Origin of the sequence: Nonomuraea sp. NPDC049725, assembly GCF_040674795.1 — a bacterium.
In the GTDB taxonomy this organism is placed as follows: Bacteria; Actinomycetota; Actinomycetes; order Streptosporangiales; family Streptosporangiaceae; genus Nonomuraea; species Nonomuraea ceibae.
The window spans coordinates 1-46797 of record NZ_JBFANJ010000032.1; the positions used below are offsets into that span (position 1 = coordinate 1).

Annotated in this window: 47 protein-coding genes and 6 pseudogenes; 29 read left to right on the top strand and 24 right to left on the bottom strand. The window is 69.1% G+C overall.

What is annotated here, in order from left to right; genetic code table 11:
• Positions 1–275 precede the first annotated feature (275 nt).
• Positions 276–809 carry a hypothetical protein gene (locus tag AB0J53_RS44030; RefSeq protein WP_364184016.1) on the top strand — a complete coding sequence of 178 codons (534 nt, stop codon included), beginning with the start codon at positions 276–278 and terminating at the stop codon, positions 807–809.
• 1153 nt (positions 810–1962) lie between these two features.
• Here AB0J53_RS44030 and AB0J53_RS44035 read toward each other — a convergent pair.
• From AB0J53_RS44035 to AB0J53_RS44050, 4 genes are all read right to left on the bottom strand, one after another.
• Positions 1963–3483 carry an OmpA family protein gene (locus tag AB0J53_RS44035; RefSeq protein WP_364184019.1) on the bottom strand — a complete coding sequence of 507 codons (1521 nt, stop codon included), beginning with the start codon at positions 3481–3483 and terminating at the stop codon, positions 1963–1965.
• Between the two features lie 119 nt (positions 3484–3602).
• On the bottom strand, positions 3603–3848 hold the full coding sequence (locus AB0J53_RS44040; protein ID WP_364184129.1) for a hypothetical protein: 246 nt from the start codon (positions 3846–3848) through the stop codon (positions 3603–3605).
• Between the two features lie 91 nt (positions 3849–3939).
• Positions 3940–4194: a helix-turn-helix domain-containing protein gene (locus AB0J53_RS44045; RefSeq protein ID WP_364184022.1), complete on the bottom strand. Its 255-nt coding sequence runs from the start codon at positions 4192–4194 to the stop codon at positions 3940–3942.
• 335 nt (positions 4195–4529) lie between these two features.
• Positions 4530–4796 carry a hypothetical protein gene (locus tag AB0J53_RS44050; protein ID WP_364184025.1) on the bottom strand — a complete coding sequence of 89 codons (267 nt, stop codon included), beginning with the start codon at positions 4794–4796 and terminating at the stop codon, positions 4530–4532.
• A 902-nt stretch (positions 4797–5698) separates the two neighbouring features.
• Between AB0J53_RS44050 and AB0J53_RS44055 the strand changes: the two are divergent.
• A pseudogene (locus AB0J53_RS44055) lies at positions 5699–6696 on the top strand (DUF4158 domain-containing protein).
• The gene (locus AB0J53_RS44060; protein ID WP_364184027.1) at positions 6642–7406 is read left to right on the top strand and encodes a DinB family protein; all 765 of its coding nucleotides are present in this window, start codon (positions 6642–6644) and stop codon (positions 7404–7406) included. The pseudogene AB0J53_RS44055 and the gene AB0J53_RS44060 overlap by 55 nt, the downstream one beginning before the upstream one ends.
• Positions 7407–7689: 283 nt before the next feature.
• Here AB0J53_RS44060 and AB0J53_RS44065 read toward each other — a convergent pair whose 3' ends face one another.
• Positions 7690–8088 (bottom strand): MmcQ/YjbR family DNA-binding protein, encoded by a 399-nt coding sequence (locus tag AB0J53_RS44065; RefSeq protein ID WP_219537622.1) that lies wholly within the window; start codon positions 8086–8088, stop codon positions 7690–7692.
• A gap of 117 nt (positions 8089–8205) precedes the next feature.
• On the opposite strand from AB0J53_RS44065, the gene AB0J53_RS44070 reads away from it, so the two are divergent.
• The 3 genes from AB0J53_RS44070 to AB0J53_RS44080 all read left to right on the top strand — a co-directional run bounded on the left by AB0J53_RS44070 (position 8206) and on the right by AB0J53_RS44080 (position 9358).
• Positions 8206–8316, top strand: a complete 111-nt coding sequence (locus AB0J53_RS44070) for a TrmO family methyltransferase (protein WP_364184031.1) — start codon at positions 8206–8208, stop codon at positions 8314–8316.
• Between the two features lie 245 nt (positions 8317–8561).
• Positions 8562–8891, top strand: coding sequence for a site-specific integrase (locus AB0J53_RS44075; RefSeq protein WP_364184034.1), 330 nt, complete (start codon positions 8562–8564; stop codon positions 8889–8891).
• Positions 8888–9358 carry a tyrosine-type recombinase/integrase gene (locus AB0J53_RS44080; RefSeq protein WP_364184036.1) on the top strand — a complete coding sequence of 157 codons (471 nt, stop codon included), beginning with the start codon at positions 8888–8890 and terminating at the stop codon, positions 9356–9358. The genes AB0J53_RS44075 and AB0J53_RS44080 overlap by 4 nt, the downstream gene beginning before the upstream one ends.
• A 118-nt stretch (positions 9359–9476) precedes the next feature.
• Here the strand turns inward: AB0J53_RS44080 and AB0J53_RS44085 are convergent, their stop codons facing one another.
• Both AB0J53_RS44085 and AB0J53_RS44090 read right to left on the bottom strand, forming a co-directional pair.
• Positions 9477–10466 (bottom strand): aldo/keto reductase, encoded by a 990-nt coding sequence (locus tag AB0J53_RS44085; RefSeq protein WP_364184038.1) that lies wholly within the window; start codon positions 10464–10466, stop codon positions 9477–9479.
• Positions 10467–10536: 70 nt separating this feature from the next.
• A complete protein-coding gene (locus AB0J53_RS44090) occupies positions 10537–11760 on the bottom strand; it encodes a GNAT family N-acetyltransferase (RefSeq protein WP_364184041.1) in 1224 nt (407 codons plus the stop codon).
• Positions 11761–11826: 66 nt separating this feature from the next.
• On the opposite strand from AB0J53_RS44090, the gene AB0J53_RS44095 reads away from it, so the two are divergent.
• Both AB0J53_RS44095 and AB0J53_RS44100 read left to right on the top strand, forming a co-directional pair.
• Positions 11827–14565 carry an AAA family ATPase gene (locus tag AB0J53_RS44095; RefSeq protein ID WP_364184043.1) on the top strand — a complete coding sequence of 913 codons (2739 nt, stop codon included), beginning with the start codon at positions 11827–11829 and terminating at the stop codon, positions 14563–14565.
• 345 nt (positions 14566–14910) lie between these two features.
• Positions 14911–15321 (top strand): hypothetical protein, encoded by a 411-nt coding sequence (locus AB0J53_RS44100; RefSeq protein WP_364184046.1) that lies wholly within the window; start codon positions 14911–14913, stop codon positions 15319–15321.
• 242 nt (positions 15322–15563) lie between these two features.
• Here AB0J53_RS44100 and AB0J53_RS44105 read toward each other — a convergent pair whose 3' ends face one another.
• Positions 15564–15998, bottom strand: a complete 435-nt coding sequence (locus AB0J53_RS44105; protein ID WP_357593050.1) for an Rrf2 family transcriptional regulator — start codon at positions 15996–15998, stop codon at positions 15564–15566.
• 131 nt (positions 15999–16129) lie between these two features.
• Between AB0J53_RS44105 and AB0J53_RS44110 the strand changes: the two genes are divergently transcribed.
• Positions 16130–16879 (top strand): SDR family oxidoreductase, encoded by a 750-nt coding sequence (locus tag AB0J53_RS44110; RefSeq protein ID WP_364184049.1) that lies wholly within the window; start codon positions 16130–16132, stop codon positions 16877–16879.
• Positions 16880–17363: 484 nt separating this feature from the next.
• On the opposite strand, the gene AB0J53_RS44115 is transcribed toward AB0J53_RS44110, so the two are convergent.
• A complete protein-coding gene (locus AB0J53_RS44115; protein ID WP_364184052.1) occupies positions 17364–17552 on the bottom strand; it encodes a hypothetical protein in 189 nt (62 codons plus the stop codon).
• Positions 17553–17689: 137 nt separating this feature from the next.
• On the opposite strand from AB0J53_RS44115, the gene AB0J53_RS44120 reads away from it, so the two are divergent.
• A complete protein-coding gene (locus AB0J53_RS44120) occupies positions 17690–18169 on the top strand; it encodes a DoxX family protein (RefSeq protein WP_364184054.1) in 480 nt (159 codons plus the stop codon).
• A gap of 284 nt (positions 18170–18453) precedes the next feature.
• Here AB0J53_RS44120 and AB0J53_RS44125 read toward each other — a convergent pair whose 3' ends face one another.
• Both AB0J53_RS44125 and AB0J53_RS44130 read right to left on the bottom strand, forming a co-directional pair.
• The gene (locus AB0J53_RS44125) at positions 18454–18678 is read right to left on the bottom strand and encodes a hypothetical protein (protein ID WP_364184132.1); all 225 of its coding nucleotides are present in this window, start codon (positions 18676–18678) and stop codon (positions 18454–18456) included.
• Positions 18679–18961: 283 nt separating this feature from the next.
• Positions 18962–19081: pseudogene (locus AB0J53_RS44130) on the bottom strand (transposase); the annotation flags it as partial.
• On the opposite strand from AB0J53_RS44130, the gene AB0J53_RS44135 reads away from it, so the two are divergent.
• On the top strand, positions 19025–19513 hold the full coding sequence (locus AB0J53_RS44135; RefSeq protein ID WP_364184056.1) for a leucine zipper domain-containing protein: 489 nt from the start codon (positions 19025–19027) through the stop codon (positions 19511–19513). The pseudogene AB0J53_RS44130 and the gene AB0J53_RS44135 sit on opposite strands and share 57 nt — an antisense overlap.
• Here AB0J53_RS44135 and AB0J53_RS44140 read toward each other — a convergent pair.
• Both AB0J53_RS44140 and AB0J53_RS44145 read right to left on the bottom strand, forming a co-directional pair.
• Positions 19468–20400, bottom strand: coding sequence for a GNAT family N-acetyltransferase (locus tag AB0J53_RS44140; RefSeq protein ID WP_364184059.1), 933 nt, complete (start codon positions 20398–20400; stop codon positions 19468–19470). The genes AB0J53_RS44135 and AB0J53_RS44140 overlap by 46 nt on opposite strands.
• A gap of 64 nt (positions 20401–20464) precedes the next feature.
• Positions 20465–21844: an MFS transporter gene (locus AB0J53_RS44145; RefSeq protein ID WP_364184061.1), complete on the bottom strand. Its 1380-nt coding sequence runs from the start codon at positions 21842–21844 to the stop codon at positions 20465–20467.
• 161 nt (positions 21845–22005) lie between these two features.
• On the opposite strand from AB0J53_RS44145, the gene AB0J53_RS44150 reads away from it, so the two are divergent.
• The 5 genes and pseudogenes from AB0J53_RS44150 to AB0J53_RS44170 form a co-directional block, all read left to right on the top strand.
• Positions 22006–22578, top strand: coding sequence for an NAD(P)H-dependent oxidoreductase (locus AB0J53_RS44150; RefSeq protein ID WP_364184064.1), 573 nt, complete (start codon positions 22006–22008; stop codon positions 22576–22578).
• A 73-nt stretch (positions 22579–22651) separates the two neighbouring features.
• A complete protein-coding gene (locus tag AB0J53_RS44155; protein ID WP_364184067.1) occupies positions 22652–23635 on the top strand; it encodes a zinc-binding dehydrogenase in 984 nt (327 codons plus the stop codon).
• A 124-nt stretch (positions 23636–23759) separates the two neighbouring features.
• A complete protein-coding gene (locus tag AB0J53_RS44160) occupies positions 23760–26492 on the top strand; it encodes an AAA family ATPase (protein ID WP_364184070.1) in 2733 nt (910 codons plus the stop codon).
• A gap of 533 nt (positions 26493–27025) precedes the next feature.
• Positions 27026–27172, top strand: coding sequence for a hypothetical protein (locus AB0J53_RS44165; protein WP_364184127.1), 147 nt, complete (start codon positions 27026–27028; stop codon positions 27170–27172).
• 56 nt (positions 27173–27228) lie between these two features.
• A pseudogene (locus tag AB0J53_RS44170) lies at positions 27229–27504 on the top strand (DUF6192 family protein); the annotation flags it as partial.
• Between the two features lie 226 nt (positions 27505–27730).
• Here the strand turns inward: AB0J53_RS44170 and AB0J53_RS44175 are convergent.
• From AB0J53_RS44175 to AB0J53_RS44185, 3 genes are all read right to left on the bottom strand, one after another.
• The gene (locus AB0J53_RS44175; protein ID WP_364184073.1) at positions 27731–29323 is read right to left on the bottom strand and encodes an MFS transporter; all 1593 of its coding nucleotides are present in this window, start codon (positions 29321–29323) and stop codon (positions 27731–27733) included.
• A 129-nt stretch (positions 29324–29452) separates the two neighbouring features.
• On the bottom strand, positions 29453–30100 hold the full coding sequence (locus AB0J53_RS44180; protein WP_364184076.1) for an NAD(P)/FAD-dependent oxidoreductase: 648 nt from the start codon (positions 30098–30100) through the stop codon (positions 29453–29455).
• Positions 30097–30456 carry an FAD-binding protein gene (locus tag AB0J53_RS44185; protein WP_364184079.1) on the bottom strand — a complete coding sequence of 120 codons (360 nt, stop codon included), beginning with the start codon at positions 30454–30456 and terminating at the stop codon, positions 30097–30099. The genes AB0J53_RS44180 and AB0J53_RS44185 overlap by 4 nt, the downstream gene beginning before the upstream one ends.
• Positions 30457–30551: 95 nt before the next feature.
• Between AB0J53_RS44185 and AB0J53_RS44190 the strand changes: the two genes are divergently transcribed.
• The 4 genes and pseudogenes from AB0J53_RS44190 (at position 30552) to AB0J53_RS44205 (ending at position 33931) form a co-directional block, all read left to right on the top strand.
• Positions 30552–31139 (top strand): XRE family transcriptional regulator, encoded by a 588-nt coding sequence (locus AB0J53_RS44190; RefSeq protein WP_364184082.1) that lies wholly within the window; start codon positions 30552–30554, stop codon positions 31137–31139.
• A 128-nt stretch (positions 31140–31267) separates the two neighbouring features.
• Positions 31268–32140: a class I SAM-dependent methyltransferase gene (locus tag AB0J53_RS44195; RefSeq protein ID WP_364184085.1), complete on the top strand. Its 873-nt coding sequence runs from the start codon at positions 31268–31270 to the stop codon at positions 32138–32140.
• A gap of 163 nt (positions 32141–32303) precedes the next feature.
• A pseudogene (locus tag AB0J53_RS44200) lies at positions 32304–32412 on the top strand (leucine zipper domain-containing protein); the annotation flags it as partial.
• A gap of 628 nt (positions 32413–33040) precedes the next feature.
• Positions 33041–33931 carry a hypothetical protein gene (locus AB0J53_RS44205; RefSeq protein WP_364184135.1) on the top strand — a complete coding sequence of 297 codons (891 nt, stop codon included), beginning with the start codon at positions 33041–33043 and terminating at the stop codon, positions 33929–33931.
• A gap of 205 nt (positions 33932–34136) precedes the next feature.
• Here AB0J53_RS44205 and AB0J53_RS44210 read toward each other — a convergent pair.
• Positions 34137–34496 (bottom strand): annotated as a pseudogene (locus AB0J53_RS44210) (nitronate monooxygenase); the annotation flags it as partial.
• Between AB0J53_RS44210 and AB0J53_RS44215 the strand changes: the two are divergent.
• From AB0J53_RS44215 to AB0J53_RS44225, 3 genes are all read left to right on the top strand, one after another.
• A complete protein-coding gene (locus tag AB0J53_RS44215; RefSeq protein ID WP_364184088.1) occupies positions 34402–35283 on the top strand; it encodes an AraC family transcriptional regulator in 882 nt (293 codons plus the stop codon). The pseudogene AB0J53_RS44210 and the gene AB0J53_RS44215 overlap by 95 nt on opposite strands.
• Entirely contained in the window at positions 35210–35554 is a 345-nt protein-coding gene (locus AB0J53_RS44220; RefSeq protein WP_364184091.1) for a nuclear transport factor 2 family protein, read from the top strand. The genes AB0J53_RS44215 and AB0J53_RS44220 overlap by 74 nt, the downstream gene beginning before the upstream one ends.
• Before the next feature lie 368 nt (positions 35555–35922).
• Positions 35923–36237, top strand: coding sequence for a DUF6247 family protein (locus AB0J53_RS44225; RefSeq protein ID WP_364184094.1), 315 nt, complete (start codon positions 35923–35925; stop codon positions 36235–36237).
• Between the two features lie 456 nt (positions 36238–36693).
• On the opposite strand, the gene AB0J53_RS44230 is transcribed toward AB0J53_RS44225, so the two are convergent.
• Positions 36694–37413, bottom strand: coding sequence for a plasmid pRiA4b ORF-3 family protein (locus AB0J53_RS44230; protein WP_364184097.1), 720 nt, complete (start codon positions 37411–37413; stop codon positions 36694–36696).
• A 38-nt stretch (positions 37414–37451) separates the two neighbouring features.
• Here AB0J53_RS44230 and AB0J53_RS44235 point away from each other — a divergent pair, with 38 nt between their 5' ends.
• Positions 37452–37886 (top strand): hypothetical protein, encoded by a 435-nt coding sequence (locus tag AB0J53_RS44235; RefSeq protein WP_364184100.1) that lies wholly within the window; start codon positions 37452–37454, stop codon positions 37884–37886.
• 273 nt (positions 37887–38159) lie between these two features.
• Here the strand turns inward: AB0J53_RS44235 and AB0J53_RS44240 are convergent, their stop codons facing one another.
• Both AB0J53_RS44240 and AB0J53_RS44245 read right to left on the bottom strand, forming a co-directional pair.
• On the bottom strand, positions 38160–38474 hold the full coding sequence (locus tag AB0J53_RS44240) for a hypothetical protein (protein WP_364184102.1): 315 nt from the start codon (positions 38472–38474) through the stop codon (positions 38160–38162).
• A 327-nt stretch (positions 38475–38801) separates the two neighbouring features.
• A complete protein-coding gene (locus AB0J53_RS44245) occupies positions 38802–39248 on the bottom strand; it encodes an ester cyclase (protein WP_364184105.1) in 447 nt (148 codons plus the stop codon).
• A gap of 87 nt (positions 39249–39335) precedes the next feature.
• Between AB0J53_RS44245 and AB0J53_RS44250 the strand changes: the two genes are divergently transcribed.
• A complete protein-coding gene (locus AB0J53_RS44250; protein WP_364184108.1) occupies positions 39336–40241 on the top strand; it encodes a LysR family transcriptional regulator in 906 nt (301 codons plus the stop codon).
• 124 nt (positions 40242–40365) lie between these two features.
• On the opposite strand, the gene AB0J53_RS44255 is transcribed toward AB0J53_RS44250, so the two are convergent.
• The 3 genes from AB0J53_RS44255 to AB0J53_RS44265 all read right to left on the bottom strand — a co-directional run bounded on the left by AB0J53_RS44255 (position 40366) and on the right by AB0J53_RS44265 (position 43838).
• Positions 40366–41229, bottom strand: coding sequence for an NmrA family NAD(P)-binding protein (locus tag AB0J53_RS44255; protein WP_364184111.1), 864 nt, complete (start codon positions 41227–41229; stop codon positions 40366–40368).
• Between the two features lie 27 nt (positions 41230–41256).
• Positions 41257–42693, bottom strand: a complete 1437-nt coding sequence (locus tag AB0J53_RS44260; RefSeq protein ID WP_364184113.1) for an MFS transporter — start codon at positions 42691–42693, stop codon at positions 41257–41259.
• 461 nt (positions 42694–43154) lie between these two features.
• Positions 43155–43838: a TetR/AcrR family transcriptional regulator gene (locus AB0J53_RS44265; RefSeq protein ID WP_364184116.1), complete on the bottom strand. Its 684-nt coding sequence runs from the start codon at positions 43836–43838 to the stop codon at positions 43155–43157.
• A 520-nt stretch (positions 43839–44358) separates the two neighbouring features.
• On the opposite strand from AB0J53_RS44265, the gene AB0J53_RS44270 reads away from it, so the two are divergent.
• From AB0J53_RS44270 to AB0J53_RS44285, 4 genes and pseudogenes are all read left to right on the top strand, one after another.
• Positions 44359–45075, top strand: coding sequence for a DUF2306 domain-containing protein (locus AB0J53_RS44270; RefSeq protein ID WP_364184118.1), 717 nt, complete (start codon positions 44359–44361; stop codon positions 45073–45075).
• Positions 45076–45155: 80 nt separating this feature from the next.
• Positions 45156–45299 (top strand): annotated as a pseudogene (locus tag AB0J53_RS44275) (IS5/IS1182 family transposase); the annotation flags it as partial.
• Positions 45300–45449: 150 nt separating this feature from the next.
• Entirely contained in the window at positions 45450–45632 is a 183-nt protein-coding gene (locus tag AB0J53_RS44280) for a hypothetical protein (RefSeq protein ID WP_364184137.1), read from the top strand.
• A 343-nt stretch (positions 45633–45975) separates the two neighbouring features.
• On the top strand, positions 45976–46185 hold the full coding sequence (locus AB0J53_RS44285) for a DUF4158 domain-containing protein (RefSeq protein WP_364184121.1): 210 nt from the start codon (positions 45976–45978) through the stop codon (positions 46183–46185).
• A 405-nt stretch (positions 46186–46590) separates the two neighbouring features.
• Here AB0J53_RS44285 and AB0J53_RS44290 read toward each other — a convergent pair.
• The coding region (locus tag AB0J53_RS44290; protein ID WP_364184124.1) for a hypothetical protein at positions 46591–46797 on the bottom strand (207 nt) is incomplete at its 5' end.

Consider the following 46797-nt stretch of genomic DNA (forward strand, 5'->3'; position numbering starts at 1 on the left):
ACGATCCACCACGCCTTCGGGCCGGACACCAGCAGCGGGCCGAGGGTGGCCGCGGTGGTGACCGCCGCGATCACGCCGTCGCCCCGCCGACCGGAGAACCCGCCGATCCAGGCCATCGGCCCATTAGCGGCCCGGCACAGCGCGGCCTGCAGCCGCCGTCCGATCCGGGGGCGCAAGGCAGAAGTACGGCCTTGCAGTGCTCATTGTTACGCGGACCTCCCCGCGTACTCGGTGTCTACTCATCGCCGGGGCCCGGAACACACCTAAGGAGCAAGATGAGGAACGCACTGCGCACGCTCACCCTGGGGGCACTGGTGGCGGCACCGCTGCTGGCCCTGTCGGCACCGGCGCACGCCTTCACCAACGTGACGTCGAGCGGCGGCCGGCTCTCCGTCAACTCGGCGAACGTCGGCGACAATATCTCCATCAGCGTCCAGAACGGCTTCCTCGTGGTGAGGAACAGCAAGGACGCGCTGATCACCGCGGGCGTCTGCCAGCAGGTCGACACCCACACGGTGCAGTGCCCGAGCGGGGGCGTCACCAACATCCAGGCCAACCTGCAAGGCGGCGACGACACCCTGAGCAACAACACCGCCCTGCCGTCGAGGGTCTTCATGGGGCCCGGGGTCGACACGTTCTTCGGTGGCGCGGGCAAGGACTTCGTCTCGGGCGACGACCACGACGACATCCTGCACGGCAGGGGCGGCAACGACATCCTGGTCGGCAACGCCGGGTTCGACCAGGGATTCGGCGGAGCGGACAACGACTTCTGCGACACCGAGACGCTGAACTCCTGCGAGGACTCGTGAGCCTGCCGGGCCGCCCCGAAGATCGGGGCGGCCCGGCAGCGCGGAGCAGGCCAGGCGATGTCGCCGGGCTGGACGTGAGCGCACGGCAGGCCAGACACGAGCGCGTTGTTGAACAGGTGGGGAACCGCGCGACCCGGCTGGCCGCCGTCGGGCTGCCCGAACTGGCCGACCTCAGCGGCGGGCGTACGAGGGGTGGGGCTACCCGAGTCCGGCATCGCCCTTGCTCGTGGTCGGTGCCGGTGCCTGCGTCCCGATTCTCGAGGCGCGGGCCGGGTGCTCGCCCGGCCGGCTCCGCGGTGCGGCGAGAGCGTCTCAGGCTCCAGGCAAGATAGTCGCGGCGCCGTCCCTGACTCCGTGGGGATTCGGGACGCAGCAGGTCGACCTCTAGAGACACAGACCAGCCCCAAGTACGCCACCGTCCACGGTGCGAGGATCCAGCCGTTCGCACTGAACGACCCCGGCAAGATCTCCATTTCATACACGGTCGGGACCAGCGCCGTGAAGGTGAGTTGCTGAACGCGTGATTACTACTTCCCCGACGATGAGTACCCGAGATTCGTCGATGTGCCGGTTACGGCCTTCTTCACTCCCAAGACACCGTGACCGCCGTCCAGGAGGAGGTCGCTCGAATGAGCGGGCCAGCAGGTGTACGGTTAGCGGCGGGGTTCCTGATTCTGCTCACCCTGTCCGCCTGCCAGATCGGCCCCGGCGAGTTGTTCAGGGTCGTCAACGAAACCGATGAGAACGACGCCGTCTACGCCACGTTGCCGCCCGGCCGTATGACGGCGACAGCGCTTCCCGAGGCTATTGCGAGCAGTCGCGGGGCGACCGGTTCACCGCCACGTCGGCCGGCGGTCGGCAGTATCGCTACCAGGGCCGCGTGTGCGGCTGACGACGCGCATGCCGGGGCATTGCGCCTGGGCGGACCATCGCCATTCGAATGCCACATGTTCTTGACGAGCTACCCGACCACCTCGAAGTCGCACGACTGAATTGCGGTAATTCGGCCTTTCAGTATCAGGCCGTAAGCGCCACAACTTCACCCCTTGCGCGATATGGAGGTTCAGTTTTCCGTGAGCCATGCCGGACTGCAGCGATCATGGCCTGGTGAGGCTTGCGACGGTGGCATTCTGCGGCGGTCAGCCCTGCGGGGTCAGGGGGCGGCGAGCACGGGGACGTCGGTCACCTTGCCGAAGTTCTGCACCTGGTCCTTGACCTCGAACGTCACCGACTTGACGTCGTCGGGGGGCGCCGGGAAGTAGACGAAGACGCGTTGCGTGCCGCCGGGGCCGATGGCGGTGACCGCGTTCTCCACGAAGAAGGACTCGCTGCTGCGCACCGGGTAGTGACGGGCGCGGCGGCTCTCGTCGACCACGGTGAACATCCCGTACGCCGAGTGGGTCACCCACTCGTGCTTGAACACCCCGCTGAACGGCTGCGGCTGAGGCACCGCGGCCACGTCCTGGTTCAGGTTGCGCACCTCGAAGCTGCCCACCAGGTAGGCGCCGTCGCGGTAGAACGGGTGCACGTCGACCTTGAGCTCGCCCCGGGTGATCGACCCGATCACGGGTCCGAGGTCGTCGCGGAACTCGGCGGGCGTCGAGTCCGACGGCGTGGTGGGCGCCTCCTGTTTGATCTTGTAGGAGATCTCCACCCGCCGGTTGCGGGCCCTGCCATCCGGGTTGTCGCTTCCGTCCGGCCGCTGGTTCGCGGCCGTGGGCTCGCTCTCGCCCTTGCCGGTGGCCCGGTAGTCGTACGCGTCGCCGAGCCGGGTCGCCAGGTGGTCGCGTACGGCTCGCGCGCGCCGTTCGGAGAGCGTCTGGTTGTAGGAGGCGGAGCCCTTGCTGTCGGTGTGCCCTTCGATGAGGAGCGGCGGCTCGGCGCGTTCGCCGGTCTCCCGGGCCACCTCGTCGAGCACGGCGGTGGCCTTGGCGGACAAGGTGGCCTTGTCGAAGGCGAACAGCACGTCGGTGCGCAGCGCGACGGTCTCGTCCGCGCCGGCCTGGGTGGTCGAGCGCTGCTCGGTCTCGACGAACTCCTGAAGGTCCTCCACCTGCGACCAGATCTCACCCGCAGGCGGGGTGACCGGCCACTGGAACTCCTGGCCGGGCGCCGCGTCGCCGTCGGCCCGCGGCTTGGCGACCGGCGCCGCCGTCGCGGCCGTGACGGGAATGCCGGTCAGTTCGGCGAGCCCGTCGGCGCCGATCACGGTGACCTTCTCGACCTCGGAGGGAAGCGGCGGGAAGTACACCTCGACCGGGTAGCGGGTGCCCTCGCGCCAGGTCTCCGAGTCTCCGCCGGAGGTGACGTGCCTGGTGCCGAACGCCTTGCCGTCGCCGTCGTTCTCCCGCAGGGTCCAGTAGAGCTTCTTGCCGACCGGGTCGAGCAGCCAGAACTCGGCGAAGTGGTCAGGCAGTGTCCCGTGGCCGAAGTGCGGGCCTTGGAAGTCGCCGGAGTCGCTGCTGAGCTCCATCTTCAGCGTGGTCAGCGACGGGTGCCTCTCGACGGCTTCGACCGTCAGGTCCATCACGGTCCCGGGGTAGACGACGCCCTCCCGGGTGAACGTCCGTGCCTGGGTGGTCTGTGGCGCGGCGGCGCTGGTGGCGGACGAGGGCGGCGTCGGCGGCTCGGCGTCCGGGACCGGCGGCGAGCCGGAACAGGCGGTGAGCAGCACGGCACCGACGAGTAAGCACGTGGACGGGAGCGGTCTCATCCTGCGGATCCCTCAGGTCGCCGGCACACCTCTCGTCCATGATATTGGTCATCCGCGATCGTGACGGGGATTCCGCGGCGTCAGGACGGCCCGATCCGGACGGCGACGCCGTCGAGGATGAGATCCAGCCCGAGCGTGAAGTCCAGGTCGGCGACCGCCGCGTCGGGGGTGTCCGCCGGCAGCGTCTCGAACAGCGCGGAGGCGAACAGCCGGGCCGTCTCGGGGAAGCACCCGGGGTCGACGAGCCGGCCAGCTCGCCGTGCTGCCGCACCGACTGGACCACGTAGCCGTTGATCAGGGTCAGGACGCCGACCTTGTGCGCCCATTCGAGCCCGGTGCCGGACATGATCGCGAGCGCGGCTTCCATCCAGGCGATCTGGTTGGGCCCGGAGGGCGGTCCGGAGGTGGGCACGCGGGTCAGCCAGGGCTGGCAGCGGCGTCGGCCATGAGCGTCAGCAGCTCGTCCTTGGAGCCGACGTGCCGGTAGAGCGACATGCCGGTGAAGCCGAGACTCTTGGCCACCTTGGGGATCGTCACGCCGGCGAGCCCGTCGCGGTCGGCGATCTCCACGGCGGCGGCGACGACCAGGGCGACGTCGAGGGCCGCGGGCCGCCCCAGCCGCGAGGACTCCGGCAGCCGCCACGCCGGCGGAACGAAGTCGTCGCTGGTCATGGCTTCCTTGTACACCCCGGAAGGTCAGCCATCATTATGCCGGAGCCCCTTTTAGTTTATCTGTGATACTAAATCCGCAGGAGGGCGGCATGGCCACCACGCGGACATGGAGAGGGCCGGTCCGGCGCGACACGGTCGTCTTCCCCCCCTCAGCGACAGCCGCCTCGCGTACATCTGGAGCTCTGACAGGAGGCCGGGCGACACTTCGGGCCTGTGGGGCCCGTGGTACACGTTCTGGAGCGATCCCCACTGAATCTCTGCACTCAGCCTCCTCGAAGGCCCGTACATGACGAAGGGCCCGGAGGAATGCCCCCGGGCCGCAGGTGATCAGGTGGCTACCGGGTCAGCACCATCAGCGTGAAGAAACCGGTGTACGTGCAGTAGTAGGACAGGTAGGCGCCGCTGCTCCTCAGCGCCTTGCCCTTGGCTACGCACTTGGCCTCGGACGAGTAGTCGCCGTACTTGATCCAGGTGGAGGCGGCGGCCGAGGTGACCGACGCGGTCGTGGCACCGGCGGGCGCCGCCAGCGCGAATCCCGTCGCCGTAGCCAGAGCGACCGCCGCGAACGAGGTCGCGGCGGCGCGGGTGAGCTTGGTGGGCATGAAGCATCCCTTCGGGGGTCGGGCAGCTACGCAGCGGAATAGTAGATCATTTCCGCCATGACCATGATCATAATCATGTGCCCGGCATGCGGCTCCCACCACCCCGCGTTTGCGGTCCTCGCGCCCAGGTGGAGGCCCCGGCGTCATCACGCTGTCCCGGCCGCTGCCCGTCATCGGCGGCGAGCTGAACATCGACCGACGACTGTTCCTCGGCAGCCTCCGTGCCACGGCGCTGGACGCCTCCCAGCCGCGTACGCGCCTGACCGTAGCCGGTGAAGCCCGGCGGCTCCCCCAGACCGAACTGGCCGTCGTACGAGATCCACGACGTCGAGGGCCTGCCCACGATGATCGGGCGGGTGGGTCGCTGGTCACCCAGCGCATCGTGAGGGACGGCCCGGCGTTCGCGATCAGGCCGCGTTCATTCCGCACTGTCTGATCAGCTATCCCCAGGCCCGGTGACGGCTCGCGGCAAAGATTCGGCAGGCCGCCGGCCATGTACGAAGCCCTCGGGTACCCGGCGGCACCGCCAGGGCACAGCGCGAGATGTTGAACGCAGGGGACGGGCTCGCATCGGCGCCGCCAGATCTCGGGGTTGAGGAACAGCGGTACAGCCATGAGCGGTGAGAATGATCTTGGCGTTTTCCGCTGGTCGTGAGCACTACAGTTCGATCGCGATGCGGACGAACCAGCCGATCAGGTAGCTATCGTCCGCTTCATACCGGTTGAGTTTCTGACGGATGAGCAGGCTGCGGCGTATGGGACGTTCGCCGAGGTGCCGATGCGGTCGGAGCTGGAGCGGTTCTTCTATCTGGACGATGTCGACCGGGACTTGATCGCGTTGCGCCGCACCACACCTCGCGTTCGCTCTCCAACTGACGACGGTTCGCTACGTCGGGCTGTTCTTGGAGGATCCGCTGGAGGTGCCGTGGCCGGTGGTGGAGTACCTGGCCGAGCAACTCGACATCGCCGATCCCCCGTGGGTGAAAGCGTGTACCCGCCGCACGCAGACGGCCTACGAGCATGCGTGGGAGATTCGCGACGCCTATGGCTACAAGGTGTTCGAGATCACGAGATGGGCCGGAGATTCCGGACCTTCCTCCACGGCCGGGCGTGGATCCACGCCGAGGGACCGGTCGCTCTGTTCGACCACGCGGTGGGCTGGCTGCGCCGGCATCGGGTGCTCTTACCCGGCGTCCATGTGCTGGCCCGGCAGGTCTCCGAGGTCCGCAAGGCAGCGAAGAGCCGGCTGCACGCGACGGTTGCCAAGGCCACCCGCCAGGTGGGTCCGGCGCTGCCCGGCCAGCTACTCTCACTGCTGGAGATCCCGGAAGGCAAGCGATGGTCGGATCTGGAGCGGCTGCGAAAACCACCGACTCGCAACTCCGGCAGCAGCCTGGCCAAGGCGCTGCATCGGGTAGAGGAGATCTCCGCCTTCGACCTGGGACGGCTCAAGCTCGCGCATGTGCCGCCGAACGAACTGTCGGCACTGGCTCGGCAGGCGATGAACAGCGAGACCTCCAACCTGGGACGGCCCAGCGAGCCCACGCGCACCGCGCTGGTGTGCACCCTGGAAGCGATGGCCATCGACGACGCGCTGGATCTGTTCGCGCTGCTGATGTCCACCAAGCTGATCAACCCGGCCCGGCGCGGGACCGACAAGGAGCGCCTGGCCATGCTGCCGAAATTGGAGGGAGCCTCCCGGATCCTGGCGAGGGCTTCCCGGGTGTTGATCGAGCGGCTGCAGGCGGTGGAGGAGACCCGGACGGACCTGGATGTCGCCGCGTTGTGGGCGGCGCGTTGTTCCATTCACTGGCACGGGCGGGACGGATACGGGAAACTGTCCCAATGCCCGCTGAGTACACCCAAAGTGACCAGTTCCGTGGTGCCCGCATCCACCTGAGCGACCTCTCCGGCCTCGAGATTCGCGATTGCGACGTCACCGGCCTGAAGATCGTGGACTGCTATGGGGGCAGCGTCTCCCTCGGTGGCGGCTTCGAGCGTGTCGTTGTCAATGACGTCGACGTGACCGCCTACGTCGAGGCCGAGCTCGACCGGCTGCATCCCAACCGGGTGCTGGCCCGTGAGGCCACGTCCTCCGCCGAATACCGGGCCGCTTGGCGTGCCATCGAGAAGCAATGGGAGGAGACGCTCGACCGCGCCAGGCGCCTACCCGAGGCGAAGCTGCACGAGCAGGTCGACGGCGAGTGGTCGTTCGTCGAGACGCAGCGGCATCTGCTGATGGCCAGCGATGCCTGGATCGGCAACGCCGTGCTCGAGGAGGACGCGCCGTACCACCCGTTGGGCCTTCCTAGCGGCTGGATGCCGGCCGAAGCATCGGCGAGGCTCGGGCTCACCCTCGATGCCACCCCGACGCTCGACGAGGTACTCGCGCCGCGGCTCGCCCGCATGACCACGATGCGCCGGGTCGTCGACGAGCTCACCGAGGCCGAGCTCGATCGGGTGTGTGGTCGCAAGCCGGCGGACCCATATCCGAACCGGGAGTACGTCGTGCGCCGCTGCCTCACGGTGGTGTGCAAGGAAGAGGCCGAGCATCACCGGTATGCGGTCCGCGACCTCACCGTGCTCGAGGCCGGTGCCCGAACCGAGTGAAGGCGCGTCCCGGTAATGGACGGCGATCTCGCGATCCTGCGCTTGACCAGCCCATCTTGCTGTCGGAGTCCCTCATCGCACCCGCGCTGCCCAGCCAGGGCGCGGTGCCGACCGGCGAGGTAGCCACGACCGGCTACGGAAAGACCAGCAATGCGGGCTTCCCCAACGAGACTCCTGCAACATCTCTGGCCAGTGCGGCAACCCGACCTGTCCCACCCGTGAATAGGAATGTTTCTCAGCACCGAACCTGGATAAGCGGCAACGTGGGGAGGTAGCCGGCGGTTCATCCCCCTGCCTTCAGCCGGAACGCGAGGCGGCGGGGCGCCTGCACGCGATAGCTGTCCGTCACCAGCTCGGCAACCTCGACCCAGTCCGTCTCGTCGTCCAGCACCATTCCCACGACATTCACACCCCAGTCGGCCCGGAAGAACGGAGGGCCGGCATGCGCCAGCGCGGCCAACTCCCCGGGCGGTGCCCGGAAGGTCATCAGGATGGCCGGATCGTCCATATCGATGTACGCCGACCCTCTCACGTCGGTGGTGTAGACGTGCAGGAACGTCCGCCGGCGAATCCGCCACCGCAAGCCGATCCACGCCGGCTCCTCGTACGCCTCGGGCAGCTCCCCGCAGATCACCCGGAGCCGGCCCACAACGGCGGGTGGAACGTCCGCGATGTCGCTCATCTATACCTCCCGCGCCCATCCTGCCCGCCGGGTAGGACATCAGCACATCAGAGTCTCCGGGGTTGGCGGGGCCGCGCCGACGTCATAGGACTATCGGGCCCTGGACGCGCGCTTCACGTGGCCGATCTTGACGCCCTGGATGGCACGCCGGTGCTGGACATCAAACCGTACCTCCGCGAGTTCGCGCCGCAGGACGAGGTACGGCCAGCCCCTGGGCAACCAACCTGATGCATCAGTACTATTAAAACTGGATCGCGGTCCCTGGAAGATCTCGTCCCACAGAACCGGTCGGCTGAAGGCTGGGCCTGCGAAATCACTTCCGGTCGATCCCGGCGGGCGTTTCATAGACGAGCATTACCCGTAGCGCCTGAGCTGCTGTCCACGACGTCCACGACGAACGACTTATCCCCGGTGAACTGCCTACTGGATGTGGTTATCTGCCGCCGTCCACCACGCAGATCACCGGAGGAAGCATGCAGGTGCAGCGGGTCTGGTCGCCCGTCACAGGGCTGGAGTCATGGACCGTACTGGGCGACGACGACGGCCCGATCCAGCCGATCGAGGCGTATCTGGCGTACCTGACCGACATCGAACGATCCCCCAACACGATCAAGGCGTACGCCCACGACCTGAAGGACTACTTCACCTTCCTCGGCCAGCAGGGGCTGGACTGGCGCGAGGTACGCCTGGAGGACCTGGGTGAGTTCGTGGCCTGGCTACGCCGCCCGCCGGGCATGCGCGAGGGAAACATCGCGCTGCTGCCCTCGGTGGAGCGGAGCACCACTGCACCGAGGCGACGGTGAACCGCAAGCTGTCCGCGCTGTCGGCGTTCTACCAGCATGCCGCTCGCCACGGGGTCGACCTGGGCGAGCTACTGATCACGTGGCAACCAGCTGGGCGACGGAACACGACCTGGAAGCCGTTCTTGCATCACATCAGCAAGGGCGGGCTCCAGCCACGCAGGACGATCAGCCTCCGAGCGCCGCGCAAGCTGCCGCGGGTACTCACGGTCGTCGAGGTGCAGACCATCCTGGACGCGTGCGACCGGCTGCGCGACCGCTTCCTGTTCGCGCTGCTCTACGACAGCGGGATCCGGATCGGCGAGGCGCTGGGCATGCGTCACGAGGACCTGGCAGCCGCCGAACGCGAGGTGACGGTCCAGCCGCGAGTCAACGACAACGGTGCCCGGTCTAAATCCAAGACGCCGCGCACGATCCCGGTCTCGGCGGAGCTGATCAGGCTCTATGCCGACTACCTGCACGGCGAGTAGGGGGATCTGGACTCCGACTACCTCTTCGTCGGGTTCCACCGGAATACGGCAGAAATGGGCCGCCGACGCCAATCCCCAGTGGTCAGCCCCGGCACGCCCGCGCTGTGACTCGATCGACTCACGGTCCGGCGTGCACCACGGCGCGTTCGTCCAGCAGGCCCGCCTCGCACAGATCGGACCATAGCCCCGCGGGGATCGGCGCCGAGAACGCCTCCCTGTTGCGCAGTACCTCCTCCTGCGAGCGCATGCCCACGACGACGCCCGCCACCACCGGGTGCAGCAGGGGGAAGGCCATCGCGGCCTGCGGGACGCTCACACCGTGCTCCGCGCAGACGTCCGCGATTCTGTTGACCCGTTCCAGCAGCTCAGGGGTGGCGGGTCCGTAGTCGTACCGCGCTCCCTCGGCGGGCCTGTCGGTGGCCAGCAGACCGGAGTTGAAGACGGAGGCGGCAACGACGGAGACGCCGCGTGCGGCGCATGCGGGCAGCAGCTCGTCCAAGGCGGTGTGGTCCAGCAGGGTGTAGCGACCCGACAGCATGACGACGTCCGCGTCGGTCTCCCGCACCAGACGGGCCAGCTTGCCAGGGTGGTACATGCCCGCGCCCACGGCGGTGACCACACCCTGGGCGCGCAGCTCGGCCAGCGCCGGATAGCCCTCGCGCAGGGCAGCCTCGAAGTGCTGTTCGGCGTCGTGCAGATACAGCACGTCGATCCGGTCGAGGCCCATGCGGGTCAGCGAGTCCTCGACACTGCGCAGGACGCCATCGCGGGAGAAGTCCCAGACCCGGCGATGGGTGGCCGGGACGGCGAAGCTCTCGTCCATCCGCCCTCGCGGGTCCTGCGGGATCAGCAGCCGGCCGACCTTCGTCGACAGCGTGAAGTCCGCCCGCGGCCGGCCGCGCAGCAGCTCGCCGATGCGGCGCTCGGAGTGCCCGATGCCGTAGTGCGGCGAGGTGTCGAAGTAGCGGATTCCCGAGTCCCAGGCGGCCTCCAGCGTCTGCGCCGCGGTGTCGTCGTCCAGGGGATCGAACAGGCCGCCCAGAGGCCCGCCGCCGAAGCCCAGTTCGGTGACCGTCGTGGTGCTGTGTCCGAGCCGATGCGTACGCATGTGGTGTGTCTCCTTTGTCAGCCGTTCCGGCATCCGGCCGGAGGCGTGTTGTGCAAGACTCCGCGCCAGGTCAGAAGGCGGGGAAAGCCCAGCCTGAGGGGTGGAAGGGCTCGCGTTCCCAGCGGAAGGCGAGCGAGGCGGCGGCGATCGCACCCGGGCGGAATTCCTCGACGCGCCCCGCCGCCGCCAGGGAGGTCAGGGACGTGCCGCCCAGGTAGGCCGCGCCCAGCTCGCCTGCCGTCAGGCGCAGGTCCGGCCGTGCCCGGGTGCGTTCGCAGGTGACGGTGTCGCCATCGGCCAGCAGCCGGTGGCGACCGGCGTTCCATGGACAGAACGGGTCCTGGACCTCCAGCACCAGATCCAGGGGCGTCGCGTAGCGGCGAGCGGTGAGCGCGCGGCCGATGTCCACGAGGCGGACCCACAGATTGTCGATCAGCGTGGTGCGAGCCGCGCGTGGGTCGGTGAGCAGGTGCTTGAGGGGTTCGTCGAGGGCGCCGTCGTAGACGATCCCGGTGTGCGCGTCGAGGTCGATGAGAAAGCGCCACAAAGCGGCGTACGACTGCCTGGTGGTGGCCGCGAGCTCGACGACGTGCACGAGGTCCTGCTTGGAGCGATAGAGAGCGTAGCCGGTGACCTCGCCGCCCGCCTCCAGATGGACCGCGAAGCGCAGGGCCGTCCCGCCGTCGCGGGCGCCCTCGCCGTCGGCCAGCCGGGCCTCCCAGAACTTCCCCGTACGGTCCACCCAGCCCACGGAGGTACGGCGGGCGGTGTCGTAGACCTTCTCCAGCAGCGGCTGCGCCCTCTCGCGGGAGAGCAGCCTGATCGTGCCGTCGCCGAGATCGGTGCCAGGGCGCAGGGCCATGAGCCGCTTCTCGCCGCGGACCTCGGCCACGTGGCTGGCGATGCCGTACCCGAAGCGTCCGTAGATCGTGGCCTCGGCGGCGTTGAGCGCGGCGATCGGCTCGCCGCCCGATTCGTGCAGGTCGGTGAGTTGTCTGCGCATCATCGCGGTGAGGATGCCGCGGCGCCGGTGCGTGGGCAGGACCGCGACGAGCGTGATGCCGGCGACGGGTGTCGTCCCGCCGGGGACGGTCATGACCCGGCCGTAGATCGACGCGCCTCCGACGATCTCCGTACCGTCGTAGGCGGCGAGGGTGCGACCGGGCTCGATGGAGACGGCGGCGTTCCGTAGGCCGCCATCGACCCAGTCCTGGCCGTAGGTCGTGGTGATCATGCGCGCCCACGCGTCGAGCTCGTCGGCACCGATGGTACGCAGCGGGTAGGTGGCTGTCATGGGTTCGAGCCTGGCCGGGTAAACAGGCCCGACACATCTGGCGATCTGGGTATTTATGCTGGTGCCGTGGTGGCGGAGCGCGTGGTCAGTCCCAGGTTCGTCGGCCGGGCAGAGGAGCTCGCGGCCCTGGCAGCGGCCCTGGACACGGCGGTCGAGCAGGGGCCTGCGGTGGCGCTGGTGGCCGGGGAAGCGGGGATCGGCAAGTCGCGACTGCTGGCCGAGTTCGCGCGCACGCTGGGGCCGGAGGTGCGGGTGGTCGCGGGTGCCTGCGCGGAACTGGGCAGCGACGGCCTGCCGTACGCGCCGTTCGTGACGGTGCTGCGCAGGCTGATCCGGGTCGAAGGGATACTGCCGGGCCCCTACCGCCAACTGGCACGCTGGTTCCCGGAGCTCGGCGAGGCGGGCGGCGGGGAAGGCGGCAAGCACCGGCTGTTCGAGGAGGTCCTGTCCCTGATCGAGCGGGTGGCCGCGGACCAGCCGCTGGTTGTCTTGATCGAGGACCTGCACTGGGCCGACGCCGCCACGCGCGAGTTGCTGAGTTTCCTGGCCAGGAACGTGACCCAGGCAGGCGTGCTCCTGGTGATCACCCACCGTCCCGTGGAAACGCCGCTGTCCGAGCTGTCCCGCCACCCGCGCGTGACCACGCTGCGCCTGGAACGCCTGGACCGGGAGGACGTAGGGCGCCAGCTGGCCGCGATCCTCGGCGACGAACCGGACGTGGCCGTGGCACGCCGCGTCCACGAACGCAGTGAGGGCAACCCGCTATTTGTTGAGGCGCTCGCCCACGCCGGTGAGCGAACCCCGGACAGCCTGCGTGACCTGCTGCTGCACGGACCGCGCTCGCTGCCGGGCCCCGCTCGCGAGCTGACCCGCCTGGCCTCGGCGGCGGGCGGGCGGGTCAGCCACCGGCTGCTGGCGCAGGTGGCCGGGCAGGACGGGCCCGACCTGGACACCCTGCTGCGCGAGCTCGTCGACCGCGGCCTGCTCGTCACCACGGGCGACGGCTACGACTTCCGCCACGCCTTGATCCGGCAGGCCGTGTACGAGGATCTGCTGCCCGGCGAGCGGGCCCGCCTGCACACCCGCTACGCCGACGCCCTGCGCGATGTCGGGGCCCACGCCGAACTGGCCGCGCACGCCTACGCCGCAGGGAACCGCAGGCAGGCCCTGTCCGCCGCCTACCTGGCCGCAGACCAGGCACACGGGTCCTACGCCTACGAAGAGCAGGTGCGCCTGCTCGACCAAGTCCTCGAACTCTGGGACCCCCACGCGGGGCTGGACGTCGACAGGATCGACATCCTCACAAGGGCTGCTGAGGCCTGCATGCTCAGCGGCGACTACGCACGCGGCATCGACTACGCCACCACGGGGCTGAGCGCGATCGACGAACGGCGCGAGCCCGAACGCGCCGCCCAGTTGCTGGAGCTGCGGGGCAGACTGCGGCACCGGTTGAACGCGAACGGCGTCGCCGACTGGGAACGAGCCCTCGAACTCCTGCCCGCCGACCCCGGCAGCATCCAGCGGGGGCGGCTGCTCGGGGTGCTGGCCATGGGCCTGCTGCCCGAGCTGGGCAAGGCACGCGAGGCGTTCGAGGAGGCGCTCGCCGTCGGCCTGCGCACCGGCGACCCCACGGTCACCATCCGCGGACTGCTAGGGGTCGGATCCATGACAGGCGACCTCGGCCTGCTGGCGCAGGCCCGCACGCTCGCCGAACGGCTCGACAGCCACGACCTGCTCATGACCATCCCGATGTACGAGGCCACGATGTACACCAGGACCGGCGACCAGGAGCGCGCCATCGAAGCGGCCCGCGACGGCATGCGCCACGCCCGCAGGTACGGGCTGGGCCGCAGCCGGGGCGCCGAGCTCGCGCGCTACGCCGGGCACGCGCTGATCCTGGCCGGGCGGTGGGACGAAGCGGCCGCCATCCTGCGTGAGAGCATCACGGAGGATCCGCCACCGCTGTCGCGGCAGATCCTGCTTGTCCTCGACGGCTACCTGTCCCTGCTGCGCGGGGATGTGGCCGCGGCAGCCGACGCCGCGGCGGCCGTGGAGCACGCCGACAGCGGAAGCCTGTTCCCCCGCCATCAGCTGTTCTGCCTGCTCGCCGTCGCCCAGGGCAACCCGGAACAAGCCGATCGGCTCCTGGAGCGGGCACTGGCCGACCCGGAGTTCACCCGCGTCTACAGCAGCGACGCTCGTCCGGTCCTGGTCGCCGGCGCGCTGGCACAACGGGCCCGACTCGACCACGACACCGGCGATGACGTGCGGGGGCAGGTCGCCGAACGTCATGCCGAACTCACCACGGCCGACGCGACGCTCGGGGTCGACGGGCCATTCGACCGCGCCTGGCAGATCATGCTGCACGCCCTGATCGAGGACACCGGCTGGGACGAGGCGGCCGCGGCCTGGCGGGAGCTGAGGCAGCCGTACGAACTGGCGCTGAGCCTGTACCACGGCGCGCGGGCGGCGCTGGCCGCGGGCGACAAGCCCGGCGCGACCACCCGACGAAGGCAAGCCGCCCGGCTGGCCGAGGACCTGGGCGCCGCGCCGCTCGCCCGGGAGATCGCCCTGCTTGGACGACCCCGACCGGCTCAGGACGGGCTCACCGAACGCGAGCACCAGGTGCTCAGGTTGATCACCGAGGGCTTGAGCAACCGGCAGATCGCCTCTCAGCTGCACATCTCGCCGAGCACGGCAGGCGTGCACGTCTCTCACATCCTGACGAAACTGGGCGCGGTAACCCGCACCGAGGCGGCGGCCATCGCCTTCCGCGAAGGGTTGACAGGGCCTTTCTCTTCTTAGCGTGACGTCTCCTACACATCGCCAACGCCCGTTCGCGGTGGCCCAACCGACAGGATGAGGCATCCACTTCGGGTACGCCCGGCGCGACAAGATGCGTTCGACGCAACAAGAACAAGCAGCGACGAGGGCACAAGCCACTACGGCGGTCGACTCCAGCTCGATCGAGGCCACCAGGGTGAACAAGGCCGAGCGGTGCGAGCCGTAGTGCTGATCCAGCAGCGGAAGGTAGTTGTTGCCGAGTAGGCGGCCCGTTTCTGCCGTATTCCGGCTGCCCCCCACCCGATGGACACCGCTGATCCAATACTCCGCCTGCCATAGAGCGCCGCGCTCGATAGAGGTGCGAGCGTGAAGAACATGGTGCCAAGCAAGACCGATCAGCTGCCCACAATTAGCCGTCCCGGGCTGCCGGTCCACAGCCTGGCCAAAGACCAGCCGGAAATCTCCACTGCCGAGCGGGCCAAATGCGTCGATGGGAGTGAAGCCCAGGTCAATCTCCAGCAACTCCCCAAGAAGAAAAGCGCGATAGACCGCGGAACCGGCCTGAAGATCGAAGTGATGCAGCGCCCCAAGCTCGTGGTAAATGAAGGCGTTCCAGTCGCGCACCACGCCGAAGAACAGATCGACGTCCGACCAGCGGTCGGCGGCGGCCCGAGCTGCGGATCCAGTGATCGCAGCACCCCACGATCTGCTCGTCCTCGCGCGCCCGCTCGAGCAGTAGCCCTTGCACCTGTTCACGACGACTCATCCGAAACATGATCCCGACCCTAACGCGGGGACGGATATCTGATCGAGCGGGAAACGATCATCACGGTGGCTCCATCAACCCAGACCTAAGCCACTCGTGAACACCCCACCCAGGTCAAAGGCTGCTTCCAGAGCGTTGGAAGCGGCCTTTCGCGTTGCTGGGTGACTAGCCTTCTTGAGGACGGCCAGGAAGGAGCGGCGGACGTTGTGCGCGTCGAGTTCCGTGCCGGCCTAGAACTTACGGACAGGACCACTCAGCGAGGTGCCGTGAGGACGTCCCGGAGTACATCCTCCAGCGTGACGCGGGCCAGCTCGCGCCGGAGGGTCTCCTCGATGCCGGTGTAGATGCGCTGCATCGCCGGCTGGATGCCGTAACCCACCACGCATCCCGGGTCAGGGGCGGCGCGGTGCAGCGCGAACAGCGGGCCGGATTCCACCGCCTCGTACACGTCCAGCAGTGTCATCGACTCCAGGTCGCGCGCCAGCGACCAGCCCGCGCCCACCCCGCGCCGGGACTCCACGAGCCCCGCCCTGCGCAGGTCGCCGAGCAGCCGCCGGATCACCACGGGATTGGTGCTCGCGCTGGCCGCGATCTGCTCGGAGGTGGCGACCTCATGGCCTTGACGCTGGTAGAGGCCGATCCAGGCCAGCGCGTGGGCGGCGATGGTCAACCTGCTGTTGGCGCTCATGAACTCGTTCCTCTCGATCGCAACTCCCGATGTTACGACAACCATGGTCGTAACAGCTAGGGTTGCGACATGCTGTCGTAACTATTACTGTTACGGCTGTCTGAAGATGGTCAACCAGCGAGGTGAGAAGAATGAACAAGCCCCTGACGGGCAAGGTCGCCTTGGTCACCGGAGGGTCCCGCGGGCTGGGAGCCGCGACCGTACGGCTGCTTGCCGAGCAGGGCGCCGACGTCGCGTTCACCTACGTCAACTCCGAGAAGCAGGCCCAGACCGTCGTCGACGAGGTGCGCAACAGGGGAGCGAAGGTCGCCGCGTTCAAGTCCGACCAGGCGGACGCGAGCCAGGCTCCGGCGCTGATCGACGACGTGGTCGCGCACTTCGGTGGCCTGGACATCCTCGTCAACAACGCGGCGATCTCGGTGAACGGTATGGTGGGCGCCCCGGATGCCGACACCGCCGCGCTGGATCGGATGCACGCCACCAACTACCTCGGGGTGATCGCCGTCATCCGGGCCGCCTCCCGAGTGCTGCGTGAGGGCGGCCGCGTCATCACGGTGAGTTCCGGGCTCGGCACTCGAGTCGGCGTCCCGGGCGTGGCCGACTACGCGGCGACCAAGGCGGGGGTCGAGCGGTACACCATGGGCGTCGCCCGCGACCTCGGCTCCCGGGCCATCACCGCCAATGTCGTGGAAGCCGGGCTGATGGAGGGCGGCATGGAGCCACCGGACCCCGAAACCCTCAAGGCCCTGCTCAGCTCGCTGTCCCTCCAACGTATGGGACACCCCGACGAGATCGCCGCGGCGATCGCCTTCCTGGCGAGCCCCGCCGCGTCGTACGTCACGGGAGCCGTGCTGGACGCCCACGGCGGCTACAACGCCTGAGCCGCAGCGCCGACGGCGCACAAGCATAGGGGGTGACGTATCCCGGATTTCCGCTGGTCACAGCACTTGCTTGATGGGGAAGAACTCATCCGGACGGGCGCCTTGAACAAGTCGCTCCCCTGTAACGCGCCAGGGGGCAGAGTCACGGTCCCCATGATGGCGTTGATCACATCTAATCGCCACGAAGCCTGCTGTAGTCCTCACCGAGTTGGATGGGTGGCTCGACCTCGGCCGACGTACTCATCCGCGAGGCCCAAACACACAACGGCCTGCCGCTGATCTCGCAGATCCTGTGGAGGTACGACGCCACCGGCACGACTGAACTCCGCTACGCGGCCCCACCACGTGCTTCGATCCCCATTCCCCGACGTCCCACCGCCAGCCCTTCCTTCTGGCCGGTGCGCGGGAAACGATCAACCCGGGTCTGGGAAGCGATCTCTGATGTCACCGATGCCTGGCAGGTCAGATGTATTCGTGAACACCCCTACGTGGTGCCCGCGGCCGTGGCGAGACACTCGGTCACGGACAGCGCGACCTGTCCCGTGCCGTGCAGGTCGAGGGCCACCGAATCGCCCGTCGTCGCTGGCAGCGGGTGCGAAGAGGTGGTGAAGAACCGGCGCCTAATGTCTACCTCGGGCGCCCCGAGAGCGATGACGTCGAGCTGCAGGGGCATTGCCTGCCCCCTTCAACAATGAATTGCAACATCACCCCAGGTATTGCCCCGGGATACGCGCTTCTTCATTCCTGGTCGATACATCGATCAGGAATGAAGAAGCGCTGCCCGCCCGACTGCCATTAGCGTGCCGGGACATGACGAGAACTCAAAAGATCGTTTACTGGGGATCCACCCTGGTGCTCGCATCGGGCCTGATCGGCTCCGGCATCCAGCAACTGCTGAGAATAGAAGGCGAAGGGGCGTTGGCGCCTCCTTATGCTTGGGGCATTGTCCAGCTCGGCTACCCCGTCTACATCCTCACGCTCCTCGGCATGTGGAAACTCCTGGGAGCGGTGGCGATCCTTGTCCCCAAGCGGCCACTGATCAAGGAGTGGGCGTACGCGGGCATCTTCTTCCTGCTGACAGGAGGGATGTTCTCGCATGTCGCCTCAGGCGACGCCTGGTATCAATCGCTCACGGCGCTTTTCCTGCTCATTCTCACGATCGCGTCATGGTATTTCAGGCCGGCTTCCCGTCATCTCACCCCGGTCCGCCTCTACCGAACCAACCCGGCTGCGCGCGATGCCGAGGCGCGGGCCTCAAGCAGCCTAGGCAGCTCTCACCCCGAACCGTAGAGCGTGACAAGCCCGGTTTCGAGCGGCTGATCCTGGCTCGCCGGGTGGGAACAGCTCGTCGCAGCATCGTCACCGCAGCCACCCCTGAGCTGGCGCCGAGGCTGTGGTACGGCCAGCCCGCCTACGCCAAGGCCGGGAAGGTGGTGTGCTTCCGCAGCAGGCAGGCGGACAAGGAACGCTACTTCTCGCTGGGCTCAGCGTGGAGGCAAATCTCGACGAGGACGATGGCATGTGGCCGACCGCATACGCCCTGACAGAGTTGACCGAGGCCAGCGAGGCGGCGATCAGGAAGCTCGCAGAAAGGCCCTGCGCTGCCGCGAACGCGATACTGCACCAGCCGGTTCGATCATCATGTCCACGTCGGGCACCGGCCGCCATTCGGGCTCGATCGACGACCCGCGCCCGTCCGCTGCCGGCAGACGCTTGACCACCTGGACAGCGATCCCGCGCTTGGCGCCATGCCGGATCACCGCCTCGTTGTATCCACCATCGACCCAGGGGGCCGCCACAGTGGGATGTTAGGAAGCGATGGCGTCCAAGAGCTTCCGACCTCCAACCGAGTCCTGCACGGATGCCGCCGTCACCAGCACCGCCAAACAACAGGCCCAGGGCGTCCATGGCGATGTGCCGCTTCCGGCCCTTGATCTTCTTTCCGGCATCGCTGCCCTGGCTGGACTCACCGACGTCGCCCGAGGTCTTCACACTCTGCGTATCGATGATCGCCGCGGTCGGTGCGGCAGCGCGCCCCTTACTCTCCCGGACCTGCTCACGCAGCAGGTCATGCAGACGTTGAGTCGTTCCGTCGGCCTCCCACTTGGCGTAGTAGTTGTAGACCGTCTTGTAAGGCGGAAAGGCATGTGGCAGGTACTCCCAGGCGATCCCGGTCCGGCACACGTACAAGATGGCATTCACGATCTCCCGCAGAAGGCCTCCGGCCGTAGTGAAGTTGCCGCCGAACTCGGTGTCTCCCGCCAGTGCGGGCATCGGTGGGTGCGCCGGTTCCGGACCGACGGGCTGGGACGGACTACGCGGACGGCACAGCGGCCCCCGCTCCTGCCCGCGCCGCTCCCCCGCCCCTGCGGAGCAGCAGGTGCCGGCCGCCCACGCTCAGTTGCGGGCCGGGCCCGACCACATCGCCTGGGCAAGCGGCGTGCCGGCCCGCACCGTCATCCGCATCCTGCGCCGACACGGCGTGCCCGTACTGGCCGCCTGTCCCCTCACCGGCACGCCGAGCCGAGCCACCCGCAAGAGCGCCCGCCGCTACGAACCCCCCGTACCTCCGCCCTCACCGGCACTCCTTACTCCGCCCGTCTCAGGTCCCGCACCTCGGCTTGCGGCTGGTAGCCGGCGGAGCGGTAGGTGGCGACGGCCCCGGTGTTGGAGGCTTCGGCGCACACGGTCGCGCTGGACGCCCCCATGTCCCGCAGAGCCGCCGCGGCACCGACCGCCATCGCCTTGCCGTAACCGTGTCCCTGATGATCGCCGTGCACCCCGAGGGGTTCAAGCAGGCCGGGCTTGCCCGGACCCGCAGACCAGACGGTCGTGGCCGCGACCGCGTCGCCCTGGTCGTCGTACCCCACAAGGCATCGAGCATTGGCGTACGGCGTCCCGGCCGCCATGGCATGCCATCGTTCCGCACTGAACTTCGACCTTTGGAACGCCGCGCAGTGAACCGCGACCCGGTCGTCGACCCGTTCGGGGCCGACCACCTCGATTCGCAGGCCGCAGTCCTCCACGGATTCGCTCAGGTCACGCACCATCGGGATCCACGGCTCATCAAGTTCCCAGCCGCTCTCCTGCAACAACTCCCGAAATCGCCCGCCCCAGAGCGCTTCGACATGGGCCTTGCCCGTCGCCAGGACGCCACGTTCGCGTCGCGACACGTCATCGACCATCTGCCGCGCGAGGTCCTCATCCATCCGCGCGTCTGGGTCGACCGCCAGGCGCACCAGTTCGGACCCGTCGAGCAGGCCGACCCCGAGGATCCTGCCCTCACGACTCCACGTTCGCAACGCCGCGGCGGTCCTCTCCGGACCGAACTGCCAGTAGAACCCGACGTCCCCCGGATGCAGCTGCATCGAGGCCCCTTCGCGCCGCCACTCCGCCAGCGCGCGCACCACTTCGTCCAGGTCACCGGCACCCGGCGTGCTCAACAAGATAGTCATCCCGCGATCAAACACGGTCACACCCAGCGCGTCCAACTGATCAGGCGCGAACCCAAGCACGCTCACTGCGCTGACTGGGTCGCCGAAACGACCCATGAGCCCTGAGGCCATGGGGTGGTGGCCTGTGCGGTCAGGAATCGCGCACGGCCCGCGCCTTGGTGGTGATTCCGGCGGCTAGACCCGCGGCCTGCAGCACGGCCAGGACGATGACCCCGGCGCGGAATCCGGCGGCGCCGCCCGAGGCCAGGCCGTAGGCGAGGGCCGCCAGTGACGGCCCGACGGTGAAGGCAAGGGTCCGGACGGTCATGCCCACACCGGCGCCCGTGCCGATCATGCCGGGCGGGGTCGCGGCCAGCATGGCGGTGTTGACCGGGACGTTGAACAGGCTCTGCCCGATGCCGACCAGCGCGAGCCTCCACGCCAGGTCGGCCACGCCCGCGTCCTGGCCGAGCGTGAGCATGCTCACCGTGCCGGCGAGGGTGAGGGCGCCGCCGGCGCCGAGGACGAGGCGGGGCGGGTAGCGGTCGGCCAGCCAGCCGCTGATCGGCGAGCCCAGCGCAACAGCGCCGATGAAGAACAGCATCGACAGCCCCATCATCCCCGCGCCGCCGTGCAGCACGTCCGCGACGTAAAAGGGCAGCAGGAAAAGCGTGAGCCCGATGTAGGAAGCCATCAGCAGCAGCGACAGCAACGGCAGCCCGAACGCCGGGCGCCGGGCCAGCTTGATGATCGGGCGGGACGACCGCAGCCGCGCCCACCAGGCCGCCAGTACCACCGTCAACACCGCCAGGACAGCGACGGCCGCCAGGGCGCCGACCTCGATCCGGTCGAGCGCCAGCAGCAGGGCGGTGACGGCACCGCCGAGCACGAGCGTGTCGCCGAGCAGCGACCGGCCGGGCGCCGGCAGCCCGCCCTTCCCGCGCGGCAGAAGGCGGCCGCCGAGCCACAGCACGAGCACCAGCACGGGCAACTTGATCAGGAAAACCGGGCGCCAGCCCCAGCCGTCGGCCACCAAGCCGCCCAGCGGGGCGCCTGCCAGGGAACCGACCGGCATGATCGTCGCGACGTATCCCAGGGCCCGGCCACGCTGCTCGGGCCGCACGCTCGCCGCCACGATCGGCATATAGACGGCGGCGACCAGCGCGCCCATGACGCCCTGCAAGAACCGGGCCGCCAGCAGGATCCAGAACGCGGGGGCGGCCGCGGTCACCAGGCTGGTCAGCCCGACCCCCGTCACCGCGAGCAGGAAGACCGCCCGGGCGTCCGCCTGGTCCACCCAGCGCCCCAGCGGGATAGCCAGGGCCGCCGCCGGCAGCGCGTACGCCAGGATCACCCACTTGGTCGCCGCCGAACCGACGCCCAACTCCGTGCCGATGGCCGGCAACGTTACGGAGGCGAGGCTCATCTCCAGGGTGACCATGAGCATGGCCAGGCCCATCGCCAGGATCGGACCCCAGCGAACGGGCTCGGTGGTCGCCGGCTCCGGGGCTTCATCGGAAAGTCGCGTCATGGCGCCGACCGTAGGAATCCATGCCCGGCCGCCGCCTCTGCCGGACGACTGGGATCGCGACCCGGACACGAACCCGGTCACGTGACCGAGGCGGGCCCAGGACGGCCGCTCTTAGCGTCGTCACCAGCAAGAGCACAGCAACAACCGAAAGGACCGACCCCGTGTCGAGCGATCCACTGCACGTAGCCGTCATCACTGGCAGCACCCGCGAAGGCCGGTTCGGTCCAACTGTGTCCTCCTGGTTCCTCCAACAGGCCGCCCGCCGCGACGACCTGACGGTGGACGCCATCGACCTGGGCGAGACACGCTTGCCAGACGCGCTCAGCAGCGAGCCGACCCCCGAGGTGGCGGCCGTGTCGCCAAGGCTCGCCGCCGCTGACGCGTTCGTCGTGGTGACGCCCGAGTACAACCACAGCTTCCCCGCCTCACTCAAGAGCGCCATCGACTGGCACTACACCGAGTGGCTGGCCAAGCCCGTCGGCTTCGTCTCGTACGGGGGGATCGCCGGTGGGCTGCGCGCTGTGGAACAGCTCCGGCAGGTCTTCGCCGAACTGCACGCGGTAACCCTGCGCGACACCGTCAGCTTCCACGCCGCCGGGGAGTTGTTCGACGAGGCCGGAGGACTGCGGCAGCCCGACGCGCCCGCCGTCGCGGCCAAGGTCCTGCTCGACCGGCTCGTCTGGTGGGGCCGCGCGCTCCGCCACGCCAGGACGGTCCAGCCGTACGCCGCCTGAGCCGCCCAGCATCGCTTCGGCGCCGGCAGCAGGCCCGCACCGAAAAGAAACCGACGATGACAGGAGTTCGATCATGCACGCCATCCGACTGTACGAGTTCGGCCCGGCCGAGAACCTGCGGTACGAGGAGGTCCCGGATCCCAAGCCGGGTCCCGGCCAGGTCCGCATCGCGGTGAAGGCCGCCGGAGTCCACCTGCTCGACACCGCGCTGCAGGCGGGCCGGGGCGACCTGCTTCCCTTCCCGCTCCCCGAACTCCCGGTGACGCCCGGCCGTGAGGTGGCCGGGGTGGTGGACCAGGTGGGCGAGGGCGTGGACGAAAGCTGGCTCGGCCGTCGCGTGGTCACCCACCTGGGCCTGGTCAACGCCGGATACGCCGAGCTGGCCCTGCGGGAGGTCGAGGCGCTGTTCCCGGTGCCCGACGCACTGACGTACGAGGCGGCGGTCGCGATGGTCGGGACCGGCCGGACGGCGCTGAGCATCCACCACATCGCGCAGGTCGAGCCCGACGACGTCGTGCTCGTGACCGCGGCGGCCGGCGGTGTCGGCACGCTGCTCGTCCAGGCGGCACGCAACGCCGGCGCCACCGTGGTGGGTGTCGCGGGCGGACCCGCCAAGGTCGAACGCGTCCGTGCCTCGGGTGCCCACATCGCGGCCGACTACGACGAGCCGGGGTGGTCCAAGACGGTGCGCGAGGCGCTGGACGGCCGCGACGTGACCGCCGTGCTCGACGGTGTGGGCGGTGCCGCAGGCCGCGAGGCGCTGGAGATGCTCGGCATGGGCGGCCGCATCCTGCTGTTCGGCTGGTCCGCCGGCTCGCTGACCGAGATCACCGGCCAAGACCTGGTCAACAGGATGCTGTCGGCCACGGTCGCGCTCGGCCCCCGGATGATGCGCGTACCGGGCGGGCTGCGCGCCATGCAGGAGAAGGCGCTGGACGAGGCGGCGAGCGGGCGGCTCGTCCCGGCAGTGCAGGCGTTCCCGCTGCGCGAGGCGGCGCGGGCGCACACGGCGCTCCTCGAACGCCGCACGGTTGGCAAGGTCATCCTGCTCCCGTAGTAGACACCGCGGGCATCTGCGTGGGCGACGCGGCAACACTGGAACGGTGATGAAGCGGTCGGGCCCGCAAGCCGAGGCCGATTCGGGCGAATTCGGGCAATAGAGCTGTATTACAGTTCTGGGCATGCTGCATGGCAGAGCCGACGAACTGGCCCAGATCGACCGGCTGCTCGCCGCTGCCCGCGACGGCCGGAGCTCGGCGGTAGTCATCCGGGGCGAGGCCGGGATCGGCAAATCGGCACTGCTGGAGCACACCGCCGCTGCGGCCTGGGACATGCGGGTGCTGCGCACGATCGGCACCGAGGCCGAGAGCGAGCTGCCCTTCGCGGGCCTGCACCTGCTGCTGAGCCGCGCCGCCGACCGCGTCGGCAGCCTTCCCGACCGGCAGGCCCAGGCGCTGCGCGGCGCGCTCGGCCTGGAACCGGTGTCCGGCCCTGAGCGCTTCCTGGTCGGCCTCGCCCTGCTGACCCTGCTGGCCGAGCTCGCCGAGGAACGACCACTGCTGTGCCTCATCGACGACGCGCACTGGCTGGACCCCGCCTCGGCCGATGCCCTGCTGTTCGCCGCCCGGCGCCTCAACGCCGAAGGGGTGGTGCTGCTCTTCGCGGCCCGCGACGCGCACGCGCCGCCCTTCCCGGCCCCGGGCCTCACCGAGCTGCGCCTCGCCGGGCTGGACCATACCGCGGCCGCGGACCTGCTGGCCGAGCACGCCAGAGACCTGCCGCCGTACGCCCGCGACCAGATCCTTACCGAGGCTCGCGGTAACCCGCTGGCCCTGCGGGAGCTGCCCACGGCCCAGCGCGAGGGGCGGATCCTCGAGTACGCCTTCCATCTGGGAACCCTGCCGAGCCACACCCGCATCCAGCAGACCTTCGCCGACAGGATCGCCGCCCTGCCGGAGCCGACCAGGACACTGCTGCTGGTCGCGGCCGCCGAGGGCACCGGCGACCTCACCGTGGTCGCGCTCGCGGCCGGCCGGCTCGGCGCACCCGTCGAGCACCTCGACCCGGCCGAGCGCAAGGACCTGGTGCACCTGGCCGACGGGCGGCTCACGTTCCGCCACCCGCTGATCCGGTCCACCGCCTACCAGAGCGCTCCGCTGGGCCAGCGGCTCGCCGCCCACCAGGCCCTCTCCGATGCGCTGCCCTGCGTCGGCAACATCGACCGGCGCGCCTGGCACCTCGCCGCCGCCACCACAGAACCCGACGCGTACGTGGCCTCCGTGCTGGAGAAGACCGCCGAGCACGCGCGAGCCCGGGGCGGCCACGCCGCCGTGGCGGCCGCCTACGACCGCGCCGCCCGGCTCAGCCCCGACACCCACGACGGCGCCCGACGGCTGGCCTTGGCCGCCCGCGCCGCCGCCGATGCCGGGCAGACCCGGCGCGCCGCCGAACTGGCCGACCAGGCGGCCCCGTTCATCACCGACCCGCTCGTCCGGGCGGAGCTTGCGCAGGTCCGCGCCCTCGACCTGTACGTCCGCGGGCTGCCGAAGGCGGCGCACACCGTGCTGCTCGATGAGGCGCTGGCGAGCGCCGGACAGGTGCCAAGCAAGGCCGCCTTCATGCTGTTCGACGCCATGGGCGCGATCTGGTCGACCGGGGACGCTGCAGCCCTCCGCGACACCGCGGCGCGCATCCGGAACCTCATGCCGACCAGCGAGCCCGGGACGCGTCCCTTCATCGAGGCTGCGTACGGCCTGGCGCATCTCGCCGCCGGCGAACCGGAGGCAGGACTCCCCGCCCTGCGCAAGCTGATGGGCAACGGCGAGCTCCTACGCGGGCTGCGGCCGATGGAACGCGCCTGCGCCGAGGAGTGGGCCGTTCTGACCGGCGATCTCGACGTCGCCCACAAGTTGTCCACCACGCTGGAACGCGACTGCCGCGACCAGGGTGCCCTCGGCGTGCTCCCTGAGGTGCTCCGGGACCTGGCCCGCATCCAACTCTTCCGCGGCCGGCACCGCGACGCGCACACCCTCGCGACCGAGACTCTACGCATCGCGCAGGACACCGCCCAGGTCCTCTACACCGACGACGCCCGCGGCGTGCTGGCACACCTGGCGGCCATCGCGGGCGAGGAGGAACACTGCCACGCGCTCGCCAGCCAGACGTACGACCGGCTCGGAGAGCCGCACGCGGACTGGGCCGCGAGCGCCCTAGCCCTGCTCGACCTTGGCCTGGCCCGGTATGAGGACGCGCTGCGGCGGCGTGAAGAGCTGGGCGCCGCAGCTGCCCGGCACAGCGTCATCGGCCTCTACACCCTGCCCGACCACGTGGAGGCCGCCGCCCGCCTCGGCTTGCCCGGCCGTGGCACCGAACCGCTGGCCCGGTTCGAGGCCTGGGCGAACGCGACGGGACAAGCGTGGGCCCAAGCCGTCGTCCTGCGCTGTCGCGCTCTGCTCACACCCGATGAGGAGGCCGGCCCGCTGTACGCCCATGCGGTGCAGCTCCATCAGAGGAGCGAGCGGCCGTTCGAACGTGCCCGTACCGAGCTGCTGCACGGCGAGTGGCTGCGGCGCTCCGCGCACCGCTCCGACGCTCGGGATCCGCTGCGTTCCGCCCTGGAGATCTTCGAACGGCTCGGCGCCGCCCCCTGGGCCGACCGCGCCCGCAGCGAGCTGCGCGCCACCGGCGAGAGCCGCCCCCGCACAGCCGGGGCGACCGACCTGCTCAGCCGCCTCACTCCCCAGGAACTACAGATCGTACGGCTGGCCGCCACCGGTCTCACCAACCGCGACATCGGGGCCCAGCTCTTCCTCAGCCCCCGGACGATCGGCTACCACCTCTACAACGCCTATCCCAAGCTCGGCGTGGCCTCCCGCAGCGAGCTCGCCCGTCTGGACCTCGGCACCACCAGCTAACCGCCCTTCTGCCCGGCCGGTGACCCCAATGACCAGAACCGGGCTTTGAGGGCCCGGCGCTCGGGTCGGCCTCCGGGGAGGATTGGACCGGATTCTGGCGGTAGCACTCTCTGTGACATAGGTGGCTGACAGTGCAGGCGTACGCTTCGGTTCGGATGTTCCTCGCGGCGTGCGTGTGTCGGAAAACGAGCGTCTGCCGACACTCACCGAGCTGATCACGGAACCGCAGGTGAGCACTGTCGATAACTCGTGCAGAAAATCACTGTCGGTGAACGGTGTGCGGAGTAGATTTCGACAGTGCTCTTCGCCTACGCGCGGGTCTCGACCGCCGACCAGAACTCGGGGTGCCAGTAAGGAGCGTGTCATGAGCCCCAAACGGCGTTGATCTTGTTGTGACTTGCCCGGTCAATGCTGGGCGGACATGACGCCCCCCGATGCACATCGATGAGCTGGTCGAGCACTGAACGATCCTCGATGACGAGCGTGACCTCGTCGCTGGCAAGCGTGGTGCTACCCGTCTCGCTTTCGCGATTCTGCTGAAGTTCTACACGCAGTTCGGACGCTTCCCGCGCAGGCGCTCGGAGCTGCACGACCAGGTCGTCGAGCACGTCGCCAAGCAGGTTCAAGTGCCCGCTTCGGAGCTCGGCACGCCGTACCGCAACCGTCGCGTCCGCCCGTAACCACCCCGGCAGTTCCCGACCGCAGCACGGACAACACCGCTGTTTCACATGAACCATCATCCTGCCCAAGGGGCCATCAGTCCGAGGCGGGGTGTCGCTCGTCTTCGTGGCGGGTGATGCTGCTGGACGACCTCCCCAGCCTGCCGTGCCTGGTCGGCCTGGGCCTTGTTTTCCATGACTTGGCCTGCGATGAGCAGGTCGCGGGCGTAGTAGCGACCGACCTGCTGCGCCGGCCTGAGGTCGCGTTCAAGGCGATGACCGACACCACCGCCCGGCATCTGGTCCGACCTTCACCCACGCCCGGACCGGCATCCCACCCTGCTCCCGATTGACGCTCGCCGACCTTGACGCCCCGCTGATCATGGCCTTCCCGGCGCGAGGATGCAGATTCGGAGCGTTTCGCCGAGGGCACCGCTGGCGCGGCGGGTGTGCGCGCTGGGGGCCGACCAGCCGGTCCCGTCCGAGGCAGCGTCCCTAGGTGTATTGATCACGAGCGTTGTTGACAGTGGGCGGGGTGGGTCTGTCCTTTGCTTCCTGCCATGGCCCGGCTTTGTGCGGTCAGCCAGCGGGGACAGCCTCAGCGGGGTCCGTCGCGTCCGCGACCGCAGAGGAGGCGTTCTTGGGACCGCGGAGGGCGATGTAGACGAGAAGGGCGGCCATGATGGCGGCGCCCGCCCACATGGCCTGCTGCCAGCCGTCGACGAAGGACTGGTGGGCTGCATGGAGCAGGTCCTGTGCGTGCGGGCCGGTGCTGCCCGCCGCCTCGACCGCGTTGGCGACGCCTTCCCGGGCGGTGTCCGCGGCGCCTTGAGGGATGCCGTGCAGCTTGTTGTCAATGGCGTTGCGGTAGCCGGCGGATACGAGTGCGCCGAGTAGGGCGACGCCGAGTGCGGTGCCGAATTCGCGGGTGACGTCGTTCAAGGCGGAAGCGACGCCCTGCTTCTCGCGCGGCAGGGAGGCGGTGATGGCCTCCGTGGACGGGGTCATCGACAGGCCCATGCCGACGCCCATGGCGAGCAGGCCGGGCAGGACGGTGAGGTAGCCGCCGCTGACGGAGACGAATAGCGCCATGAGAGCCATGCCGACGCCGGCCAGTGCGATGCCCACCATCATGGTCGAGCGTGCGCCGATCCGTGCGGCCAGCTTGGGGGCCAGACCGGAGGCCATCATCATCGCGACGGCCATGGGCATCATCGCGACCGTGGACAGCAGGCCCGACCAGCCGAGTACGGCCTGGAAGTACGGGAAGAGGACCACGCCGATGCCCGCCTGGACACCGAAGACCACCAGCAGCGTGAGCGAGCCGCCCGACAGTCCGCGCTCCCGGAACAGTCGCACGTCCAGCAGGGAGGCGTCGCGGCGGTGCAGCTCCCAGGCCACGAAGCCGATGGCGGCGACGAGGCCGACGGTCAGGCTGATCAGCGTTGCAGGCGCGGTCCAGCCGCGTTCAGGGCCTTCCTGCAGGACGAAGATGAGGCCGGTCACGGCGATCACGGAGACAAGGGCGCCGACGGTGTCGAATCGGTGGGCCGAGGTCTCGCGGGAGTTGGGAACCGACTTCAGCGTCATGGCCAGGGCCACCAGGATCAGGACCATCGGCAGGGTGAACAGCCAGCGCCAGTCGGCGACGTCTACGAGGAGCGCGGCGAGGAACATGCCCAGGATGCCGCCGCCTCCGGCGACGCCGGTCCACACGCCGATCGCCTTGCCGCGCTGTTCTTCGGGGAAGGTGGAGGTGATGACGGCCAGCGTGATCGGCATGATCATCGCGGCGCCGACACCGCTGACCACGCGCCCGGCGAGCATCACCTCCGCTGTTGGGGCCAAGGCGGCGACCATGGTGGCGATGCCGAAGACTGCCAGCCCGGCAACGAGCATGGGCTTGCGGCCCAGGCGGTCACCCAGGGCGCCGAGCGGCAGCAACAGCGCGGCCAGGGCAAGGGTGTAGATGTTGATGATCCACAGGACCGTGCTCTGGGAAGCGTCGAATTCCACGGCCATGTGGGTCTGCGCGACGTTCAGACCGGTCACCGAGGCGATGACCGCCATCAGGGCGATCGAGACGGTGATCAGGATCGAGCGCAGCTGACGCGCATCAGGGGCATCCCCGCCGTCGGCCGGCGTGGCCGGTACGGGCTGGTTCGTACTCATGGATTCCTCTCAGAATGGGCATGCCGAGTCAGCGCCGGAGCAGGGCCGGTCGCCGGGTGAAGGAGGGTGGGCGGGGCCCGGGTCCCGCACGCATCGAGAGCGTGCAGCAGCCGGTGCCGCGCCGGATGATCAGAGGGCGGGAGTCTCGCCCTGGGCTGCGGCGAGGGCCGCGTCGGTGTCTGCGGTGGCCAACAGGCTGTTGACGTGGGCACCGGCCGTTGCGGAAGCGCCGACCTGGGCGGCGAGATCGGTGGCGTTGCCAGCCACCCACACGCCCGGCACCTTGGTGGTGCCGGCCATGCCGGAGGCGAAGCGGCGGCCCATGTTGTCGGGCAGGTCCTCCACCGGCAGCTGCAGACCGTCCAGGCCCTCGGTGCGGGCTTTCATCCGGGTGGCGACCGCGAGGACGCGGCGGGCCACGACTTGGCCGTCGGTCAGGCGCACGCCCACGAGGGTGCCGTCCTCGTTGTCGACCACCTCCTGCACCGGGGTGTCGACGACGCGGATGTTGCGGGCGGCGAAGCGGGCGCGGGTGGCCTCACGCAGGTGGATGCCTTGGGGGAAGAAGGTCAGGTCCTCGGTCAACTGCCGGAACAGGAGCGCGTGGCCGATGGAGGCCGGGCCGGTGGCGAGGACGCCGATGGGCTGATCGCGTACCTCCCAGCCGTGGCAGTACGGGCAGTGCACCACACTGTGGCCCCAGTGCTCGGCGAGGCCGGGAACGTCGGGCAGCACATCCTTGAGGCCGGTGGCCACCAGGACTCGGCGCGCGGTCACGCTCCGGCCGTCGGCGAAGATGATGGTGAACCGCAGATCGCGTCGTCCTTCGACGGGGCGGTGGGCTCGGCCGAGGCCGCCTCGCCTAAGACGACGCGCCCTCCGTACTGGCGCACCTGCTCCCGGCCCCGCCGAAGGATCTCAGAAGGCGGGGTGCCGTCCAGAACGATAAAGCCGTGCATGGCCTCTGCCAGCGCGTTGCGCGGGCGACCGCTGTCGATCACGACGACCGAGCGGCGGGAGCAGGCGAGCATCAGCGCACCGTTCAGCCCTGCGGCGCCCCCACCGATCACCACGACGTCGACGGTCCCACCGAGCAGTGCGTCACTCGCGTACGGAGAAGTCGTCACAGCCATGACCTCCTGCCTTTCTCGTGCACTGGTCCCAGACGTTGCGACCATCTACACACGACACTAAGCCCGCCTTGCCGATAAGGCATACACTGTTGCCCATGACGCAAGAAGATGGGGATCTGGAAAGCCTCGTACGCAAACGCATCCGCGCCTTGCGGGTGGCGCAGGGCTGGTCCCTGGAAGAATTGGCCTCCCGCGCCCGCCTCAGCCAGTCCTCACTGAGTCGCATCGAGAACGGTCAGCGCCGCCTCGCACTGGACCAATTGGTCACTCTCGCCCGCGCCCTGGACACCACGCTGGATCAGCTCGTGGAGACCGCCACCGACGACGTCGTCACCAGCCCGACGATCGACAGCACCCACGGTCGGATGCGCTGGACCATCAAGGCCGACCCGGGGATGAGCGTGGTGCGCCAGCGCATGACCGAACCGCCTCCCGAGAACCCGGCGCGCATGCGCGCCCACCCGGGGCGCGAGTGGCTCGTCGTCCTGTCCGGCACGGCGATCCTCATGCTCGGCCACCGCCGCTTCCGCCTCGAGACCAATCAAGCCGCGGAGTTCCCCACGATGATGCCCCATGCGATCGGCGCCGAGGGTGGCCCCTGCGAGATCCTGGGCATCTTCGACCGCGATGCCCGCCGCGGCCACCAGAGCGACGGCGATGATGCTCAGGGCGCTCCCGAATGACGGTGCGGGCCGCGCGACGACCTCCGCAGCGGTGACCTCTTGCGCGTCGGGCAGCGCCCCCGACCATCATCTTGCGTAAACTGGGACACTTCGTGCTTTATGCGCATATTCGCCTTAGCGTGAAGAGCATGAACCACGCACACACGCACAGCCTCCACCGCGGCGCTTCGAACGGTCACCACCACAAGCACGGAACCGACGGCCAGGCGGAGATCCTCGACCTGGACGCCGAAGTACTCGCCGAGCACACCGCCTTGATCACCGCATGGCTGCCGCTGCAGAAGGTCCCACGCCACATCGTGGACCTGGGCTGTGGCACGGGCGCGGGCACCTTCGCCCTCCTCAACCGCTTCCCCGACGCGCATGTCACCGCCGTCGACGCCGCCGCCGAACACCTTCAGCGCCTGCGCACCAAGGCGTGCACCCTCGGTGTCCAGGAGCGCGTGCACACCGTGCAGGCCGACCTCGACGAAGCCGCCTGGCCCGACCTCGGCTCACCGGACCTGGTATGGGCGTCGGCCTCGATGCACCATATGGCCCACCCCGACCGCGCGCTGCGCACCGTTCACGACACGCTCGCGCCGGGCAGCCTGTTCGCCGTCGTCGAACTGGCCGGCCATCCCCGCTTCCTGCCCGAAAACGCCCCCGAGGACCGGCCCGGCCTGGAAGAGCGCGTCCACGCCGCAGCCGACCGCCGCCAAGCCGAACACCTGCCCCACCGCGGCGCCGACTGGGGCCCGATGCTGACCGCCGCCGGATTCACCGTCGAGGGCGAACGCATCATCGCCGTGAACCTCGAAGGCTCTCACAGCGAAGCGATCGGCCGCTACGCCACCGGCGTCCTGCAGCGCATCCGCAGCGTCACCGCAGACAAACTCTCCCCTGAGGACCTCACCGCGCTCGACCAGCTCCTCGACACCAGCAGCTCGCATAGCATCCTGCGCCGCGACGACCTGACGGTACGCACCGAGCGCACCGTCTGGGCCGCCCGCCGTAATTGACCACGGGTGGTTCCTCCCGCCCGGGGCCCGCCGCCGGCCCCGGGCGGTGATTGACCAGGTGACCAACAGCCGTCGGCCGAGGCACGTTCACAGGAACCGGGAGGTAGTCCTGCACATCCGCCTGAAGCCAGTCAACGCCACCACTGCCACGACAGAGGTCTTCGTGCCCCACCCCCATGCCCGACTCACCATCCACGGCAGACGACTCCTCGTCGTCCGTGCCCGCACCGGCAGGCCCCACCGCCCACGTCGCCGACGAAATGGACATCACCCCGCTTGACGAACATCGTGGCCAGTTCCGGGTTCAGCCGAGATATGGGCAGAAGCGGCCAGTGATTCGCTTGCGTCGTAATCTCGGAAGCGGAATCCGGCCCTTCCGAGGTCGTGAACAGCGCAATCTCGGAAGTCCGCCCTGGAGACCACTTCCGAGATCGGGTCATCTCGGAAGTAGCCGTTGTCTCCAGCCGAACAGCCGGAGCGGCGTTTGCCCAGCTCCCGGCACGCTGTAACTGATCTTGGCCGGAATTTTCGTTATCTCGGCTGGACCCGAATCTGGGCAGGGCGTTGAGGCGTGTGGAGGCCAACCGGGGCGCGCCGGGTGTGGATGGGATGCGCGCTCAGCATCGCGGCCGTGGATCGGCGAGGGTGTGTGAGGCAGGTGAATTCCTTACAAGACCGGGCGGGCGAGGTTCCGTAGCGTCGCCGTATGCACGACCTCAACCCGATCTTCACCGCATGCTTGAACGCCAGCGACGCGGAGGCGCTCAGCGAGCTCTATGAGAGGGATGCTCTGAACTGGAGACCGGGGTGAGTTTGGTCGGTCCTCTGAGTGGGTGACGATGGCCAAACATGAGCGTCGACCAGCGACCGGGATGCTGAGCGCGCAGAACGACATCCCGCGTGAATCTCCTCGACCTGCAGATCGCTGCCGCTGCCGCTGCGAGTCGAACCAGTCGCCCGTACGGCATGACGCATGTGCCGTTCGCGCGGGCGGCCTCCAAACCCCCCCAACATCACCAGGAGCAGTCCATGATGAGGCGCGTATTCCGTTCGTTAGTCGTGGTCACGACGGCAATCATCGGCCTGTTAGTCACAACAACGGCCGCGTACGCCCACTATGTCTACGAGAAGGCCTGGGTCTACCGGGCCGAGTACCAGTGCACGCAGAGCCGGTCCGAGATCTCACACGGCGACGGCGGCGGGTTCAGCAAGGGCGACACCGCGTCCTACGGCCGCACCTGGATCTTGAAAGTGGGTTGGGTTTGGTGCGGGATCTACAAACGGCAACCCCCGTTCGAGATCGCTCATCAGCTCCACCTCATCAAGTGGAACGCGTCTGCGGGTGTGGGGTATGTCTGCAAGCGCAGCGCATGGAAAAAGAACCAGGGCACAACCAGTAAGTTGACCACGAAGATCTACTACGGAGCGGCTCCCGACTGTGGCTCCGGGTACTACGGCACGATCACCGACTCGGTCGTCTGGCACGACGGCGCATGGCGCGGTAAGGGGATGTGGTCTGGATGGCACTACCAGCCTTCGAGTGCGAGCCTGGCGGCCGCTCAGGTGGCCGAAGAGCCGGAACCGGCCGTTGATTACAACGTCACCGGGATTCCCTCCGATTGGCCCGTGGCCGGCCCTGACGGCGCGCCTGTCGACGGCCCCGACGGCGAGCCAGTGCAGGTCGCGCGGCCAGGTGTTCCTGCGACAAGCCCTGCGGTAGAGGGCCCTGACTCCACCACCACGCAAGAAGAGACAGAGGTGCAGCTCGCGGTCTGGGAGGACCCTGTCTAGCACAAGGCTGGCTCGGCCGTATGAAGCGCCCTGCCTTCGTGCAGGGCGCGGGCCATCTCCACCCCGCGTCCAAGGCCGCCGGTCGCCCGCCTACTCGGCCGCGTGCGCGGGCCGAGGCTCCCCGCACAATCAATTCCTCCTGGGTCCAAGGCTGCGTTCCGCCAACGCTGGCCTGAAGATCGACGTGAGTACCGAGCCGCCGGTGGTGCTCGGGGTGCACGTGGGTCTCGCGCGAGGCGGTCATCTGGGTGCCGGCCCACATGCCGTCCCCGCCGAGGCACAGGGCGGCGGCCTCCTGCCGGCCGTCCGTGATGCCGCCCGCAGCCAGGACCCCCGCCCGCTCGCCCACCGCGTCCACGACGGCGGGGACGTTGACCATGGTGGGCAGGCCGCCGTAGTTGTGCCCGCCGGCCTCACAATCCTGGGCGACACCCGGTGCAATGGTGACTTCGCTGCGGAACGATGAGCGCATGGACGTCGAGGTGAAGCGGTTCGTGGCCGGCCGTACGCCCGAGGGGATCCGGCTGAGTGGCACTGAGACGACGGGGTGGCTGGGGGCGCTCATCGTGCCGGCTGAGCCCACCGTGTCGTTGGTGGTCGACCTCACCAGCGAGGCGTCGGATGGATTCGTCGTGGCCGGGTGGATGTATCGGGCTGCTGCTCCCGCGGTGCGTGGGCCCCAGGCGTGGGCCTCGCTCACCTTGACGCTTCCGGAGGCTCACCGGCTTCTCGGAGGACGCCTTGGCGAGCTCGCCGGCCCGTCGCAACGGCTGACCGAGGTGCTCGGCGCCGACGGGCGGGAGCTGGCAGAACGTATCGGAGAGGCACGTACCTGGGAGCAGCGGTTCGCCGTGATGCGGGGCTTTTCCGCCGACCGGACCACGCAGGGGCCCGCCGTCGTTCCTGGGGTGCTCTTGGCCTGGAGACGGCTGATCGAGTCGGGAGGCAAGGTCCCGATCGGAGCGGTGGCCGTTGAGGTGGGCTGGAGCTCGCAGCATCTGATCAGGATGTTCCGGCGTTCTTTCGGTCATCCGCCCAAGACGCTGGCACGGCTGCTGCGACTCAGGGCGACCCTGCGGCGCGTCCGGGCCGAGGGCCGGTGGGAGCAGGCGGCGTTCGACGCCGGCTATCACGACCAGGCCCATTTCGCGCGCGACCTGCGCGCCTTCACCGGTACGAGCCCGAGCCGGTACGTACGCGCCGCGCTGCCGTGCGGATGTGTGAGGCAGGCGAATTCCTTACAAGACTGGGCGCGCGATGTTTCCGTAGCCTCGCCGCATGCCCGATCTCAACCCGATCTTCACCGAGAGCTTCAACTCCGGCGACGCGCAGGCGCTCAGCGAGCTCTATGAGAAGGACGCCGTCTTCCATACGCCGACAGGACCGGTGAGCGGCCGCGAGGCCATCCGCATGATGTATGCGGCCATGCTCGCCGGCTCCCCGACGATAGAGAGCAGAACCCGCCAGATCCTTACATGTGGTGACATCGCCCTCATCACCAGCGAATGGAGCTTCGCCTCGGGCGGCGCCACCAGCTCAGGCACCTCGGTCGAAGTGGTCAGACGCCAACCCGACGGCTCCTGGATGTACATCATCGACGAACCCCGCATCCTGCGGCGCTGACCCCGGCGGCGTTTCGGATGTATCACTCTAAGCGTTGAAACGATCACTATAGGTAGATGGATCTAGGTAGATCATCTTAACGCGGCGACCCGCGAGCAGATGTCCTAGGGGTGCCACCGGAGGGGGGCGGGGTGTTCGTCCTGGACGAAGGACCGCCATGCGTAGGACGACCAGGCCCGCCGGGACGGCCTGCGGAGCGCCGGGGTATGGGCCGGTGGGGGAAGGGAGGAAAGGTCCGCCATGGCGCCCAGCCTTCCAGCCTGGATGCCCTGACGCGCTGGGGATGCGGAGATCCGCCGGGGGCGGGCGGCGTCCCGGTTCGGGGGGTTGGAGGTATGGAGATGCCCGGCTGGGCTACCGTGGCGGCTATGAGCGCTCAGCCCGTCAACGACTTCCGGTATGACCCGCAGGCCATCCTGCAGGCGCTGCCGGAGCAGTGGCGTGAGGTCTTCCTGGCTGAGTACGAGCAGGCGGTGAGTGCCGCGCGCCGGCCTGAGCAGTTCGGTGCCCTGTACACGATGCTGCGGCGCTTGGCGCTGCAGGCGGAGCGGTACGCCGACCCCGCCTACGGACGCGCCCGCCTGCTGGCGGGCAGCGGCGGCTCCGCCGGGGCCGGGGTTGAGCAGGCTCACCCCGTGCTCGCCTCGTTGATCGAGCAGGAGCGCGCCCGGCGGGCCGGGTGAGTTTCCGCGTCGTCCTGGAGCCCTCCGCGCTGCAGGACCTGGCGGGGATACCGATGGAGGCAGTGCACGCCCTGGCCGTCCGTACGGCGGATCTGATGGACATCCCCGTGGGATGCGCAGCCGCTGCCGAAGGGGAAGCAGGCGGAGCGGTGGTCGACGTTCGGCCCGGATCAGGCCGGATGGGTGGAGTTCACCGTGGATGAGGACGCCGAGGTCATCCGGATCTACGCCGTGATCTGGGCGGGATAGGCAACGGGCGGTGGGCTGGTCGGTCGGCCGCCTCACCGCGACCGAGAGCCTCTGGACCCCGCGGTGGCCGTGACAACGCGCACGGTTGGGCTTATCTCTGAGCCGAGGCACTGACAGAAACGTGTCGGCAGGTCACTGTCATTAACTTGTCGCGCAACACCGGTTGTGCGTCTTCTGGCGAGCGCGCCCGCCCCCGCCCGCGCCGGGCTACTCGCTGCCGCCGGCGCGGGCGGCGTTCTTGGCTTTCTGGGCGGCCTGCTTGGCCCACCGCTTGGCGAGGCGGGTGAGGTCGGCGTTGACCTCGGTGCGGTCCCAGCGGGCGGGGTCCCACGTGGTGGTGCCGAAGATGTGCTTGGCCATCTGGTACTTCCAGCCCTTGCGGTGGCGCAGCGCCCGCTGGTGGTCGGCGTAGCCTTCGGGGCCGCAGCTGTCTTCGGGCGGGCAGGCGCGGCCGCCCGCGCTGCAGCGCGGGTAGGTGGTGTTGCGGGCGGCCTGGTGCACCTTCTCCACGACCAGGTCGTGATCCCAGCAGTCGCCCATGTCGTAGCGGTAGCCCAGCCAGTCCCCGGCGGCCGGGATGAGGCTCGCCAGGGTCACCGCGGTTTCGTCGCGGGCGTTGTCGCCGTACTCGCGCTGGCCGTCGCTGAACAGGTGCAGGTGGTGCTGCTGCCAGCCCATCGCGACCTGGACCACCTCGTGCAGGTCGGCGAGCGTGGCCGCCGAGGGCATGTGCACCCGCCGCCACACCGGCGGGGTGACCTCCCGCAACGTGACCTTGATCTGGTGGACGCGACCGCTGCCCGCGGCCGACGGCCGGGGCGAGGCCGGGACGGACGTGACATCGACGACGGGGGCGGCCGAGGCCTCCACCGCGGGGCTGCCGACGTCGGGACGCGGCAGGTGGAGCAGGTCGTCGTAGGCGGCCACAGACCGACAACCATCCACCTCGCAGAGGACGAACCCGCGTGAAGATCACCGTTCAGCTCGTCATCGACGCCCAGAACGGCACCCCGCCGACCGTCGAGCACGTCACCGCGATCGCCCGCGACGACCTCACCATGGCCACCGCCGGGCTGGCGCTGACCGAGGCGCACGAGGTGCTGTCCAGCATCCAGCACCACCTGGTCGCCACCCAAGTCCACAAGGCCGTCGACACCGCGCGCCATTGCCAACAGTGCGGGCAGGCCCGTGCCCGCAAGGACGCCCGGAAGATCGTGCTGCGCACCCTGCTCGGCACCCTCCGCCTGGACAGCCCGCGCCTGAGGACCTGCCCCTGCGCCTCTTCGGAGGCCGCCACGTTCAGTCCCATCGCCGCGGCGCTGCCTGAACGGCCCGCCGCTCCCGAGCGTGTCCCTGGCCCCAAGGTGACCCGGTGTAACCGGGGCTCCCTGAGGGCTTGACATAAAGAGACTTAGCGAGCGACGCGACCTGCGGAAACGTCCGACCCAGCGCTATCTCGTCGCAGGGCGCCTGACTCATCCCCGGACGCCCGGACCGAAACTTGCGCTCTGTCGGTAACGCCGTCGCGCACCGTGACCTGCGACGATCACTACACCTTGGGGCTGGGGCCGCGCTCGGGAGGAGAACGCCGTCTGCGCGATAGAACGGAATCCGGCGTCAACCACGTCCGGAAGACCACAGCGGCAGGGGGTTACTGACCTGGGAGAACCCCGTTAACGCCGGATTCCGTTCCAAATCTCTCTGACCCCCGGATAGCGGGGCAGGTACTTCATGTCCACCCCACCCCCGGAGGTGTCGAACAAGGCGAAGTTCGCCAGCATGTCCAAGACGGTGGCCGGGTTGAGCAGCAGTTCGACCGAGCGCTGAACGTCGGCCTGCCCGGACAAGTTCTCGTCGTCGGCAGTGGACCGGAACGGCTGCCACAGGTTCGTGGGGGCACCTGCGGCACCGAAGCGCAGCCTCAGCCCGTCGGAGGCGACGGCGAAGACGCTGGGGGTGAAGAACCACGGGTACTCGGTGGCGTACACGTCGTTGATCTCGCGGGCGGCGTCTGCCCAACCAGAACCGCCACAAGATTTCGTTGAGCTGAGCAGGCACCCGCCGGGGGCAGCGGCCTTGTTGCCTCCATCGGCAGATGCGGCTCGATCAGCGCCGCCGCCAATGGCGACCCGTCGCCCCCTCGAAGCCGCGCTCCCCGAACTGCCGCAAGGCCGTCCCGATCCGCGCACGGGCGGTCAGGCCCTCGGGTCCGGCGTTCATTCAGGCACTTGCCCTGCCTTCTATCCAAGCGACCAGGAAATTGCGCTTGGAGAGGAGGCTGTCCGATCGCACAGGAGGTTTGCGGTGCCCCGGGGTTACCTTCCTTCGGCGCCCATCTGGCGCAGCAGCGAGCGGTTGTCGGTCCGTACCCACTCTTCGACCAGGCGGCCCTGTTCGTCGAAGCGAAAGATGTTGATCAGGTCGAACACGACGCGTTCGCCGTTGGGCGCCAGCGGACCGACAGGTGAGTGGGTGAACTCGCGGACGAAGGTGCCCTCGATCCACGTCTGGCAGGCGAGGTGGTCGCCGTCGGCCACGATGATGCCGCGGCGGATCGAGCGGTCGTCGAAAGCGTCGCGGATCGCCGCGAAGTAGGCGTCGAGCCCCGCGAAGCCGGACTCGAAGCCGTCCGGTCCGTGAAAGCGGAACTTCTCGGTGTCGAAGTACGTGGCCGCCTCAGCCGGGTCCTCGCCCGACACCTCCAGCTCCCCGGCGCGGATCAGGCGTGCGATGAGTTCGTCCTCGGTGATTCGCTTGGTCATGACTCCAGCCTGCGCGCTCGAAGCCATGCCGTCCAACGATGATTCGGCATCTCTTCCATGAGAATTTCGCATGGTAGTCTCACCGCCATGGCTGAGTTCACCCTCACCGGTCTGCGCGTCCTGCACCAGGTCGCCACCGTGGGCTCGTTCACCCGGGCCGCCGAACTGCTCGGCTACACTCAGTCGGCCGTCTCCCGCCAGGTCGCCGCCATGGAGACGGCGGCCGGAGCGCCGCTCTTCGAGCGCCGCGGGCGCGGTGTGGCGCTCACCCCGGCGGGCCAGGTGCTCGTCCGCCGCGCCACCGAGATCCTCGCCGACCTGGCGGCGACCGAACTGGAACTCGCCGGCCTGCGCGACCGCCTGGCCGGCCGCCTCGTGATCGGCGCCTATCCCACTGCCGCCATGGCGCTGGTCCCGCGCGCGATGGCGCAGGTGACCTCCGGCCATCCGGGTCTCGCCGTGATCTTGGAAGAGGCCTCGACGCCCGCCCTGCTCAGGCGGCTGCGGGCCGGGCGGCTGGACGTGGCGATCATCGGGGTCGGCCACGGCCTGCCCGAGTACGACCTGAGCGAGCTGCGGCAGACGACGGTGCTGCAAGGCGGCCTGCGGGTGGCCGTCCCCGAGACCCACCGGTTCGCCGGGCACGCCCGCGTCACCGTGGCCGATCTCGCCCAGGAACACTGGATCGCCGGTGACGGCACGGCGGGCGAGCCGCAGTTCGGAGCCTGGCCGACGCTGCCGGACCCGCACATCGCCCATACGGCGCGCGGTTGGTCGACCCGGTTCGGCCTCGTCGCGGCCGGCCTGGGCCTCACCGTCATCCCCGAGCAGGCCCTGCCGGCGCTGCCCGCGGGCGTACGGGCCGTGGCGGTCACCGATGGCCACTGGACGGGCCGCGCGACCGTCGCCGTGACCCGCCCGCGCCCATCCGGCCAGGCCCAGGCCATGATCAGCGCCCTCCAGGACCAGGCCGCCCACCTGCACGACGGCTGACCGGCCTGTACGTGGGGTGCCACGGGGGTACGGCAGAAACGGCCGCTGACGTGTCGACCAGCGGCTCGATGCCCTCGATCAGCTTGAGGGTGACCGGATGCGGCGGTACATCGGACGTCCGCCTTCAGTTGGTGTTCGTCGCGGTGAAGAACGCGGCGTGATCGCGGGCGAAGTCGGCGACGTCGCGTGCGGGCTGTCCGGTGAGATCGGTGACGGACGGGTGCACCTCGGCGGCTTCGCCTCGGGCGTAGTGGGCGTAGTCCTCGACGAGGCCCTCGAGCTGCCACGGCGGAAGGTGGCCGGTCAGCGCGGCGGAGAACTGATCAGCGGGCACGTCGTGGAAGATGATGTTGCGCCCGGTGGCGGCGGAGAGCGCGGCGGCGATCTGGGCGTGGGTGACGGCGCGAGGCCCGGTCAGTGTGTAGGTGCGGCCGGTGTGTCCCGCGGTGGTCAGCACGGCTGCGGCGGCGTCCGCGATGTCCCTGGTGTCGATGGCGCTTACGGCGGCGGCGCCGATGGGCGCGGCGAAGTAGCCTTGTGCGATGGTGCCAGCCAAGGCGAGCAGCGCCTGTAGGTAGAGGTTGGGGCGCAGCACGGTGTGGTCGAGTCCCAGTCCCTGTACGTGGGCTTCGACTTCGGCGTGCCAGCGCAGGAACCGCACCGGCGAGTCGGCGCGTGCCGCGTACTGGGAGAGCAGCACGAGCCGGTTCACTCCGGCGTCGCGGGCGAGGTCGGCGAACCGGATCTGGAGCGCGGCGGCGTCGGGTGCCGAGGGGCTGTTGAGGAAGGCCGCGTCGGCGCCTTCCAGCGCCGCGGTTAGCGAGGCCGGATCCCGCAGGTCGGCGATGACGGTCTCGACGCCGGTGACGGAGCGCCCGGAGTCGCGGGTCATGGCGCGAACGGTGACGCCGCGGGCGCGCAGGGCGGGGATCAGCGCGGATCCGACGGTTCCTGTCGCGCCGGTCACCAGCACAGTGGAAGTGTTCATCGTTGAGGGATCTCTTCTCTTGCGGATCTATTGCGGGGGTCGGCGCGTGCCCGAGGCGGCGCCCGGGGCCTGCGGTGTCCTGACAACGGACACCAGCGAGAGTGCGAGGGCGATGAGAATGAACGCGGCTTCGCCGAGGAACGCGGTCCTGAACGAGATGTCTCCGTGTGTCCCCGCGGCGCCGATGGCGATCCCGGCGAGGGCGGCGAGCCCGACTGCGCCGCCGAGCTGCTGAGCGGCGTTGACCAGTCCGCTGAGCAGGCCGGATTCGCCGTCCGCGCTGTCACGTACCGCCATCGCGGTGGCGTTGACGGCGCTGAGCCCGAGCCCGGAGCCGATCAGCAGGAACGCGCCCAGCAGACTGCCGGAGAACCCGCTGGTCGTCGGATCCAGCGCCAGCCACAGGAAGCCGATGAACAGAACGGCGAGCGCGACCGGCAGCGCGCGGGCCAGTCCGATGCCCTTGGCCAGCAGGGGCGCGATGACACTGCCCAGGATGATCATGAGGGCGAGAGGGATCTGCGTCATCCCGGCCGCGAGCGGGTTCATCCCGAGTACGTCCTGCTGGTACTGGGGCAAGAAGAAGAACAGACTCGTCAGCGTGCCGCCGATCAGCATCATCACCAGGTTCGCTGTGGCTACCGGTTTCCTGCGGAAGACGCCGAGCTGGACCAGGGGACGGTCGGAGCGCCGCTCGACGATCACGAACGCCACCAGGGAAGCGAGGCCGGCCGCGAGGCAGATGATGGTGCCGGCCGCGATCCAACCGGCTTCGGAGGCAGAGGCCATGCCCAGCGCGAGGCCGGAGATCCCGGTGGTGATCGTCATGGCGCCCAGCGCGTCGAACCGGCCGGGCGTGCCGGGAACCGGCGGCACCGAGCGCCACACGGCGATCGCCCCGATGACGCCGAACGGAACCGGAGTCACGAACACCGCCTGCCAGCCCAGCATCTCGGTCAGCGTTCCGCCGAGAAAGACGCCGAGGAGACTGCCGGCGCCCGCGACCGCGCCCCAGATGCCCATCGCACGAGTACGTTCGGCGGGGGACGAGTAGAGGCCGAGCACGAGCGAGAGCGCGGCGGGCATCAGGGCAGCGGCTCCGATCCCCTGCCCGATCCGCCCGATTACTAACAGCCCACCGCTGGTGACCAGCGCGCACACGACCGATGCCGCGAGATAGACGGTCATTCCGGTCAGGAACACCGTTCGGGCCCCGAGCACGTCGGCGAGCCGGCCACCGAGCAGAAGCAGACCGGCGAACGTCACCAGATAGCTGTCCACGACCACCGCGAGTTCGGCGGCTGTGAGCCCCAGATCTCGGCGGATCGTGGACCCGGCGAGGTTCACCATCGCGGCGTCGAGAATGACCAGGAACATGGCGGTCGCCAGACCCGTCATCGCCAGACCTCGCGGCATCCGCGGGCGTGCGCGCACCCTGGAGGATGATCGTTCGATGCTCATCATGTCGTCCGTTCTTCAGAGGGTGTGCTTCCGGAGAGCTTGGCGACGAGTCCACTGACGACGGAGCCACACAGGCTGGTGGGGCGAGCTCGGTTGTGGACGCGGTGGCCTCACCTGGGGGCGGGCCGGCGCGTGCATGACTTCGGGGTGGTGCCTCGCACGCGGTTCGCTGGAGGCACTGTCCTCCGATGAGTTCGGTGCAGCCGGCGTCCGCCCAGCCGGACGAGGGGGATCGGGACGGGCGTACCAAGGTCGTAGGGGGGTGCTGCTTCTGCCCAGCGCGATGGACCTGGCGGACGCTCGATGGCCTGATACCGGGTCAGCGCCTCGGGTCAGGACGATGATCGGACGTGAGAATGCGTGATGTCTGGCGCGGATGTGAGCGCCGCCCGGATCGGTCTGAAGTGTCAGCGTGCCGGGACGGCTTCAAGGCCGCCACCGCCGTCCGGCACGTGCGGCGCCGCTCAGCCGCGTTGCCGGCCGATTCTTTCGATGAGGACCTGTATCTCGTGCTCGAAGAGGGTGTCAGTGTCGATGGTCATCGCCGCGAGACCTCCACCGAGTTCGAGGCTGACAATGCCGTGCAGGCATGACCATACGGCGACGGCGGTGCGGAATTCGGCGGCGCCCGCGGTGCGGGCGGCGAGTACCTCCTCGTTCTGATACGGCCGTGTCCTGGTGTCTCCTGCCTGGGTGAGCTCGGCCAAGCTGCTCAGCAGGATCGCCATGAGCGATCGGGCGGCGTTGGCGAGGGTTGCGGAGTGGGCGTCGTAGCCGGGGATCGGGGGCTTGAACAGCAACTCGTATCGGTGCGGCTGGGCCACGGCCCAGGCTCTGTACGCCCTGGTCAGCGCACGGAAGCGGTCTTCCGGGGTGCGGTCGGGGGCATCGGCGCCGAGTTCTTGCGCCAGAGTGTCGCGCAGGTCCTCGTACGCGTCGATGACGAGGGCGGTCAGCAGGTCGTCCCGGCTGGGGAAGTAGCGGTAGAGGGCCGACCCTGACACGCCGAGCTCCTTGGAGATGGCGTTGATCGAGATCGCATGGGCGCCGCCGGCGGCCAGCTGTTCCAGAGCCGCCGCCTTCACGTCCTCACGAACCTGCTCACGAAACCGCTCTCGCATCGAGCCGCGGCCGGCCAGTGTCGCCATCAAACCCCCTTCGTATCCATCAATCATAACAGAGTGCCACTAGAGTGAGAACCTCTCACGCATGCTTGGCATTCTCTCTGAAGTGGTACATACTCTTGCCGACAGCAAGCTCATACGATTTGGAGCAGATCGTGCACAGCCTTGCCTTATCGAGGAAGCCCCTGGTTGTGAGCGTCGGCGCACCCTGCCATACGCGCCGCAACGACCCCGAGAACGCCTGCGCGCCGGCCGTGGGCATCGGCCGGCAGACCAGGCCCCCTACATGCGGAACCGCTTAGCCGCTCCCGCGCGGGATGCCGCCGGACCGGCGGGGCGACGGCTCCTCTCGAGCGGACAGGTCACGACCCCGTACTCGGGCTGGCCCCTCGATCGCCCTGCGCGCCACCACAGCGCCCGGACCGACACCATGAGCGGCGCGCCCCTGCCCGCTCGGCCCGACCGTGAAGATGCCCGTCTCCGCCGCGACGCGCCCGCGGCTCTGCCGTCGTCAGACCTCGCACATCAGCATCGGAGTAGCCACATGACCACCGGAACTCTGTCTCGGATTGCCCGCCGCCGCTGGTTCTGGTGGCTGTGGGGCCTGCTGGCCGCGCTGGCCCTGGGCATCGCCGGTTACGCGGTGCCGCCCTACCTGACGGGGAACGCGGCCGACAGCAACGTCCCGATCGATCCCGACGTAGCGCTGCACTACCTGTCCCTCACCATGCACGCCGTTCCCGGCGGCCTCGCCCTGATCATCGGGCCGCTGCAGTTCGTGCCCCAATTGCGCGCACGCAAGCCGAAGCTGCACCGGATCCTCGGCCGGACATACCTGCTGTCGATTGCGGCCGCCTCACTGACCGCGCTGTTCGCGGCCGCCTTCACACTCGGCGGTCTCGCGGTTCAGGTCGCGTTCTACATCCTCGTGGCGGCGTGGCTGTACTCGGCGTTCATGGCCTATCGGTGTATCCGCAGGGGCCAGGTGCAATTGCACCGGATTTGGCTGATCCGCAACTACGCCCTGACGTTCGCCGCCGTCACCCTGCGCATCTACCTGCTCCTCGGCCTGGCCCTGAAGTCTCCGCTCTCACTTGACTTCGACCAGATCTACACCGCCGCCGTGTGGGCCTCCATCCTGGGCAACGTGCTCGTCGCCGAGTACGTCATCGTGCAGCGCACCCTGACCCCGCTGGCCCGCCGCTTCGACAGGAGCACCACCTCCGCCCCGCCCGAACCAGCGGGATCGGCCGGCGCCTGAAGGCCGCGCCGCCTGCAAGCCGCCGACCTGATCACCCTCGCTGACAAGGGCCATGTCGGCTCCGGCGCGCAGTGCGTGTGCCCTACGAGGGCCGCAACAAGCCCGCCTCACACAAGGCCGCCAACGCGGCCCACGCCAGGCTCCGCGGGCCCGGCGAACGCGCCAACGCCCAGCTGAAAACCTGGCGCAAACTCCGCTGCTGCCCATTCCTCGCAGGTCAGCTCGTTACGACAAGGCCTTCCGCGGGCGTACCTTCCGCTTCGTCGACAACAACGACATCGTCGCCCAGCTCCCGCCCGCCCCGCTGTTCGGCCACGTCGCCGAGGAACGCTACTTCGACGCCCACGGCAAGCTTGCACGACAAGATGCCGGTCGTGGCGGGCCTGGTCGACCGGGTGGCTGGCGCCACCGCCGATCCTCTCGCGCCGGGCAGCGACGGCGTCCGCGACCACTTCATGAACGCCTACTTGGCCAGGCTGGAGGCCGCCGAGCAGGGGCGGCCTCTTCCGTCGCAGGCAAGAAGCCGAAGGGCGGCCGTGGCGGGGTCGCTGCCGTAACCAGCCTGCTGCCGCAGTAGGCCCCCATCATCCGGAAGGCGGACTCCGGCGCAATGGCCGAAGCGGTCGGGCCCCGGCAGACCGTTCTCGAAGGTTGAGGATGCACCCGGCGCGATCCTGCCCTGGGCCTACTGACCACCTCCCTCACCGGCGCCGTCAGTCACAGCCACTCCCAGCAGGGGCGGGGGTTTGGTGCGTACGGCGTTCACGGGGTTCCCGTAGCAAACGGCGAAAATCCAACGGATACAGCGCTGACCTGCGGTTGTGGAGGTTTCGGGGACGGTTGTTGATCTCCTCGGCTACGGTTCGTCACGATTCGTGTGTTCTGTGACGTGGGGGGGTGATGTTGACGCGGTTCCTGTCGGACGAGCAGTTGGAGCGCCTGCGGTCGTTCCCGGACATCGGGCGTGAGGAGCTGAACAAGTACTTCACGTTGACGTCGCGTGAGCACGGCTTCTTGAACGCGTCTGGCCGCGGTCCCGATGCCCGGCTGGGGTTGGCCGTTCAGCTGTGCACGTTGCCGTGGCTCGGCTTCGTCCCTGATTGGCTATGACGGTCTGAGTTGGCCCCACCTGGACGGCTTGCAATGGCCCCACCCCGATTCGGACGTCGGTCGTGTCGGCCAGAACTGGCCCCGACCTCGACCTGGTCTTTCTTGTCGATGCCGCTCTGAGCGGAGCCGCTCCAGACCGTCACCCGATCTACGAGGTGGGGCCAACTCAGACCGACAAGTGGGGCCAGTTGAAACCGTCGTAGCCACCCTGATGAACTGCTGCAGGTTCCGCAGGCGGCGGTGCAGCGGTTGGCGACCCAGATGGCGTAGTAGCTGGACGTACCGGGCGGGGGAAGCCTGGTAGGCCACCGCTCCCGAGCATGTCCCCGCAGGATCTGCGTCCCGATCCTGTGACTGAGGCGCTGCCCGAATTGTGGAACATCGACTGACACTACCAATCACCAATCAGATCCGAGCGTGCTGCGGGCCGCCCTCCAGCACCAGCCCGTGGGAAGTAGAGGGAGACGACCCAGCGAGAAGATTAATCAGACTTCGAGATATCCGATTGCCGACTCTTGCCAGCAGCATCACCGCCGCGGCGTCGACCGGATGACGCTGGGCGATCTGCTGCGCACCGCGTACGAGGGCGGCGGCCTCGTCGAGGGCCAGTGC

Bases quoted from the DNA above. Each gene is read 5' to 3' on its own strand.
- AB0J53_RS44065 (WP_219537622.1), bottom strand. From the start codon at position 8,088: ATGAGCGACATCGCGGACGTTCCACCCGCCGTTGTGGGCCGGCTCCGG.
- AB0J53_RS44155 (WP_364184067.1), top strand. From the start codon at position 22,652: ATGCACGCCATCCGACTGTACGAGTTCGGCCCGGCCGAGAACCTGCGG.
- AB0J53_RS44050 (WP_364184025.1), bottom strand. From the start codon at position 4,796: ATGCCCACCAAGCTCACCCGCGCCGCCGCGACCTCGTTCGCGGCGGTC.
- AB0J53_RS44120 (WP_364184054.1), top strand. From the start codon at position 17,690: ATGACGAGAACTCAAAAGATCGTTTACTGGGGATCCACCCTGGTGCTC.
- AB0J53_RS44075 (WP_364184034.1), top strand. From the start codon at position 8,562: ATGCAGGTGCAGCGGGTCTGGTCGCCCGTCACAGGGCTGGAGTCATGG.
- AB0J53_RS44265 (WP_364184116.1), bottom strand. From the start codon at position 43,838: ATGGCGACACTGGCCGGCCGCGGCTCGATGCGAGAGCGGTTTCGTGAG.
- AB0J53_RS44110 (WP_364184049.1), top strand. From the start codon at position 16,130: ATGAACAAGCCCCTGACGGGCAAGGTCGCCTTGGTCACCGGAGGGTCC.
- AB0J53_RS44040 (WP_364184129.1), bottom strand. From the start codon at position 3,848: ATGGGCGCACAAGGTCGGCGTCCTGACCCTGATCAACGGCTACGTGGT.
- AB0J53_RS44195 (WP_364184085.1), top strand. From the start codon at position 31,268: ATGAACCACGCACACACGCACAGCCTCCACCGCGGCGCTTCGAACGGT.
- AB0J53_RS44160 (WP_364184070.1), top strand. From the start codon at position 23,760: ATGCTGCATGGCAGAGCCGACGAACTGGCCCAGATCGACCGGCTGCTC.
- AB0J53_RS44270 (WP_364184118.1), top strand. From the start codon at position 44,359: ATGACCACCGGAACTCTGTCTCGGATTGCCCGCCGCCGCTGGTTCTGG.
- AB0J53_RS44255 (WP_364184111.1), bottom strand. From the start codon at position 41,229: ATGAACACTTCCACTGTGCTGGTGACCGGCGCGACAGGAACCGTCGGA.
- AB0J53_RS44030 (WP_364184016.1), top strand. From the start codon at position 276: ATGAGGAACGCACTGCGCACGCTCACCCTGGGGGCACTGGTGGCGGCA.
- AB0J53_RS44220 (WP_364184091.1), top strand. From the start codon at position 35,210: ATGCCCGATCTCAACCCGATCTTCACCGAGAGCTTCAACTCCGGCGAC.
- AB0J53_RS44225 (WP_364184094.1), top strand. From the start codon at position 35,923: ATGAGCGCTCAGCCCGTCAACGACTTCCGGTATGACCCGCAGGCCATC.
- AB0J53_RS44175 (WP_364184073.1), bottom strand. From the start codon at position 29,323: ATGAGTACGAACCAGCCCGTACCGGCCACGCCGGCCGACGGCGGGGAT.
- AB0J53_RS44145 (WP_364184061.1), bottom strand. From the start codon at position 21,844: ATGACGCGACTTTCCGATGAAGCCCCGGAGCCGGCGACCACCGAGCCC.
- AB0J53_RS44190 (WP_364184082.1), top strand. From the start codon at position 30,552: ATGACGCAAGAAGATGGGGATCTGGAAAGCCTCGTACGCAAACGCATC.
- AB0J53_RS44060 (WP_364184027.1), top strand. From the start codon at position 6,642: ATGCCCGCTGAGTACACCCAAAGTGACCAGTTCCGTGGTGCCCGCATC.
- AB0J53_RS44085 (WP_364184038.1), bottom strand. From the start codon at position 10,466: ATGCGTACGCATCGGCTCGGACACAGCACCACGACGGTCACCGAACTG.
- AB0J53_RS44245 (WP_364184105.1), bottom strand. From the start codon at position 39,248: ATGACCAAGCGAATCACCGAGGACGAACTCATCGCACGCCTGATCCGC.
- AB0J53_RS44090 (WP_364184041.1), bottom strand. From the start codon at position 11,760: ATGACAGCCACCTACCCGCTGCGTACCATCGGTGCCGACGAGCTCGAC.
- AB0J53_RS44185 (WP_364184079.1), bottom strand. From the start codon at position 30,456: ATGGCTGTGACGACTTCTCCGTACGCGAGTGACGCACTGCTCGGTGGG.
- AB0J53_RS44215 (WP_364184088.1), top strand. From the start codon at position 34,402: ATGGACGTCGAGGTGAAGCGGTTCGTGGCCGGCCGTACGCCCGAGGGG.
- AB0J53_RS44260 (WP_364184113.1), bottom strand. From the start codon at position 42,693: ATGATGAGCATCGAACGATCATCCTCCAGGGTGCGCGCACGCCCGCGG.
- AB0J53_RS44105 (WP_357593050.1), bottom strand. From the start codon at position 15,998: ATGAGCGCCAACAGCAGGTTGACCATCGCCGCCCACGCGCTGGCCTGG.
- AB0J53_RS44135 (WP_364184056.1), top strand. From the start codon at position 19,025: ATGTGGCAGGTACTCCCAGGCGATCCCGGTCCGGCACACGTACAAGAT.
- AB0J53_RS44285 (WP_364184121.1), top strand. From the start codon at position 45,976: ATGTTGACGCGGTTCCTGTCGGACGAGCAGTTGGAGCGCCTGCGGTCG.
- AB0J53_RS44250 (WP_364184108.1), top strand. From the start codon at position 39,336: ATGGCTGAGTTCACCCTCACCGGTCTGCGCGTCCTGCACCAGGTCGCC.
- AB0J53_RS44115 (WP_364184052.1), bottom strand. From the start codon at position 17,552: ATGCCCCTGCAGCTCGACGTCATCGCTCTCGGGGCGCCCGAGGTAGAC.
- AB0J53_RS44045 (WP_364184022.1), bottom strand. From the start codon at position 4,194: ATGACCAGCGACGACTTCGTTCCGCCGGCGTGGCGGCTGCCGGAGTCC.